This is a genomic window from Pseudotabrizicola sp. 4114, from assembly GCF_031457365.1.
In the GTDB taxonomy this organism is placed as follows: Bacteria; Pseudomonadota; Alphaproteobacteria; order Rhodobacterales; family Rhodobacteraceae; genus Pseudotabrizicola.
This window is the reverse complement of the sequence record NZ_JAVDWP010000014.1, coordinates 1-56027: the sequence shown is the minus strand read 5'-3', so window position 1 is coordinate 56027 and position 56027 is coordinate 1. Positions and strand designations below refer to the sequence as shown.

The following is a 56027-nucleotide window of genomic DNA, read 5'->3' as shown; positions in this document are numbered from 1 at the left end:
GGGCAAGGGCGCGGCGCGGGTGGCGGGCAAAGTCGATGCCCGCCACGGTGATCTGGCCTTGGCGCGCAGAAAACAGACCTGTCAACAGGTTGAACAAGGTGGATTTTCCCGCCCCGTTGGGGCCAAGAAGCGCGCAGAACTGGCCTTTCGGCACTGTGAATGAAACATCGCGCAGCGCCCGTTTTGCGCCGTAGTTGTAGGACAGACCTGATACCGAAAGCCCGGTCACTCGATGGTGATCTCGACCCGCTGGCTGTCGCCGGTCGAGCAGGGGATCGACAGAGCGTATGTGCCGGGTTTGATAGCGATGAAGGACAGCTCGATGGTGCCTTCGTCGTCAAACTCGAAGGAATCGATCCCGATCGGGCGGATTTCGATGTCGTTGATCACGACCTCATTGATCCAGATCGCGCGAAAGAACGCAGCACCTTCCAGGGCCAGTTCGGCACTGCCATCGGAGACGATTTCCAGAATGTAATAGGTGCCGGATTTCAAGCGCAGGGGGGCTGCGGATACCGGCTCGCCCGACATCAGCTTCAGGGCCGGCAGGGTGACGCGGTTGCTTCGTTCCAGCAGGCCGGCGGTCTGGGCGTGCAGGGCAACGGGCGCGGCGACGCAAAGCGCCAGCAGAGCGGCAAGCAGCAGGGGTTTCATGGACTGTCCTTCATTGCGATTTGGCCTTTCATTGCGATTTGGTGGGGCGCATGGCGGCGCCCCAGGGGAAGCGGCCGACCTTGATGGATTTGACCGGCGTCTCGGACGCAACGTCGATCACCGTCACATCGCCGGAGACGCCGTTGGTGGTGAACAGCTGGCTGTTGTCGGGGGAAAAGGCCATGTGCCAGACCCGGCGGCCGACGAGGATGTAGGTTTCAACCTCATATGTCGTCATGTTGACCACGGCGACATGGTTGGAAGGCCCGAGCGCGACAAAGGCCTTGGTGCCTTCGGGATTGAACCGGAAGCCGACGGGCTGGACAAGATCTGCGCTGACGCCGGTGATGTCAAACCGGACTTTGCCAACCTCGGTCTGGTCAGCCACGTTGAAGACGGTGATCGTACCGCCGATCTCGGACGAGACCCAGAGTTTTGCGCCATCTGCCGTGAACTCGGCGTGGCGGGGGCGGCTGTCGACCAGGGTGTTGGCGAACAGCGTGTAGGTTGCTGTGTCGATCCAATGCGCCATGTTGGTGGTTTCCGAGGTGGTGATGGCAATCTTGCCATCCGGGGAAACCGCCATGCCTTCGGGTTCGATGCCGACGTTGATCTGCGCCACCACCTGCCGGGTCTGGGTATCGACCACGGTGGTCACCGCGTCATCCTCATTGGCGATGAACAGATGGCGGTCGTCGGGGTGCAGGACAAATTGCTCGGGGTCTTCGCCGGAGGGCAGGTCGTGCAGGATTTCCCCGGTATCGGGGTCCATCACCTGCACGGTGTTGCTGTCCGAGGCGCAGATGTAGAGGCGGCTGAAATCCTTGGAAAAGGTCACGCCGCGCGGGCGTTCGCCGGTGGGATAGGTCCGCACCACCTCGAGCGTATCCACGTCGATCACCGAAACCGTGTCGTCCTTTTCATTGGTGACCCAGATCTCGCCGGCATGAGCGGGCAGCGTGAGGATCATCAGCAGTATGGCAAGTCTGGTCATGTCATTCCCCGAATGCGGTGCATCTGCTTTCGGGCTGGTCGAGCCCGAGGCTGTCGGTTTCGTTGCGCTGGTGCAGGAAGCCTTCGACCGGGGCCATGGTCACCAGCGCCCGGTCGTTGACCACGGCGATTGGCTGGCGCATCTGGCCGTTCCAGTTGCGAAAGGTCAGGGCGCGGCCCTTGAAGCCATCCTGCTGGAAGTCCGCGGACAGGATGAAGCCGCGCAGGCTGGCCGGATCGGCGGTGTTCTGGCGCGTCACCGCCTCGCCCACCGTGCGGATCGCCAGCCATGCGGCGTAGTCGCGGGCGCGCATGTCGCGCTTTGCCTGCGCCTCGAACCGGTTCTGCAGCTGGACCGCGCCCCAGGCCTCGATCACGCTGGCCCAGCCTTCGGCATGCAGACCATGCGAGCCCGCGACCGGGCGGGGCAGCCAGGTGTTGTGCGGCACATAGCGGCCGAAATCGTCGGTCGGATCGGCGACCAGGAGCACATCGTGATCGGGCAGATCCTGAGTGAAACGCGGCAGCTCGGCCATGGTAGACTCGCGCAGGTCGGTGTCGAAGGTCCATGGCTTTTCGCCCGTGATGGTCAGGCCGAACTTGGCGGCCGAGCGGCGCAGCGCATCGGCAAAGGCCTGATCGACGGGCTTTGGTCCGGTGATCAGTGCAAGCCTGCGCCATTGCCTGGCCTGCAGCACCTGCATCAGCGCATCGGTGCGGGCCGTGTCTTCCGGAATGGTGTGCAGGACATTGGCGCGGCAGTCCTCTGACCGCAGGCGGGCGTCACCGGCGCTGACGTTGAAGATCAGCTTGCCCGCCGCTTCGGGCAGGTCGGCCACGGTCAGCACATCGGCAGCAGTCCCGTCCACCAGCACAAAGGGCGCAGCGGCGAAGGCATCCCGCGCGGCAGCGGCCAGAGCGCCGCCGGGGGCGACCGAGACGACGGTCAGAGCATAGTCGTGGCCCAGAAAGCCGCCTGTGGTCTGGTTGTCCTTCAGCGCCACCTCGGCCCCGGCCAGACCAAGGTCTTCGGGCTGCGGGTCAAGGTTGGACAGCACCGGCGGCAGGTCCACCTCTTGCCGCAGATACAGAATCGGCACGTCGATCCGGGCCTGCTGGGCCAGCGCCACGGCAGAGCTGCCGAGCCAGAGGGCAGCGCAAAGCGCGGCCGGTATGGATGGTGCGGTGATCATAAGTCTCTCCCTGGACTGACCTTCGGGGGTAAGCCGGGGATCACCAATGAGACGATGGTCGCAAATGCCCCCTGCTTGCCACGAAAGTCCAATAGCCCCGGTTGGAGGGCATGGGTTAGCACCATCCCAGGACCGAGGGAGGACCACCGTTGTGACCAGAAAAATTCGCGGCATCACCGCTTTTGCATTGGCTTTTGGCGCGGCCACAATGGCCTTTGGGCATGGCGACGTGGCCCCTCAGCCCGTGAACACCGACGCCCTGCCCGATGTGGGCGAAGAGTGGCTGATCGAAAACCCATACCGCGCTGCAACGGCCGGGGATGAGGTGTGGTGGACCGCCGTCACCATCGGCGACAGCGCCTATAACCAGAACTGTGCGCGGTGCCACGGGCTGGGTGTGGTGTCGGGCGGGCTGGCCCCCGACCTGCGCTACCTGGAGGCCGCGGAATACGGCGACGAATGGTATGTCGAGCGGTTCATTCACGGCTACACGCAGGATGGCACCACCAAGATGCCCGGCTTTGGCGATGTGCTGGGCCAGAAAGCGGCCTGGGCGATCCGGACCTATATCGAGACCCGGCCCGAGGATGGGGCGCTCGATGCGCATGCCGCCCGTCTGGGTGCCATCCGCGACGATCTGGCGGCGGGTGGCGGCGATCAGGCCACGCTGAAGGACGAGTTGACGACCATCGCTCTGGAGGTCAAGACCGCCTCGGGTGCGCCGGTTGCCGACTCTGCCGCCAAGCGCGCGGCTCTGGCGCTGGATGGCACGCCTGCGGGCACCAAACATGCGGCCGATGCCCTGACCATCGGGCTTTCGGCCACTCATTGATCATGCGATCCCTTGCCATGGCAGTGGGGTTGGGGGCTGCGGTTCTGGCCGCTGCCCCCGCTTTCGCGCGCTGCGAAAACGTGGCGCCGGGACAGCGCCCGCAAAACACCCCGCGCCAGTTTGTTGGCCAGACGCTGGACGACATCATCGCGCGCGGCACGTTGAATATTGCGGTTTATGAAGATTTCGCCCCCTACAGCTGGCTAGAGGGTGCCACGCCCAAAGGTGTGGATATCGAGGTGGGTCACATCCTGGCCGAAGGGCTGGGGGTGGAGCCGGTGTTCCGCTTTGTGCAGGCGGGCGAGAACCTGCAGGCCGACCTGATGAATCAGGTCTGGCGCGGCACGGTGCAGCAGGAGCCGGTGTCGAATGTCATGCTGCGCGTACCCTATAACAGCGAATTCACCTGTCTGGTCGAGCAGGTGGTGTTCACCGGCCAATATGCGAAAGAACAGATCGCGATTGCCTATTCGCTGGCGGCCTATCCGGATGCCGTTGCGTCTGACACCGACCGGCATGACGGCGGGCCGGTGCCTGCGTTTTTCCGCTTTGATACCGTGGCCGTCGAGAATGACTCGATTGCCGATTTCTATCTGACCGCGTTTCCGGGCGGGCAGATCGGCCCGAACATGCGCCGCTTCCGGGCGATGGCACAGGGGATGGACGCGCTGGCTGCAGGCGAGGTGATGGCCGCGATGGGGCCGCTTGCGCAGCTTGAATTTGGTGCAACCGATGGGATCGCCGTGCATCGCCCGCCGCTGATCAACTTTGGCCTGTCAAGCTGGACGGTCGGGATTGCGGTGCATCACAGCCACCGCGATCTGGCCTATGCGCTGGATGATGCGGTGGTGGCAGCCCTTGGCGATGGCCGGATGGCGGCGGCCTTTGCAAAGTATGGGCTGACCTTCACGCCCCCCGACCGCTAAGCGCGGGTTACAGCGTTTCCAGATTGCCCGCGCTATCTACCAGCGCCACGCGCCTGATGTCGGGACGTGCGGCCTTGAGGCTCGCAATCTGTGACCGGCTCAGGAACACCAGCGCGGTTGAGAGGCCATCGGCCACGGCGGCGCTGTCGGCCTGAACCGCGACGGTGGCCCAAAGCGGCGGCAGACCGCGCGGGTGCTGGATATGCGGCCGTCCCGCAATCAGCGTGGCCATGGGCGACGAGACGGCAAGCGCGCCTCCGGTCAGGTGCCAGTCGGCCAGCAGACCCGCCTGTGGGTCACTGATGCCCAGCCGGAACGGGCCGCCCAGCGCGGCGTATTCACCGATATTGATCAGGGCGTGACCGAACCCGTGCGCTGCGAGGTGGGCGCGGACAAGATCGGTGGCAAAGCCTTGCGCGATGCCGTTGAACGTCAATGCCTGACCGGGCATCAGGGTGATCCGGCGGCCGGTCTGAACCTTGTCCCACCCCAGATGGGCAGGATCGGCGCTCTGGCCGCTCTCCCACCCCTGCCAGAGCGGTTGCACGCTGGGATCAAAGGCGCCGCCGGTCTGGCGGTGCAGCGTGCCGGACAGGTCCACCACCTGGCGGAACCAATCCGACGGGGTGATGGCGCCCGTCCGGTTCAGCCGCGTGAGTTCGGAGGGGCGATACAGGCTGAAGGTGGCCTCGACCCGGTCGAGCAGGACGCGCAGGCCATCAAGCGCCGCTTCAGCGTGGTCGGTACGGCCCGACAGGCGCAAAGAGGCATCGGCACCAAGGGCCACGCCTTGCCAGAGGGTTTCTGCCGGTGCCATCTGCGGCATGGCCATCGCGGCGGCGGTGATCGACAGAAAGCGGCGGCGGTTCATGCGGCTTTGTCCTTGTGCAGGGGCCGGCCCTTGGCGGCAAGGATCAGCGGCACGCAGCGGGCGGTATCATTGTGGATCGCCACACAATCAAGGCACTGGAAACATTCGGAGTAATCGACCGCTCCGGACGGTTTGATTGCGCCATAGCTGCACTTGACGCGGCACAACTGGCACGGGGTGCCGCATTCACCCCGGCGGGCGATCCAGTCGCGGCCCCGCAGCATGCCGCCGAGCGCCATGAGCGCGCCCAGCGGGCAGACATAGCGGCAAAAGCCTTTGAAGGTGAACAGACCGAGCACCAGCCAGAACCCGGCATAGGCGACGAACACCGGCTCGCGGACAAAAAAGGTGGTGATGGCGGTCTTGAAGGGTTCGATTTCTGCGGCGGTGTCGATCTGCTCGGGCGCGAGGAACACGGTGGCGACCAATCCGGCAAGCAGCCCATATTTCACCAGTTTCAGGCGGGAGTCCCAGAGCGCGCCGGGTTCGACCTTTGGCAGGCGCAAAAACCGGCCAAGGTGGTGGGCAAATTCCTGCAGCGCGCCAAAGGGGCAGAGCCAGCCGCAGAACAGCCCCCGCCCCCACAGGACAAAGCCGGCGATGGCAAAGACCCAGACCAGCAGCGACACCGGATCATAGAGCAGATAGGCAAAGCTGCCGCCGTCAGTCACCGTGCGCAACATGGCCAAAGGCGTGACGATCGACAGTTGCGCCTGTGCCCACCAGCCGATGAAGACCGTCACCAGCGCCAGAACGCTCAGCCGGATCGCGGTGAAATGCCGCTGACCGGCCACCCGGTTCATCCCCGGCCCCAGCGCCAGCAGAAGTGCCGGAAGGGCGATGGCCAGCACGAGAAGGTCTGCCGCGCGGTTGCGCAATGCCTCGGCCCAGGGGGGCAGCGGCGTGGCAACGGTTGCACGGGCAAAGAAGCGTTCGGGCGTGTTGTGGGTCAGGGTGAATGCGGCAACCCCGATTTCGGGTTGAAACATGCCATGCGCCCGCGTTGCCTTGACCTCGAAAACCCAGTCACGCGCCGGATCAAAGCCAAGCCTGCGGTCGGTGCGCAGGATCATTGCCACGCCTTCCGGCACGTCCGGCAGGGTGGAAAACACCAGATCGGCATCGCGCAGGGCAAGGGGCAGACCGTCCTGACTGGCGCCCAGCAGATCGGGCGCGGTGTTGCGCACGAAATCGTCGCTGACCAGACCATGCCGCCCGGCGTCGATGACCAGAAACGGCTCGTCAAAAGCCGAAACGGACAGGAACCGCTGAAGATCGGCAAAGGCATCGGCGGGCAGGACCGCACGGGCGATGGACGCAGGCCCGACATCCACCAGCCACAGATCAAGGTAGATGCCCTCCGGATCGGCCTTTGCCTCGGCGTCGTCATCCGCCCAGATGGTGCCGGAAAAGGCGGCGTCGACTTCGGCATTGGTGACGCGCAGGTTCCGCGCGATGCCCTGATCGACCAGATCTGCCCAGGTCAGGGCCTCAACATGATCGGGGTCCGGGTAGGCCGGGGGCGTGGACTTGATGCCCTGCATCTTTTCGCGCGCCACCTGCAGCGTGGCGGCCAGAATCGACTCATGTGCAATGCGCACCGATGCCGTCGCCTTGACCACGCCATCGAGGTAGACCAGCCCGCCCCCGCCGTCTGCGGTGCCGTAGCTGGTGCCCACCACCATCGGCGTGTGGATCGAATGGCCGCGATACTGTTCCATGAATTTGCGGAACGGCGCTTCGCCCAGACCTGAAACAAAGATCGGTTCATTATGCGCGATCAGACGCACGTCAATGAACCTTCCCTCCAGATCCAGCATCACCAGCATGTTGATCGGCGCGCCGGAAAAGCCGGGTAACGGGGCCATGAGCGCGGTCTCGAACACATAGCCGGCTTCGGCCCCGCCCGAATTGCGCAGGCTCCATACGCCCTTATCGCCGACGGAGTCCCCCAAAGCGTAGGGCGGGACGATGAACGGCTCGATCTGGTCACGGGTCAGCGGCCCGGCCATCACGCCAAGGCTTTGCACAAGCCAGACCAAAAGGGCGATGATGACACGCATGGCCAAACCTATGCCCGCCGGGCAGCACGATGCCATTGGACCAAGGTCGCAGCGTTCCGGGGCAAAACCTGGCTTAAACTGTCCGCCATGACCGATCGCACCGCCCTGCCCCCCCAAGTGATCTATGCCCTGTCGTTGACGGGGTTTGTGCTGTTCTGGTGGGCCCTGTCCTGGGCAAAGGGTGACCCCCGCATTCTGCCCGCCCCGTCAGAGGTGCTGACGGTTATATGGGCCGAAGCGCAATCGGGGCGCCTGTGGCAGCACCTGTCGGCCACACTGGTCCGGGTCGGGCTGGCCTTTGCTCTGGCGATGCTGTTCGGCACGGTTCTGGGGGTGATGCTTGGGCGGATGCCACGCGCCGACCGTTGGCTTGACCCTTGGGTGACGATTTTCCTGAACCTGCCGGCGCTGGTCGTCATCGTGCTGTGCTATCTGTGGATCGGGTTGAACGAGGTTGCCGCAATCGCCGCGGTCACGATCAACAAGACAGCGATGGTTCTGGCGACGATGCGTGAGGGCGCGCGCACCCTGCGCCCCGAGATGGCAGAGATGGCATTGGTGTTCCGGATGCCTTGGGTGGCGCGGCTGCGTCATATCGTGGCCCCGCAACTGGCGCCGTTCCTTGCCACCAGCGCGCGGCTGGGGTTGGCGATCATCTGGAAAATCGTGCTGGTGGTGGAATTTCTGGGCCGGTCAACGGGTGTCGGGTTTCAGATCCATCTGAAGTTTCAGATGTTCGAGATCCCGGCGGTGCTGGCCTATGCCCTGAGCTTTGTCGCCGTCATGCTGGCAATAGATGCGCTGGTCATCCACCCCCTTGAGCAACGCGCAAACCGCTGGCGACAGCGCTGACGCAAAGCAGACCATTGTCCACTGCTCCGAGAGCATTTGAGAACATGGTCCTGTTTTCACGCCAAAATGCGGATGGCACTCCTGCGACATCCCATGGGCCGGGCTCTGTCGTGCTTGTTTCGCAATGCGCCTTGATCTCCATACCTGTCGCAAGCATCTTGGGAGTCTGAATACAGGAATATCAGATGTTGAAAACTCTATCACTTGCCGCGCTGCTGGCCGGGACCGTTGGTCTCCCCGCTGTAGCTGAGACCATTCGCGTCGGTATGTCTGGCGGATATTTTCCCTTTACCTTTGTCCGGCAGGACACGCTGCAGGGCTTTGAGGTCGATCTGATGACTGCCCTTGCCGAAAGAACCGGCGACACGGTGGAATTCTCCACCATGTCCTTCTCCGGTCTGATCGGCGCGCTGGAATCCGGTCGCATCGACACGATTGCCAACCAGATCACCATCACCCCCGAGCGCGCGGCGAAATTCGCCTTCAGCCAACCCTATGTCTATGACGGCGCCCAGGTGGTGGTGAAGAAGGGCAACGAAACCGAGATCACCGGCGTTGAAAGCCTGAAGGGCCGCTCGGTGGGGGTCAACCTTGGCTCCAACTTCGAGCAATTGCTGCGTGCTCTGCCGTTCGCCAGCGAAATCGACATCCGCACCTACGAAAGCAATATCGAGCAGGACACGGCACTGGGGCGGTTGGACGCCTTTGTGATGGACCGTGTATCCTCGGCGCAGGTCATCAAGGAAAGCCCGTTGCCACTGGCGCTTGCCGGTCCGCCGTTCAGCGAAATTCAGAATGCCCTGCCCTTCCGCAACGATGCCGAAGGCCAGGCTCTGCGCGACAGGCTGGATGCGGCGCTGACCGGGATGAAAGCCGATGGCACGCTGAAGGCGATTTCCGAAAAATGGCTGGGTCTTGACGTGACCGCGCCGACGGGCTGACGTGATGCGGGCCCTTGACGTTGACTACATGCTTGGTCTGGTGCCCGTCATCCTGGGCTATGTGCCGCTGACGATCGGCATGGCGCTGGCCGCGATGGTCTGCGCCCTGCTGCTGGCCTGCCTGATGGCGGTGGAACGCGTGATGCGTGTGCCTGTGCTGGACCAGTTCGTTCAGCTGTTCATCAGCTTCTTCCGGGGCACGCCGCTGCTGGTGCAGTTGTTTCTGTTCTATTACGGCCTGCCGCAGATCCTGCCGGTTCTGTCCGGGATCAACGGCGTGACGGCGGCGATCATCGGGCTGACGCTGCATTTTTCGGCCTATATGGCCGAAAGCATCCGTGCGGCGATCCTTGGGGTCGAGCGCAGTCAGTGGGAGGCGGCACAGGCCGTCGGCATGACGCAGGCACAGTCGATGCGCCGCATCATCCTGCCGCAGGCGGCCCGCGTGGCAGCGCCAACCCTGGTCAACTACTTCATCGACATGATCAAAAGCACCTCGCTTGCCTTCACCCTTGGCGTGACCGAAATGATGGGGGCCACGCAGAAGGAAGCCGCTGGCAGCTTCTTGTATTTTGAGGCGTTCCTTGTTGTGGCAGTGCTGTATTGGGCCATCGTCGAAACCCTGTCCTTTCTGCAAAGGCAGCTGGAACGCCACCTGAACAAGGCCATCGCCAGATGATCAGCATGCGCGGACTGACCAAGCGCTACGGAACAAACACGGTGCTTGACGGCATCGACCTCGACATCGCAGCGGGCGAGCGGGTGGCGATCATCGGCCCCTCCGGCACGGGTAAGTCAACCCTGCTGCGCTGTCTGAACTACCTCGATCGCCCCGACAGCGGAGTGATCCGTATCGGGGATCTGACGGTTGACGCGGCAACAGCCACTTCTGCGCAAATCCTTGCTCTGCGCCGCCGAACGGCGTTCGTCTTTCAGAACTATGCGCTGTTTGCCAACAAGACCGCCCGCGACAACATCACCGAAGCGCTTATCACCGTGCAGCGCAAACCGCGGACCGAGGCAGAGGCGCGGGCCGACGAAATCCTGCGCGAGATCGGCCTTTCCGATAAATCTGCAAGCTACCCGGCCGCACTGTCGGGCGGCCAACAGCAGCGCATCGGCATCGGCCGCGCCATGGCGCTGGACGCCGCCCTGATGCTGCTGGACGAACCCACCTCGGCGCTTGACCCCGAATGGGTGGGCGAGGTGCTGGACCTGATGCGCCGCGTGGCCGAACGCCGGCAGACGATGCTGATTGTCACCCATGAGATGCAATTCGCGCGCGAAATTGCCGACCGGATTATCTTCATGGACGGCGGGCGCATCGTGGAGGAAGGCACGCCTGCGCAAATCTTCGACACGCCGCAAGATATGCGAACAGCCAATTTCCTGCGTCGCGTCAGATAAACAGAACGGTGTGGTCTCGTGGATTTGCCGAAGGTCGGGGTCCGGCCCGTTCACTGCCTGATGCGCCACCCGGTACGGAATATCCACCAGACCGCCGCCAGACACAGCCCGGTAAAGGCAGCAATCGCCAGAAGACTCAGGGCAATCGGCACGTCGGCGGTATCAAAGAACGACCAGCGGAAGACCGACATCAGGTATACCACCGGATTGAACAGCGCGATGCTCCGCCAGACGCCCGGCAGCATGTCGATGCTGTAAAAGCTGCCGCCCAAAAAGATCAGCGGCGTCAGCACCAGAAGCGGGATCAGCTGCAACTGCTGAAAATCCTTGGCCCAGATACCGATGATGAACCCGAAAAACGAAAAGCTGAAGCTCATCACCGCCAGCAATGCAAACATCGCAACCGGATGCGCGATCGGCAGGTCGACAAACAGATAGGCGGTCAGCAAGATCACCAGCCCGATCAGGATGGATTTCACCGCCGCAGCGCCGACATAGCCAATCACGATTTCCAGATAGCTGACCGGGGCCGACAACAGCTCGTAGATCGACCCGATGAACTTGGGGAAATGGATCGCGAACGATGCATTCGACACGGATTGCGTGATGACCGTCAGCATGATCAGGCCGGGCACGATGAAGGCACCGTAAGTCACCCCGTCCACCGTCTCGATCCGGCTGCCGATCGCCGCGCCGAACACGACGAAGTAAAGGGAGGTCGAGATAACCGGAGAGATCAGCGATTCCATGATGGTACGCGTGAACCGCGCCATTTCCCGTTGAAAGATGACGCGTATCGCTGGAAAGTTCATGGCTGTTCCCTCAGCAGTTCAACAAAGATGTCTTCAAGGCTGCTCTGCCGCGTGGCAAGATCGGTCATCTGCAACCCTGCACTGCGCAGATCTGTCAGCAAGGTCACGATGCCGGTCCGCTCGCTTTTGGTATCATAGGTGAAAATGAGGCTGCGCCCCTCTGGCCCGAGTTCCAGGTCATACCGGGCGAGCGCCCCGGGCACCGCGACAAGCGGCTCGGCCAGATCGACCTGCAACTGCTTTTGTCCCATCCGCCGCATCAGCGCGGCCTTGTCCTCGACCAGCAGGATCTCGCCCTTGTTGATCACACCGACCCTGTCGGCAATCGCCTCGGCCTCTTCGATGTAATGCGTGGTCAGGATGATGGTGACGCCCTGCGCCTTGAGATCTGCCACGACCGCCCACATATCCTTGCGCAGTTCCACATCCACGCCGGCCGACGGTTCGTCCAGGAAAAGGACGCGCGGGGCATGGGCCAACGCCTTTGCGATCAGCACGCGCCGTTTCATTCCGCCCGACAGGGGCATGATCTTGCTGTCTTTCTTGTCCCACAGCGACAGTTGCCGCAGCACACGCTCTACATAGGCCGGATCGGGTGCCTTGCCGAACAGCCCGCGCGAAAAGCTGACGGCGTTGAACACTTTCTCGAACGGCTCCAGCGTGATCTCTTGCGGCACGAGGCCGATCAGATCGCGCGCAGCCCGAAAATCCCGCACCACATCATGACCGCCGACGGTAACGCTGCCCGATGTCGGCTGCACGATACCGCAGATCGCAGAAATCAGCGTGGTCTTGCCTGCCCCATTGGGGCCGAGCAGCGCGAGGATTTCGCCCTCCTCAATCTCCAGATTGACGGATTTCAGCGCTGCAAAACCGGATTTATAGGTTTTGGTCAGATTTCGGATGGAGACGATTGATGCCATGGTATCCTCGCGCTCGGAAGGCCGTGACCATAGCCTGTCAGCCGTATGAGTCCAAGGCAGGGACTGCGCAACCGGACATCCGTTTGCGGGATGATGTTCTGCGATCTGACGAATAACCCCTTTGGCGGGGTTGCGGGGCAATGCGATAGCCTTTCGTCAAGGAAGCCCGGATCGGAAGATGCGCTGGATCGGACAGTGTCGACCAGCAAGACAGCGAGCCTGACTGCAGTCGATGCTGATGCTGTGCGCTATTTGCCGATATGTCACGACTTTGAGAATAAACGGAAAAAGGGCCATCGCCGGGCCGGCCGCTCTGGATCGAGCAAGGCGTTTCCGCCCAGCACCTGCTTTTCAAACGTGCTGAGGTCCGGCGGCGTGAATGGAACCAGTGTCCGCCCGTCTCCACGCAGCTTTTCGATTGCACCGATCAGGCTTCCGTCCGCAGTGTCGACCGCGCGTCGGACCTCTTCTGCTGTCACATCCAGATGTTCTGCAATCAGGTCGTTGCGGATCCAGCCAATCCGTTGCCGCAGGCTGGAGTGCTCGGGCGCGTGTTCCTGCGCCTCGATGGAAATGTCGCACTCTGTGTCCATCCCGAGCGAGCGGTTGTTCAAATTCGACGACCCCACCCGCAAAAGCCGGTCGTCCATTACCACGATCTTGGCGTGAACATAGATCGGAGTCCCATGGGTCGCGACCGGGGTATACATCTTGAAACGCTCCGGGTGGTCAGTCTTCCGGATCAGATCAAGCAGACGCGCACGCGCGCCTCCCATCGTCTTTTCTTCGAGCCAACCATCCGCAGTCTCGGGGTTCACGACGACGAATTCCGGCCCGTCGGGCTCGCAAAGCCGCGCAGAAATCGCTTCCGCAACTTTCGGAGACGCGAAATACTGGCTCTCGATGTAGACGTTACGGCGCGCGGCCGCGATGATGCCCAGATAGAGCGCCTCTATCTCAAGGACGGCGGCCTGGTCACCATAGGCGGGTGCCGTACACGAAAGCGCAACCTCGACCTTCTCCAGACTGACACCCAGGTCTTTTGGCCATATGGGCGACACGCGGGGCGGAGGGACCAGTTCGTCGCCCGTGGCCCGCTTCCAGCGGTCGCGTGCCAGATCACCAAGGGCGCGGGCGGCATCGCCATCTACAGCCATGGTTGCATCATGCCATGGGCCGTAGCGGCGTTTTGTCGTCGGTCGCTGACGCAAGGGATTATCATCCTGATGGGCGCGGGTGTCCCATCTGTCGGTTGTGGTATCTATGCCACCGCAGAAAGCCAGAACGTCGTCGATCACAATGATCTTTTGGTGATGTGCTCCGCCGGGCGGATGGGCGTGATCGAGCTTCAGCGTGATCTGTGGACCGGCGATCCAGTCAGCAATGCGCAACGGCGTCGTTCCCCGCCCCAAGGCCTGAATCATGCCAAGGTCCCATTCCAGCAAGTGGATCTGCAGGTCCGGATTGTGTTTGACAAGCCATTTGAAAAGCTTGCCGAGTTGCGATGGTGCCATGCGCTCTTGCTGCTTCGGAACAAGAGAGATGCGTGTGTCAAATTCCCATCCGATCAGGATGATGCTGTGTTGCGCCTTCTGCAGCGCATCATGCAGCGCTGCAAAATACGGCGCGGCATCGACGATGACGGATATGCGGTCAGCGGTCGCAATGCGCCCGCACGTGTCGCCCGGACGCAGTATAGGGGATTGCCCTGGGCCGGATGAAAGCGCGCCTTCACCGCTCATCTCGACGCTACCGTCGCCATCGTGTTGTTGGAGACTACGATCATGAGGCAATTTGTCAAAATCCCCTACATATGCCAACAGGTTTCTTGCCTGCTTCCGGAAGTGACTGTCCGGGCCAAGATGGTTGCAGCCTTGCCTAAACGGACCGCGCCGCCCGGCCCTGCGCTCCAAGCGCCCTGACTTTCTTCAATCTTTCTGGCGCCTTTGCAGCGTCATACCGGCGAAGTGGGTTCACATGGCGCGAGTTACCCTTTAGTCTGAACGAAGTATCGGGGGGGCCATGACAGTGAATGACAGGGTCCCCCTCTGTTCAGTTTCAGTGTCTGGCAACCAGCACCAGATAGGATAAGGACGGATGCCAAAGGATTTCAGACAGACAGAAAAGCATGACAGCGGTGGCAGCGAACACAGCCAAACCCAGGAAACATCGTTTGTCCGTTCACCGTCGCGCGACCTGCTGCAATCCGAACTCGCCTTTAAGCGGGCGGTGTTCAAGCACCCGCAACTGTCGATCTTCCGACGCAACGCCACCACGTGGGAGGTTCTTCTGATGATCGCCGGGGCCGACGATCAGGAAGGACCGGGTCTCTACGAGTTGGTCGAGTCCGTTGAAACGACGGCGCTCGGTCAATCTGCGCTGCTGCGGTTTCTGCGGGAGCGGCGCGAGGACGGCATCATCCGCTTCAGCCGAAGCCCCAGCAAGCAGAGCAAGTGGACCCTGAATATCTCCGACGATCTGCGCGCTGATCTGCTGGATCTGCTGCGGCGGCGGCAACAGGCGCGGTAACCGGGCGCCGCGCCTCTGTTTGATCATCCGCTAGCCCCGTTGCGGCCGATGCTCTTTCGGGACAAGGGCTTGCTGCAGACCCACATTGCGTTCCTCCAGGGCCACAAACAAGGCAGCGCGGAGTTCCGCGTCCAGAGAGACTTTCCACTTGCTGCGTTTCGTGTGCTCGGTGAATTGCAGCAATCCGTCATCCCGCCGCTCGCGCACGAATTTCAGCATCGCGGAATTCCCCAGATATCGTGTCCGGAGGCGATCAAGCGTGTTGTAAACGCCATCTTCCGACCCCTCCTCGAATTGCGCGAGGTAGAGCAGAAGTTCCCATGTCGACGGGCTGCGCCGAAACAGCGACAACAGCTTCGACTGATAGATCTGCCTCTCAAAATCAATCTCAAGCGTAAGAAAGCTGTCCCCAGTCATCATCTTGGCCTTAAGGGTTCTCAATACTCTGGCATGCCGATCTGCGACGAATCGCGTTTCTCATCGACGGCTATCGGGAAGAATGGTTATCGCCATTTTCCATGGGCAAATATCTACTTTATAAATAGATTAAACACACCCAAGAGGGGCTTCCATGGGGCTGAATGCCTTACATTACCACGGGTTGCATCGCGAAAAAGGCGACATAATTAGTCTATAATCATGTGCCGTTTACGGATGATGCTTCATCTGCAAAGGTGCGCGAGGGCGTAATATCAACTTATGGTTGCAAGTCAAAAAATCGGAAGTGACCGGTATCTATTCTGATGTTCCGGAAATGTAGAAGCATCGTGCTTCTGCAAACAATTCTAGCCGCGCAATCGGATTACACAGCTGCCCAACAAACGCTTTGAGGGATGACATCTTGCGCGAGGTATTCACCACAGAGGGCTTTGCCGCTTTCGGGGTCGCCGCCCTTACCTGTGGCATCCTCATCACCAAGACGCGCAACGCCTTGCACAGGCTGACCCGTCACGGCGATCTGACGGCGGTGCAGGCCGCCCATTCAACGCCGACGCCGCGTCTGGGCGGGGTGGCGGTGTTCGGGGCGCTGCTCGTCGCGGTGGCTCTGACCGTGCCGGCCTGGGATTCGCTGTGGATGGCGTTGCTTCTCGCCGTCTTCCCGTTGTTCCTGTCCGGCGCGATCGAGGATCTGGGCTATCCGGTGGCCCCGATCGGCCGGCTTGGTGCCGCCTTGGTGTCTGCCGGACTGGCCGTTTTCCTGACCGGCATCTGGATCGAGGAAACCGGCCTGCCCGAACTTGACCTGCTGTTGTCCTGGGCGCCGCTGGCGATGCTGATCACCGTGGTCGCCGCCTCGACCATCGCGCATGCGTTCAACCTCATTGACGGGCTGAACGGCCTTGCCGGCTTTACCGCGCTTCTGGCCGCAGCGGGAATTGGCGGCACGGCGATCTGGGTCGGGGATACCGAGGTCGCCGCCTTTGCGCTGCTGCTGGGCGCTGCGGTGCTGGGCTTTCTCGTGTTCAACTTTCCCTTCGGTCGCATCTTTTTCGGCGATGCGGGCGCTTATTCGGTGGGCTTCCTGCTGGCCTGGCTGGGCATAACGCTCGCCGCCCGCAACCCGGATGTCACACCGCTGGCGATGATGCTGATGCTGTTCTGGCCACTGGCCGACCTCACGCTGGCGATCTACCGTCGGCGCAAGCGCAACCTGCCGGTCTCTATGCCCGACCGGCTGCACTTCCATCAGTTTGTCATGCGCGGTCTGGAGATCACGGTCTTCAGTCGATCGCGCCGGCGGATCACGAACCCTGTGGCGACTGCCGTCATGCTGCCCTTCATCGCCGCGCCGATGGTGGCTGGCGTCCTGCTGCACGCCCGACCATTGGGGGCGGCGCTGGCTCTGGTGTTTTTCTTCGCCCTGTTCTTCGGCACCTATGCGGTGGGCATGCGGCTGGCACGGCGGCGGCTGCGGATGGGCCAGCGGTGGCAGGGTGCGACCTGCGCGCCCACGCCCGCCCGCGTCCACTGAGGCGCGGCGCGCACCATGTTTCATCCCCGCACGCCCATCGATGCCGCGCCGGGCCGTCTGGGCACCCGGCCCGGGCAGGAATGGTATCTCGCCCAGCTCAAGCCCAACGCTCTGGCGATCGCCCGGCGCAATCTGTTGCGACAGGATTTCCCGGTCTTTGCGCCCCAGCAGCTGGAGACACGGCGCTGTGGCCCGCGCTTTCGCACCGAGCCACGGCTGCTGTTCCCCGGCTATCTGTTTGTCGCGCTTGATCCTGCCGGATCACGCTGGCGCGCGGTCAACAGCACGATGGGGGTAACGCAGCTGGTGGCCTTCGGGGGGATGCCCGTCGCCGTGCCGCAAGGGCTGGTCGAGCAGATCGCGCTTGGCTGCGATGCCGAGGGGCTGATCCTGCCGCCCGACGCTTTGGCCCCCGGAGATCAGGTGCTGATCAGTGCCGGTCCGTTCGCCGGCCTCATTGCCGAGGTCGAGCGCAGCGAGCCAGAGCGCCGGGTCTGGATCCTGATCGAGGTGATGGGCCAGAAGACCCGGATGCAGGTAAGCCGCGACGCGGTGAAACGCCGCAAAGCATAGGGGCCTGTCAGCCGACGGCTTTCCGCGCCATGATCTGCTGATAGGCGACCACGCCGCGCTCCGGATCAGGATCCGGGCCGTCCCCAAAGCAGACATGATAGCCCAGAAGCCCGGCCACGGCATTGCGCGCGAAGTAGCGCGGCATGGTCCGCAGAAGCAGACGCCACTTCGGATCAACAAAGGCCTTGGTTGCCCGCCGGTGCAGTGTGGCAAGACCCTGATGTGTTTTCTCCGTGATGCTCTCGCTGGCGGCGACCAGTCCCGCCGCAGTCAGCGCCCGCTCCCACGTTCCATCCTGATGAAAGCCGCGGGTGACGGCCGTGGTCGTCTCATAAAGGCGGGCGGCGGTCACCAGCGCGGCGGGAAAGGCCTCAAACCCTTCCTTGCGATGAGCGTCGAAAATGACAACCCAGCCACCGGGGCGCAGAAGCCGGGCCAGCCCCAAGGCCACATCGTCGGTCGATTGGGCGTAGCACAGGGTCTCGACGGCAAAGATCACATCGAACCCCTCGGCATCCTCGGGCAGCGCGTCGAAACTGGCGCAGCGGAAGCTTGCATTGGGCAAGTTGCCGGCCTTGGCTCTGGCGCGGGCGACATGTTCGGCCATCAGGTCGAGACCGGTGAAGTCGGTGCCGGGATGGTGCGCAGCCAGATGCAGCGTGTTCGCCCCCAGCCCGCAGCCCAGTTCCAGCACCCTTTGCCCCGGTGCATTGGTCAGCAGATCCGACACCACCTGCGCCTGGGCAAAGAAGGCGGCTTTCTCGTCCAGATGGGGTTCATGCAGGGCAAGATGCATGCATTGCCAGCGATTATAGAGCGCGGCATACCCCGGCATGGATTGTCGATAATATTTAGAGACAATTTCTGCATGTTTCTCCGACAGGATCGTGTCGATCCCGAAGACCCGGTCCACCAAACCGAGCGCCTGCTCCAACGGTGCAGGCCTCTCGGGCCCGACCGGAAGAGACACGTCAAAGGCCTTGGCTGCATTCAGATCGAAATTCATATCATGCCTTTATCCGCAGCCAGCTGCCCGGAGGGGCTGCGTTCATGGTCACGCACGCGCAAGGATCCACGCCTCCTTCACAGCGCCCCGGTCACTACAGGTGCGCTGCGGCACCCCGACATCTGTATTTAACGGAACCAAGACGGCCACAATTCCTAGGAAGCGCCTTCGTTTAGGGGGAACGCTTGCTCAGATATTGATCCGGCATGGCGCTATTAATTACAATTCAGTGAGCAACTACACCCTTGGGACACCCTGAATGCACAATAAAGAGTTGCAAAGTATAGCACGCGGCTGAGACATCCTGATTATTAGGTCAGAGCGAATTGCAGCCCCAGCCAGATGGCGGTCTAGCTGATGGGCACCTCAGCCTTTCATCAGCAGACCGCCTTCCAAAAACGTCTCACGGTGACAGATCCTGCGTCACGTCAATTGCCCGCACGGTGGGCAGCAGTCGGGTGATCGTGTCGTTCCAGCGTTGCATGGACGAGCGCAGGACATAGAGGACATCGCCAGGTTCCAGCACGAAGCGCGTGCCCAGCAGAAGCCCGCCGGGGTTGGAGACATCAAGTTGGAAGACCCGGGTCCCCTCCCCCTGCTGGCGGAAAACGAGCACCCCGCGCGCATCGGCGCGACCCTCGCGCAGGCCACCACGGCGGGTAAGGGCTTGGGTCAGGGTGATTTGTTCGCGCGACAGATCCACCACATTGGGATTGGCGACTTCGCCCAAAAGATAAGCCTCTTCTGCCCGGCGGCGTGGCACGTTGACGATGTCGCCGTTGCGCAGCACCGGGTTGTTCTGCAGCGGCCCGGAGGACAGGAAACCCTGAACATCAACGGTATAGACCTTACCGCTGCGTTGCACTGTCACAGCGCGCAGATCGGCAGTGTCGGTAAAGCCGCCAGCGGCATTCACCGCCTCGATCAGCGTCAGCGGCACCGCCCTAAGCGCCTGACGATTCGGCGTTTTCACCTCACCCGAGATCACCACCGCCTGCGCGTTATAGGCCGCCACGCGCACATCGACCTGCGGATCCGGGATAAACTCACGCAGACGCTCCGAGATGTCGCTGCGGATCTGCTCGACCTGACGGCCCGACGCCTGAACGCTGCCGATATAGGGATAATTGAACGTGCCGTCATTGCTGACCTGGAAACCGCTCTCGGCGGCGGTGCGCTGCTCACCCGCTGGCAGGGTCAGTTCCGGGTGGTTGAAAACGATCACCGACAGAATGTCGCCCTGTCCCACCAGATAGGACCACTGTCGCCCGCTGGGCAGAGAGGTGGCCGCGAAGCCGCGCGCGGGGCGCGTAAAGGCGTTGATGTTGGTGGAGTCGAGAACGATAACCTCGACATCCGCCCCCAAACTGCGCTGCGCCTCGGGCGTGACGGGAAAGCGGACATAGCCGTCGGAACAGGCGATCAGCATCAGGGGCAGGAAGAAGGCGGCGACAAGGCGAAAGAATCCTCGCCCGCCGGAAACCACAATTCGTGTGCCCGACCGGGCACCGTGATCACCATCCGTAGTCCACATGCCGCACGCTTCCATTTCTTGACCCGGTGTATCATTTTTCAATGCGCCGACATTGATCCAGAGATGGCACGACCTGCCATCCGGCGCAAATACGGAGATTGAGTTGGCGGAATAATTTCTGCCGAAAGCTTAATTTGAGTCCGAACATGCTGTGGCCGCAGCAGGTGGCAATGATATCGCGCGAAGGATAGGAAGAAATTTCAACAGGAAATACCTCCCAAATAAATCGCTACTTATTGCTGGTTTTTAATGTGCATCTAATGTCCAGATAGCGCTGTTCCCCGACCTGGGTCACCGCATTGCACTGAACCGGTCTGTAAATCTGCGTCAGAACATCGGGCCAACCTGGCTTCCAGGATCTGTCCGTCACCCGCCCACCCGGCGCAGGAACTGCGGCAGCTTGGACAGGTTCTTGGCCACCAGCGTGCCGATACCTCCGACGCCGTTGCGTCGCAGCGCCCGGTAATCCTCGGCGCTTTTCGTCAAAATCCGACTCAGCGAGCGGTTGCTCTCGCCGCCGACGCGCATCTTGACCAGAACCTCGGGGATATGGGCGAGCCGCAGCTGGCCCTTCGTCAGCCAGCGCAGCATCGCGTCATAATCTGCGGCGATGCGGAACGAGGTATCATAAGCGCCGTGCCGTTCGAAAACCTCCCGGCGCAGGAACAGCGTGGGATGCGGCGGCATCCAGCCGCGTTTCAGCAACGCAGGGTGGTAAGGTTCCGACTGCCAGTAGCGGATGACGCGCGCGGGGTCGTCCTTGGCCACATATTCAAGATCGCCGTAGACCCCGTCGATATCGCCGCGGTGGAAGGCCTCCGCGACGCGGTCGAGCACGGCGCTATGCGCAAACAGATCATCCGTGTGCAGGATGCCGATCACATCCCCCCTCGCCTTCGCGATGCCCTTGTTGAGCGCATCATAGATACCCGTATCGGGCTCGCTGAGGACGGAGATCTCTGGCGAAGCAAAACCTTTGACAATCTCGCAGGTCGCATCCCTGGAGGCGCCATCAATCACAAGCAATTCCTTGTCGGAATAGCTCTGGTTCAGGAACGAACTGATCGCAGGGCCGATGGTAACCTGCGAATTATACGCAGCCATGATGACGGTGATTTTCATGTTATGCCACTTCTGACGATAGCCGGTTATATAACGCTAGGTATTCTCGACCAATGACCTCGGGCGCAAGTTCACTACGGGCATACTCATGTGCGTCCCTCGAAAAGCGTGGAAAATCACAACTGATCTTCCGCAATACGTCTTTAAACTGCAGTGACCCTGCTGAAACCGGACCATGGAAGTCGATGAGCGCTCCGGTAGTCTCCCGAATGTAGCTGTCCATACCGGTGCCGCACTGCGCAATAACCGGGACACCATGCGCCAGGGCCTCGGTGACGACATTGGGCGAATTGTCCCGCAGCGAAGGACACAGGAGAACATCGAAAGCACCGTAAACCTCGGCCAGCTCGCTGGACTTGAAGGGCGGATGCAGGACGATCCTCACAGTGTCGAACCGTGGCAGCTTGTTTTCTGCGATTGTACCGAAAACATGCAATTCGATATCCTGTTTCAGGATCGTGCTGACCTTGTCCAACAAAGGTGGCAGCGTCATGAATCCTTTGCGCTGATCCATGACATGACCAGAAATGAAGCCGAAACGTAGAAGTCCGGCGCGCAAGCCCTTGGGACGCACATTCTCAGGAATCCCGACAGCGTTTCGAATGACAGCGATCCCCTTCCCGCCCAGACAGCCCGCCAACCAATGCGAGGGCGCGACGCGGCAATCTGGCATCACGCTGCCGTCAAATATCCGCTTGCGAAGCAGCCGATCAGCGAAACTGAGGCGCTCAGGGGGCGACTCCGCATAATGCCTGGCGCCATGATAGGGCCAGAAGTCACTCATCCGGTGGACCACCGGGCATGGCACTGCCGCGATATCCGAGAAGCAGACCGTGTTTCCGGAGACATCGCAAAGCTGAATGGCATCCGGCCGATACTTCTTGTAAAGCCTCTCCAGATCGAAAACAGGAGGCCCGAGCCGCAGACAGTGAGTCCCGGCATCGTGCAAGCTTCGCTCATATATCCGTTCCATGGTCCGCAAAAGGCGGAGCGGGTGCCTGCGTTGCTCGGCATAGGCATCCAAGGCAACCACTTCTGCGCCGGCTGCCCGCAATGCCCCGAGAAGATTGCGCGCGCCCGAGGCGGCACCGCCTTTGGTCAGGGTTTTAGTGATGAGCAAGACACTCATTGGCGAAAACGCAAACTGTATCTAAAGCCAACACCCAGTAAAATATAGAGTAAGAAGAATAAATACAGGAGTCGCGAGGAGCCGCGAATATTGTACTGTAGGGAAAAAAGCAGTGGCAGGAGCAGCGCAATATAAAACATAATCTTCTCAATAATTTGCGGCCGCCACAGAGCTCTTTGTATGAGCCCCAGAGCGAGGGCGTAGAGAAAAAGTACAGCAGCAAACAACCAGACGCCAAAGATCTGCAAGGCAAAGGCGAATCCAGGAAGTGGAACCCTCGATTGAAGCTGACTATGTGCAAGAAATGAATCGGTCTGATTGTGAAAAAATGAAGGAAGAGGTGATATTCCATAGAGGAAAGTATCGGGATTAACTTGGAAGTAGAAAGTACCCTGCGTGTTAACGACTATCGAGAAGATAGTCATGTAGTTCAGAGAATATGACAAGGCGGAGAGAGTTTCGACCCTCGGCGCTAGGAGCAATTCACCGATCACAAGCAAACCTCCATTCCACTCTATTCTTGCCTGCATTAGGCATGCTAGAACCCACACTGCGAGGACAGAATAGATGACTACCTCCGTCAGCTTCATCGACTTCAGAACCAGCGCACGAAGGATAATGTAAAGAATGATTGCTACGAAAGCTTGGCGTGCGCCGATAGCAGCAAAGGACAGGACAATCGCGGATAGGAAAAATCCGCGGCACGCAGGCCTGTTCAGAAGCGCCGTACAGAACACAGATACCCAAAACACAGTATCTGCAAACGACATCAATCGTTCGTTAGTATAAATTGGTGGGTAGGTGGTTCGACTCCAGAGCTCAGTGAGGTCCGCTGAAAGCAAAACTAGAATAGCCGGCGCAGCTGCGATAACCATCATAAGGCTCTGGGCTGAGTTTCGATTGAGCCTGTCTAGCATCAAGGACGGGCTCTTCGGGCTAGAACTATACTGCCTACCGAACCCCGCCGGATTGTGTCTGGCAGGGATCAGCGCTCGCGACACGAGTACACCCGCCAAAATTCCCAAGAATACAATGGAAAAGTGCGAAAGGGTCCAGAGGTACCCATCGAAGTTAAAGCGGAGAAAGTCATATACTGGAATATCCAGGCCGAACTCAAACACTACTGTGCCGATAAAAAAATACACAGAAAGAAGAGTGGGAAAGAATAGTATAAAACGTGTGGCTTGCCCTCCAAGCCCTGAAAAAATCAAAACGATCATTGTTATAGTTGTAATCGCATATGCTTCTGCAGCTTGGAGCGTCAACAGCGAATAATCGGAAACGTAGATCAACGAATGCGACTCTGAATAGCACGCCAGACATACTGGGAAAACAGGTCAGGAAATAGAATGACTATACGCGCTATCCTTGCAGCCTTCTGCCAACTGAGCTTGCCTTGAAGCTCCCATGTGAGCTGCTTTCTGTTTACGTACAGGCGTACAAGTCTTTGGCAGTGCGCGTACCCATCGACAGTTGGCGCAGCCAGATAGCTCAGAGCCGGGTGCTTTTCACCAGATACAATACGCTTGTTTGTGATCTCACTTCTATCTAGAATCCAATTCGAAGTCACCTTACCGGACAGGATGACAGTGCTACACAGTCCAACCAGCCTTAGCCAGAATTCACTGTCTCCTCCACGCTTCCAACCTTTGTCCCCTCTGAAGCCTCCGGATGACTCATACAAGGTTCGCTTTATGCATACCGAATTTGTATGAATTAGATCTCGCCACAAGAGCACTTTGAGTGCCTCACAGGACCTTAGCGCAACCGTCATTTCATGTGCGACAATCTCTACGGCTCCCCTATCGACAATTCTATAACCTGCCGACAGGAGATCGGCATGAGGGTATTCTCTGATCAATTCCACGAGCGCCGACAGATGATTTTCATCCCAGAAATCATCTGCGTCGAGGAAGACAACCCAGTCCCCACTAGCCATCTCTACCCCGTAGTTCCGGGCGAGATAGCCCCCCGGCCCGGGGCTTTCTCGCCTGAACACTTTGATGCGAGGATCTGAGAATCCCGCCAACACATTTACACTACCGTCTGTCGAACAGTCATCAACTACGAGAATCTCGAAGTCAGAATAGTCCTGATGCAGTACCGAACTCAGAGCTTGTCCGATGAACTTCTCCTTATTGTACAGCGGCATCACAACGCTAAATAGTGGAACTACCATGGTTTAATTCTACCCCTGATACTTTCAAAATAGAGCATTAATCGAATGTGTAATGGCGCTGGGAGGAGGAAAAGAGAAGCCTCGATTCCCATAGAGTTGATCAGATCCACGCCATGCTTTCGCAAGTGGATCTCATTTGCCAAGCGTAAAACAGTCAAGCTTTGCCTGATTCTTATCTTCTTTTGATCGCTGGAAACCCCGTCCGGGAACAACATGCGCATATAGTGGTCTTCCGGTACAACGTATGCCTGGTTGTCACGGAGCATTCTCATCCACAGGTCCGCGCCTTGCCCGACCCTAAAAATTTCCCTGTACCCTCCTGCGTTCGCATATTCGCTACGACGATACATTAACTCGCCTTGCGAGAACTGAAAGTGGGACAGCTGCCCCCGTCTTGGCGCCTTTGGACGAACGGGCGTCCTTTCAGCCGTTCCCGCTTTGATGTCTGAATAGAATGTCCCGACTATTGCCAATGCAGAATTCGGGAGGAATGCTCTGACCTGCGCCGACAGCCGCCCCGGCAGCGACACATCCCCCGCGCCCTGAATCGCGATATATTCGCCGTCGCTCTCATCAATGGCGCGCCGTATGGCGACCGTGAACCCTGTGTTCGCCTGATGCACCACGCGCAAACGGGGATCGGCAAAGCTGTCCAGAATCTCGCGCACGCGCGGGTCCGGACTTCCGTCATTCACCACCGTGATGTCGAAATTCGGGTAATCCTGTGCCAGCAGGCTGTTGATCGTGTCTCGAATGTAATCTGCCCGGTTATACCAGGCGCAGACGACGGAAACCTTGGGAAGTGCTTCGCTCATGAGATGCTTTCGGTCAGAATGGTATCTGCAGGGCGTATAGTGCCGTCGGCGCGCACGAAGCAGGCTTCTGCCTCCATGCGGAAACCCGTTGCCGCATCGACAACCGCGCCGATGCGGGCAATAAGTGTCAGCACATCCGCCGCCGTGGCCCCACCCGTGTTGACAATGAAATTGGCGTGCTGGGGCGAGACCAAGGCGCCACCGACGCGCAACCCCTTGAAGCCCAGACGCTCAATTGCGGCGCCCGGGGGGCCGATCTGGGCATACATGGCCGGGTTCGATTTGAACACCGACCCGCAATTGGGTTCCTTGCGCGGGAACTTGCGGCGGCGGTCGGCGAGAATGGCGCGCATTTCGGTGCGGATCTCGGCCCGGGGGCGGGGTGGGAGATGCAAGGTGGCGGCGGTAATGATCTCGCCGTTGGTCTGATACACCGACTGACGATAGCCAAAACCACCGTCCTGTGCCGGACGGGTGTGCACCACGCCATCAGGGGTAACGCTCTCTACCTCCAGAAGACTGCTGCCGATCCCCTTGCGCTGGCTGCCGCCGTTCATGCAGATCAATCCTCCCAAGGTGCCGGGAATGCCGCAGATATGCTCGGCACCGCCGCGCCCCGCCTGCATCAGGCGGCGGGCCAGGCCGGGAACCCAGATCCCGGCCTGAGCGCGGACCTCCGCACCCTCGAGGGACATCCGGGCCATGCGTGCGCCGATCTGGATGCAGGGCACGCGTAGCCCGGCATCATCGAACAGCAGGTTGCTGGTCAGGCCGATCACCACGGGGCGGATTCCCCGGGCGGCGAACCAGCGCGTCAGCGCCGACACCTCGGCCGTCGATGTCGGTCGCAGCACCAGATCCGCCCGCCCACCGATCCGCCACTGGCTGACGGCGGACAGATCCACCCCGCGCTCCACCCCGCCCGGACACAACCGGCCCAGGTCGGCGATGGCGGCCTCGCTCAGCGGATCCATTGCGCCTCGGCTCCCAGGGCGTGGAGTTTCTCCGGAAGGCGATTGTACCCGCGCAAGGCCATTTCGATACCGCCGACCCGGCTCGGGCCGTCAGAACAGAGGGCCGCCATGATCAGAGACATGCTTCCTCTGAGGTCGGTCGACATCGCCTGCGCGCCGGCAAGCTTCACCGGTCCCTGCACTGAAATTCTCGCGCGTTCAGCCTCAAGGGCGCCGGGCGCGAATTTGGCCAGTTCCCCGACATAGGCGATGCGCTCGGGGTAACGATAGTCATGGATGATGGAGCGACCATTCGCAAAGAGTGCAAGGAACACGAAAAACGACTGCATGTCGGAAATCACGCCAGGATGCGTTCCTGTGGCAAGCTCGAAAGGCTGCAGCCCGTGTGGGCCAATGCACTCCGGGCCGACCTGGACTGAATCGCTGTTGGAGAAGAAATCAAGCCCGGCATCCCGCAGGTGGATCAGAGGAACCTGCAATGTCTCGAAGGGCACGTTCTGAACTTGCAGCCGCCCCCCGCTTACTGCCCCGAGCACCATCCACGTCAGGGCTTCAATCCGGTCCGGCATGATCGAGAACGTCGCGCCCCCCAGCAGGCCGCCAGCACCCAGTATACGAATATGGCTGCTGCCCTCCAGGTCGATCCGCGCGCCCATTTCGCGCAGAAAATCAATCAGATCGCGAACCTCTGGCGTGACATAGGCATTTCTGATGAGGGTCTCACCGCGGGAGACCGCCGCACACATGAGCGCATTCTCTGTACCGCCAACTGTTGAGAGGGGGAAGTCAATCTCGCCGCCCTGCAATGTCCCGATCACATCAATAAAATCGGGTTTCTCTTCGACCGAACAGCCCAGGGACCGCCAGACCATCATATGAAGATCGTAGCCGCGGCTGCCGATCTTGCATCCCCCCGGGTAGGGAACGCGGGCACGCCCGTGACGCGCCAGAGCCCCGGCTGCCAGAAGATAAGTCGTGCGGATCGGCAGGTTGAAATCCGAAATACTGTCGAAGCTCAGATCATTGCCGCGAACTTGCAATTCCTCGCTGTCCGGAAAAGGAGACAAATCGGCGCCCATAGCGACGATGAACGCCATCTTCGCCTTCACGTCTTCAAGCTCGAGCGGAAAATTCCGAAGCGTGACCTGGGCGTCGCTCAGCAGAGACGCCGCCAGCACCCGGGTGGCAGAGTTCTTGGCCCCGCTGACGGTGACGGTTCCATTCAGTTCACATCGATCGTGTACGATAAGTTCCAAGCTATGCCTCCTTGGCGGGCAACGGAATAAAGCGATAGGCGTAAGCGACGCTGAGCGCGTAATGGACAGACATGACAAACGCATACAGCCAGACCGTGCGCTCTGACGCCCAGTCGAAAACCCCTGCGGCGCCGAACAGTGCGGCAATCAGGATCACCCTTTGCACATTGAGAAACAGCAGTTGGCGCTGGCCATTGAACAGGTAGAAAACATGGGCCACCGGCGTCTGGATGAACTGAAAAAACAGATAGATCGACAGAGCTTGGGCGAAGACGCCGGCCAGCAGCCAGTCGGTGCCGAAGAACAATGGAAATACCCTCTGACTGAACAGGCAAAGTCCCAGCGCCGGGATCAGCGACACGACGGCAAGGCGCAGCAGGACAGAGATCAGCATGGAGCGGATTTCACGGGGTTTGCGCGTCCCCAGAACCGATGCCTCGGCAAAGAACGCCTGTGATGTGGTCCGGCCCAGCAGCGCCACCGGCATCGACAGCGCCATCATAGCCAGGCCAAATTGCCCCGTGGTCTGCGCGTCATAGAGCGCGGCCATGAAGAACATCGGTGCCTGCATGGAGAAGACCATCAGGAACTGCGACGGCACGCGCCAGATCGCGAAACCCCGGTGTTTCCAGGCCACCTTGCGCAGGCGCGCGGGGCTGATGTGGTGCCAGTTCGCCCGGAACTCGGCCCCAAACCCGCGCAGCAGCCGACCGATCCCGCCAGCCTGGGCGACGACCTGCCCCAACAGCAGCCCCAGCGGCTGGACCGACAACAGCCCCAGCCCGATCTTGACCGCCGCGCCCGCCAGGCTCTGTGTGACATTGGTCTGGGCGATCACCTTGTAGGCGCGCCGCCGCGTGGCCCAGAGGGTCAGCATCTCATAGGTCGCAGTGCCCAGCACGCCCAACGCGATCAGCCACCACCACGGCGCCAGAACCTGCATCGAGACCAGCCCCAGCAGCGCCTCGCCACCCAGCCAGAGCGCGAAGGCGACCAGCGCCGAAAGGCCCAGCATCAGCCCGGTCGAGAGGGCCAGCAGATTCATCGCCACCCCGTCCTGACGCGGCAACGGCAGGGCCAGCACATAGCGCAGGGTCACCAGTGGCGCGAGGATCGCCACCAGCGCGGTAAACACCGCCAGCACGCCAAAATCCTCGGGCGTGTAGAGCCGGGTCAGCACCGGGATCGCGACAATCCCGATCACCCGCCCGATCCCGCTGCCCAGTGCCAAGGTGGCCATGCCGCGGAACACCCCGCCGGACGCGCCGCCGAAGATCCGCCGGGAAAGGCGGTGCCGGATCGACGGGCGGTCAGGCATGTCAGCCACAGTGGCTTTCCCGATACCACTCGACGAACCGCGCGACGCCGTCGCGCATGTCGGTCTGCGGGGCGTAGCCGGTCAACTGGCGCAGCAGGCTGGCGTCGGCCCAGGTGGCCGGAACGTCGCCGGGCTGCATATCCATGGAATGGCGGATCGCCTTGTGGCCGGTAGCCTCCCAACCCGCGGCCAGCAACTGGCGCGCCAGATGAAAGCCGATAAAGCCCGGAGTGCCGGTGATGAAGGCACGCCTCATTCGGCAGCGGCCAGCATCAGGTCCGCGCGCAGGCTGTCGCCACGCCCGACGCTGTCATAGGCGATGAAGCCGGCCGCTTCGACATCTGCCCGACCGTAGATATTGCGCAGATCGGCCATGCGTGGCGTGGCCATCGCTCCGGCCAGACGCTTCAGATCCAGCGCCCGGAACTCGTTCCATTCGGTCAGGATCAGCAGACAGTCGGCGCCTGCGGCTGCGGTGTAGGGGTCGGTTTCCCAGATCACGCCCGGCAGCAGGGCCTCGCCCTCCTTGCGGCCATGGGGGTCGACGGCGCGCACGCGCGCGCCACTGCCCACCAGCGCGGGCAGGATGGTCAGGCTGGGCGCATCGCGCATATCGTCGGTGCCGGGTTTGAAGGTCACGCCCAGCACGGCAATGGTCTTGCCGTTGACCGATCCGTCGCACAGGTCAACCACCTTGTCGATCATCCGGCGTTTGGTCATGTCATTGACCGCGATCACCGTCTCGGTGATGCGTTGCGGCACGCCGTGCTCCTGGCCGATCCGGGCCAGCGCCGAGGTGTCCTTGGGAAAACACGAGCCGCCATAGCCCGGGCCAGCATGCAGGAACTTGGCGCCGATGCGCCCATCCAGCCCCATCCCTTTGGCCACCGATTTCACATCGGCCCCCACCCGTTCGCAAAGCGCGGCGATCTCGTTGATGAAGCTGATCTTGGTCGCGAGGAAGGCGTTGGCCGCGTATTTGATCATCTCGGCCGATTCCAGATCGGTGTAGACCACCGGAAAGTCGCGCAGATAAAGCGGTCGGTAGATCTCGCCCATCACGGCGCGGGCACGCTCGGTTTCGACGCCCACCACCACGCGGTCGGGTTTCATGAAATCGTCGATCGCCGCCCCCTCGCGCAGGAATTCGGGATTGGAGGCAACGTCGAATTCGGCCTCGGGATTGGCCGCACGCAAGGCGGCCGCGACCTTGCGGTTGGTGCCGACGGGAACGGTGGATTTGGTGACGATCACCGCATAGCCGGTCAGCGCCCGGCCGATCTCGGCCGCTGCGGCCAGAACATAGGTCAGGTCGGCATGGCCGTCACCGCGCCGGGTGGGGGTGCCCACGGCGATGAACACGGCATCGGCCCCGGCCACCGCCTCGGCCAGATCGCTGGTAAAGGTCAGCCGTCCGGTCTCGGTGTTCCGGGCCAGCACGACATCAAGGCCGGGCTCGTAGATCGGCACCTCGCCCTTGCGCAGGCGCCGGATCTTGTCCTCCACCTTGTCGACGCAGACCACGTCATGGCCAAAATCGGAAAAACAGACTCCGGAGACGAGGCCGACATAGCCCGTCCCTATCATTGCGATTTTCATGGAAAACTCACTTTAAAGAGGCTTAAAAACTGCGGTCTCATGCAGAAGCCAGCCCGGCCCTACGACTTTCGCTGTTTGTATTCGTAGCGATAGCCGTAGCCATATCCGTAGCCCCCGCCCGCCTTGCGCGGATCAAATCCGTTGAGCACCGCACCGCTGAGGCGCAATCCGGCGGCAGCAAAGGTCTTGATCGACGCTTCGACCTCGCCCGGGGCGGTGACGTCGTGGCGGACGACAAGGATCGTGGCCCCGGTGCTGCGACCCAGGATCACCGGATCGGTCACCGCCAGCACCGGAGGCGCATCGAGGATCGTCAGGTCGAAATTCTCGGCGCACCGGTCCAGCATCTGGCGCAACTGCACCCGCATCAGCAGTTCAGAAGGGTTGGGCGGATAGCGTCCGGTGGGCAGCACAAAGAGCCCGTCCACCGGGCCCGGCAGCATCAGCTCGTCGATCGTCCGGTCGCCGGCCAGAACTTCGGCCAGACCCGGCTGATGGCGCTGCAGGTTGAAATAGCGCCGCAGATGCCCGCGGCGCATGTCGGCATCGATCAGGCAGACGCGCTGCCCGGCCTGCGCCGCCACCACTGCCAGGTTGGTGGCAAGAAAGCTCTTGCCGGCCTCGGGATGGGCCGAGGTGATGGTCAGCGTCGGGGAGGCCGCATCCAGCATGCCGAAGTGCAGGCTGGTGCGCAACGAACGGAAGGCCTCGACCGCCAGATCGTCGGAGTGCTCCAGCGCCAGAATCGGCAGACTCCCCTTGCGCCGGCCAGAGGTGTCGGCGGCGCGGCTGTAGTTGATGGTGGCGAAAACCGGCAGGCCTTGCCGTTCGATCTCGGTGGCATCCTGAACGCCCTTGCGCAGCCAGTTGCGGCCGAGAACCAGCCCGATCCCGCCCATCGCACCCAGCATCAGCCCCAGGGCCAGAAGCAGATTGCGCCGGGGCGCGACCGGCGCGGCCGCTGTCGCCGCCGGATCTATGATCCGCACGCTGCCAACGGTGCTGGCGCGCAAGACTTCGACCTGCTGGGCCCGGGTCAGCAACTCGGTATAAAGCCTCTGCGCCAGATCAACGTCCCGGCTCAGGTTGACGATCTGGCGCTGGGTTTCCGGCAGGGCGCCGACCTGACCGCGCAGATCTTCGAGCCGGGCCTGAAGCCGCCCCCGTTCCTCCAGCAGCAACCGATAGGTGGGATGCGCCGCGGTGTAGCGCTGTGACAGGGCGTCTTCGCGGCGCTGCAGCTCGGCCAGTTCCGACTCTACCAGAGTGACCGCGCCCAGCAGAGCCTGGGTTTCCATCGACAGGTCGACCGAAACCTGCTGCTGGCGAAACGCATTGAGCGCGCTCTCGGCCTCGCGCAAGGCCGCTTCGGCCTGCGGGATCTGTTCACGGATAAACTGCAGGCTGCCGTCGGCCTGGGCGGCACTGCGGGTGATGTTCTGGCCCTGATACGCCGCGAGGACGGCATCCAGAGCGCGGACATTGTCTGCCCGACCCTTCCCCGTCACCTGTGCTTCGAGAATTCCCGAAGCTCTGCCGCGCTCACTGACAGTCAGACGTCCGCGCAGCGAGCTGATGGCCATGGTCTCGCTGATCTGCCGGATGGTGAAGACCCGGCCTGTGGGCGCAGAAAGTGCGGCCACTGTCAGTGTGAACCCAATGTCCGGCAAGCTGAGCGCCTCGCCCACCCTCCCCTGCAGCTCCCGCTCATCCGGCGTGGTCAGCACAAAGCCGCCCGCCTCGCCGACCGTCAGCTGCATCGGCTGATCGACCCACTGAGGTGGCACGATGAGCTGGGCCAGCGTCACGGCCTCGCCGGGCCGGGCGAAACGCTGCGGCAGCAGCCCGTTGATCCCCGGCAGCTGGTAGCGCGCGACCATCGTGCCGATCACCGGCGCCAGAACCGGCTCCACCCGCCAGTCGAGGTTGAGCGCGGCCACCGCCTGCCCCAGCACCAGCCGCGAGCGCAGGATCTCGATCTCGGTCACGCTGCGAGGGGCGTCGCCTTCCATCAGACTGGTCAGGCTGCTGGGCAGGGTAAGCGCGTTGCTCTTTTCCTCAAGCTGCACCAATGCGTCGGCCTGATAGGTCGGCACGGTGTTGACGTAGACAAACAGCGCCCCCCCCAGCCCCAACGCCATGCAAAGAGCGATCCAGAGCTTGCCCTTCCACAACGTGACGAGCAGCTTGCCGAGATCGATCTCATCGCTGTCCGGCTCGGATCTGGACATCAGTGCAGAGGCCAGCGGCCCGGGAGTCATAGGCTGTTCATCCTGCGGCTTCCTGCCGGACGTTCTGTCCGTGGTCTTGCCAATATATCCGTCCGGCATCTCAAGGCTTTCGTGTTGGAACAAGCTTGGTCACCCAATCGTCGGCAGCTTTGGCAATCCGGGCAAAGGCCGCTTCATGAATCTCGCGGGGCCGTCGGTATGGATCCCCGATCCCCTTGCCACCCTGCCAATGGTCGAACAGCATCACCCGGCCGGAAAGGTCCGGGGCCTGGCGGGCGATCTCGCGGCGGTGGCCGGGTTCCATGACCAGAATCAGATCGGCCTGCTGCCCCAGTTCCCGGGTGAACTGCCGCGCCACATGCGCCTCAAGGCTCAGGCCATGCGCCAAGGCGACCGCGTGCGCCGTCTCATCCGCAGCACACCCGACCAGCGCGCCAATCCCGGCCGACGACACCCTGATCGACGCACCCCGCTCGGCCAGCCGCGCTGCCAGCAGCCGCTCGCCCACGGGCGAGCGGCAGATGTTGCCGACGCAGACGACCAGAATGGATTTCACCAGCATCTCAGGGCTTCAGGGGCGATACGGGATCCGGAAAGGGTGCAGGAGCACGGGCGCGCTGGTCTTCAACGCAAGCCTGCGCGGGCCGCAGTTGAGCCGTGGAAAAGACCTCGGCCGGGGCCCAAAGCCCCCGCGACAGCAGCAAGAGACAACGATCAAGAATGGCTACCGCACCGGTCGCCCCTTGGGGGTGATCGGTATAACGTACTGTTTACAATGGGATAAAGGCGGCAAACTCATGATCTTGAGCGGACACTAGCACAGATGCCGCTGGGGAAGGAAGAGATTGATTACGCAGTTGCAGCATAATTTCAGAAAGCCAGGTGACTGCGCTCAGCGCCTAATGCGAGCCGTCAATCATGAAGGTCATGATACCGGCGCTGGGGCGCAGCAGCACGACGCAGGAGGTGGACGGATGGTCCCAGCCCTCGGTCAGCACCGCGACATTGACGACGACGCGGATTTTGCCCGCAGCATATGCTGCAAGGATCCGACGGCGCATGCCGGCATCAAGATCACCATGAATGACGGCTGCCGAAATTCCCGCCATGAGCCGCTTGGCGGCTGCTTCTCCCAGATCGGCCGGGGCCACCATCGGGATGGAAAGACCGGCGGGAAAGAAGCTCGGCAACGTGCCGGTCTCCTGCACCACGTCTGCCATCCCGGTCCAGTTGCTCATATCGTATGCGCACCGGTTGATCGCGGTGGGGACAGGCTGCCTCGCCAAGGCTGTCTCGAATTGATGCAGAACTGTCAGATCTCCGCATCGCTCACCACAAAAGGCTCCGTAGGTCGATTGCGCGACCACCTTTTCAAGACCAGAGCCGCCGAGGGCCGAGATGATCGCGGCCACGTTTGCCCGCTCTTCTGCGCCCGTGTCGCCCGAAGGATGTGCGGGCGGGTTGAGCAGAAACGCACGCGTGCCGCTCCGCAGGACGCTGCGTGTTGCCTCGATGTCGCGAATGTCGGTGGCTGCGATCTTTGCGCCGACCGCCTTCAAATCTGCGCCATTGCCTTCATCGCGGGTGACAATCGTCACCTCCTGGCCCCGGTTCAAGAGCGCGCGCGCCGTCGCAGATCCGACCCGCCCGGTTCCGCCAAGTATCACATACATCGCGCTCATCTCGTCTGGCGATCAGGACCTGCCATTCCTCAAGCAACGTCATGGTCGCGATGCGATCAAACCGGAACCGCCAAAAGGCACCCCGCAGCCCGGTCGGCTAAAGGGGCGAGTGTTGATGGAAGGCCAACTTCCATTCGTTCCCACACCGGACATAGGCTGAACTGACCAGCGCCGCGTAGGGCTGCCCATCGGCCCTCGTTACGTCTGCGCGGTAGCTGATGATGGCTACGTCTTCGGTTGCCTGAAGCAGGCTTCGCTTAGACATCTTAAGGTCACGCCATCTGTTCGTATCCGTCGCTGTTGCTGCGACCTCGTCGCGCGTCCTGATCCCGTGCATCTCGCCCGCCTGGGGGAACGCAAGCACGCATCTCTCGTCAAGATGCGCGGAGAAATGGTCCTTGCCCGAAAGCCAGAAGCCCTGCTCGATATCGAAGATGTCCTGCTCCAGGCCCATGACTTCCTCCTGTGTCGCGGTAAACGGCGATACCTTTAAACCTGTTCCATGGACCGGGATGTTGACCGTCCGTCGCCGGATGGGTCCTGCGGTACTATGCGGTGCTTCAGATGACCGACATCAGTGGGGCGTCCAGCTATCGCGCGGCCAGTCGCGAGCAACGCAACAAACGTGATGATGGCATTCACTGCGTGCCCATACTCCCAACTGCGGCGAAGTTCATCCCAATTGGCCGGGATCGACGTCCAGTTCGCGGTCGCCTGATTGCCTGGAAACACCCAGACGAAAAAGATGACGAGCGTCAGGCCGATCAGCAGCGCTGACACAAGCGCCCATCGTGCCGCCGCCCGGTCCGTCCGGCGGAGTGTCAAGGACAGGTAGCCATTCGCGGCGATTGCAGCGAAGATCACGACGCCGAACAGCGCCCAGCCGGCATAGATGGACTGGACCATGAAATAGTCGGCCTCGCCCATTGCCATTTTCGCCGGAAGTTCAAAGAGGTGAGCCCCTCCGGGGATCACGATCAGGGAGGTCAACGCCAAGGTCAGGAGCTTCAGGATCACGCCTTACTCCTCTCGCCGCGTGGATCATCTGCCTGCCAACGCTTCATCGCACCCATGGGTTCCAGCGAAAGCCACGCGCCAAGCCCGGCGCTAGGCACTTTCAATTCGTCTCAGCGGAACAGGCTGTTTCGGACAGGGAATCTTCCATCAAACGTGATCGGCACGCCCACATTGGTCGCTGGATCGACGGCATGGATGTGGAGATGAGGCTCTGTTGTGTTACCGGAGTTGCCGACCAGCCCGATCCTGGTGCCGACGCTGACTTGCTGGTCGACGTCGACGCTGACGCTGCCCGTCTGCAGGTGCGCGAGCTCGACGCGCAGGCCGTCGCACAGGATCACCACGTGGTTTCCGGCCGGGTTCTCGCGATCTGCCTCCGGCGGCACCAGGTCTGGAAGGCCATCCACGATACCGGTGACGGTTCCGTCGCACGGACTCACCACCGGATTGCCGAAAATCTCGTAACGGTTGAGTTCGTCGGGGAGGATACCCGAAGCACGAAAGCCTGCGGGGCCGACTGCAGTGATATCGGCGGCGTAACGCTGCGCGTCGTGACCGGCATGCTTGTTGAGAAGCGTATTGCCGCCCCCCTGACCGATCACGAAACGGCCATCCCGTAGCGGGAAAGCAAGATCCTGTGTCGCACCCGGCGGTGTGGTCCCGCTGACGACGTAGACCAGAGCGGCGCCGAAGGCAGCCAGTGAAATCAACGTGGGAAAGCGCGCCTTGAGGAAAGCGCTGCGCTCCGGAGGGGCAAAGGGGCGTCGGACATGGCGAACCAATGAAACGGTGACCGAAACCGCCAGGACCGCCATCAGTACGAACTGTAGATAGTAGCCTGCAATGTCCCAGCGGCCGACGAGTATGATCAGCGCAGAGAAGACACAGGCGTCGGCAACCGCGAGCAGCCAGCCGAGGATCGAGGACTCGTCCAGTCGCCAGATGTGCCAGGCATAGAAGAGCGGGAGCCCGATACAGACGAGCAGCAGGATGGCGACGACAATGATCATGGGCGATCACCGGATCTGGCATGCTGCGCGCCCCGGACGCAGCCCTCCATGTTGGTGCCGTCGGGGTTGAGCATGAACGCGCCGTAATGGTTGCTCACACCTTCACGCAAATCAGGCGCACCATTGTCATCCGCGTCCTCCCCAATCGCGGCGCGATGAAGAGCGCCCACCGCATCCTTGCCCGGCGCAATGAAAGGATGGTGCAACGCGCTCAGGTAGTCCTCTGACGGCCTCGTCGTTCCGATCCGGAAATAGGGATGGGGTTCTTCGGCGCTTCGACCGAACGGGAAGGATTCCGGGCTGTTGCTCCTGGTGGCAAGATCGAGAGCCGCAGCCATCGCGTCGTGGAAACGGCGCGCCTTTGCGAGGTCTGAGACCACTATCCCAGTATAGTCAAGCATGCTGCGACAACGCCGACACGAGCCTCGGGTTCCAGATTGGTAGCAAGGTTGCCAGCGCAATCCGCCGCGAGCGCTTTCACGTCTCGGACGATGGCAATGGGGGCCTCGCGCATTCGCCGAGATCGTCGGAGTTGCGAGTCCGTCCTTCCTGCAGGTCATAGTGATCTTCGGACCGGCCTCGTCGGCCTTCTGCTGACGCGAAGGTCTGCCGCCCGCCTCAGCAGGTAGCTCCCCGAACGGGGCTGACCAATCCCCCTGACAGGCAGGCCCGGCGCCGCCGCGCACGGGAACCGACGAAGGGTGGCATTGCGTTGGTCCCCTGAATGCCCGTCCGTTCCGGCGGCAATAGAAAGGACCTTCAACTATGTCGGACTTCACCCTTTATTACTGGCCTGTCCCGTTCCGTGGCGAGTTCGTCCGTGCCATCCTCGCCCATGCCAACGCGACAGTTGACGAGCCCGGCAGCGATGCCGTCAGCGAGATGATGCAGATGGACCCGCGCGATCAGCCGGTTCCCCACATGGCGCCGCCGATGCTGGTGGAGAACGCCTCCTGTCTTTACAGAATGCGCGATAAAGGATGGTGCGGGCGGCATCCCGCGAGCCTCCGGGGCCGTCTATGAAGCTCGTTTGCCGGCAAGGGAGCCGCCGGTTTCTTCGCATTCATCCTGAACAGTTGATTGGGGCTGTTGGCGCAAACCCCGCCTGTGTTTCGGCGTGCAATTTTGACCCCTTAAGGCGGGGTATCGGCGTCCAATTTTGACCCCCCTGATGTTTTGTCAGACCGTTCGTTGTTGGGCAGCGAGCGGAGTGGGGGATGAAGCGGGTGGATACGATCGCGCGGGTCAGACGGGCTTACTATGTCCAGAAGTGGTCGGTGAAGAAGATCGTGCGGGAACTGCACGTGTCGCGGAATACCGTCCGGAAGATCCTGCGGTCTGACGAGACGGACTTCAGCTACGAGCGTGAGCGCCAGCCGATGCCGCGGATCGGGCCGTGGCAGGGACAGCTTGAGCAGTTCCTGTCTTCCAACGCGAACAAGCCGTCGCGGGAACGGCTGACGCTGATCCGCATCTTTGAGGATCTGCGTGGCCTGGGCTACGAGGGTGGCTATGATGCCGTTCGCCGGTTCGCGAAGGGTTGGTCGCAGAACCAGGGCGCGATGACGGTGGAAGCTTACGTGCCGCTCTACTATGCGCCCGGCGAGGCGTATCAGTTCGACTGGAGCCATGAGATCGTTGTGATCTCGGGCGTCACGGTAACGGTCAAGGTGGCGCACGTCCGGCTTTGTCACAGCCGGATGATGTTCGCCCGGGCTTACATGCGCGAGAGCCAGGAGATGGTCTTTGACGCGCATGATCGGGCCTTCGCCTTCTTCAGGGGCACCTGCACACGTGGCATCTACGACAACATGAAGACGGCGGTGGAGGCGGTCTTTACCGGCAAGGAACGGCACTACAACCGCCGCTTCCTGCAGATGTGCAGCCACTACCTGGTCCAACCCGTCGCTTGCACGCCAGCCTCAGGCTGGGAGAAGGGTCAGGTCGAGAACCAGGTCGGGCTGGTGCGGGAACGGTTCTTCACGCCGCGCCTGCGGGTGAAGAGCATCGACGAACTGAACGCCTGGCTGCTGGACAAATGCGTGGCCTACGCAAAGGCGCACCGCCATGTGGAAGAGACCGACAAGACGATCTGGGAGATGTTCGAGGCCGAGCGGCCCCACCTCGTTCCATACGTCGGCCGCTTCGATGGCTTCCACAGCGTGCCAGCCTCTGTGTCGAAGACCTGCACGGTGCGGTTCGACAATAACAAATACTCGGTCTTGGCCACGGCCGTCGGACGCCCCGTAGATGTGCATGCTTACGCCGAACGCATCGTCATCCGACAGGATGGCGTGGTGGTTGGCGAACATGCCCGCGCCTTCGGGCGAGGCCAGACGGTCTATGATCCGTGGCATTATGTGCCTGTGCTGGCACGCAAACCCGGCGCGCTGCGTAATGGGGCTCCGTTCAAGGACTGGGTGCTTCCACCCGCCATGGCCGCGATCCGGCGCAAGCTGAAGGGCAACGATGATGGCGACCGGCAGCCTTACGGCGAATGTTCCATTCGCCTATCGGCCCACGGATGGTCCAGATTCTGAGCTGCGTGCCCGATGACGGGCTGCAGGCTGTCGAAGCCGCCTGCCGGGAAGCCGTGGATCAGGGCGTCCATTCCGCGCCTGTCGTCATCAACATCCTCGCCCGACGACGCGACCCAACCCCACCGCCACTTCTACTCACCCCCCACCGCGCTGCGCCTGACCCACGAACCCGTGGCCGATTGCGCTCGCTACGACAGCCGCGCCATGCGGGATGTGATGTTCGAGGCCTTCCAGCGCGGCCGCACCGACTGAACAAACCACCAACCACTGAACCTGTCCCCCACCCGCCCCCGAGGCGGGTTTTGCATTTCTGGAGACCATCATGCCGACCACGACCTATGCCCATTTCCGCGAGGTGTCCGAAAGCGCTTGGCGTTGGCCCAGCTTTTCCCCGGCCGAGATCGCCTGCCGCGGCACCGGGGCGATCAAAATCAACACCGAAGCGATGGACAAGCTGCAGTCCCTGCGCAACCGTCTCGGCAAGCCGCTGATCGTCCGCTCCGGCTATCGTAGTCCCAGCCAGAACCGCGCTGTCGGCGGGGCCCCGGCCTCCAAGCACATGCTGGGCACCGCCTTCGACATCGCCATGTCGAACCATGATCCCGTGGCCTTTGCTGAAGCCGCCCGCGCCGTGGGCTTCCTCGGCTTCGGCACCTATCCCCGCTCGGGCTTCATGCACATCGACCTCGGCCTAGCCCGCATCGGGGGAGAACCCTTCGCCCCGCGCTCCACGCCCTTTGTGCCGGAAACCCAGCGCGATCTGCTTCATCCGCTCGCGCAGGTAGTGGTACTGGATTTCCGCCTGGAGGTAGAACACCCGCAGCGGGCGTGGCGGGGTGAAGCCGAGAAACGGCACCCCGGCGGCCATGTGCACGAGCCAGCTGATCAGGAGATCGCTCTTGCCGACCTTGGGTGCACCGCCCAGCACCAGCAGGCCCCCCGGCGTCAGCACGCGGGGCGAGATGATGTCCTCGGGCATTGGGCTCACGTCATCCAGCAGCGCGCCCAAGGTGAAGGCGGGCATCTCGTCTGGCGCGGGAGCGGCGCTGTCGAGCCGGATCAGGGGTGGCCCGTATTTCTGGACATGCAGATCCCAGAGCCGTTCGGACTCGCGTTGTAGGCGTTCGACCGGCCAGGCGGGCCGCAACATGGCGGCGTTATAGCCGCAGATGCCTTCCCAACCTTCGTCTTTCGACATCCGGCCCTCATGGACCATGCGGATGAAATGCCCGATCGCCGCACTGGCACCCTCGAAACGCGACCAGTCATCCTGCGCGCCTTCGCGCACCGGCGTGGTCAGCACCTCGCGCATGGCGGGTTTGTCCGGGTAGCTGAAATCGGGCTGCAGGGAGATGCCCGGCGTGGGCGGCATGTCGGCAACCGCCTCGATGAATTCGCCCAGATCGCGTTCCAGCGTCGGGTTCAGCGCCACGATCCGGACCTGTGTCTTCAGGCCGTTCTTGGAATAGACCGAGCCTGCCACCCGGATCGGCTGATGGGCCGAGCGGAAATGCATGTCGCCACCGGCCTTGGCAGCAATGTCGCCCCGCAGGCGGCACACACGCAGGATGTCAGCGCCTTCTGCGGGCTCGCTGAGCTTCCACTACACATGACACTTGCGCTGACCCTCGGACGTGACGCCGCCGCTTTCGACCACCATGGTGGGCTGGCCGAGGTGGCGTTCCAGATGGGCCCGTTTCGTGGCGATGTCGCCGCTGTCGATATCCACCACTACGGCCTGCATCTGCAGGATCTCGGCGGCCTTGGCCTGTCCTGCGGCTGCGACCGTGCCGGGGATCACATAGACCGCCGCGCCCTCACGCGAGGCCCAAACGGCGAACGTCGCCATCTTTTCCTGTGTCTCGGTATTCGCCTCGATCCAGATGTTATGCGGGCGGCCGTCGATGCCCTGCCCCTTGTCGATGAAAATGCGGACCGGGATCAGACCGTCGCAATAGCCGAAGACGACCTGCATGAACTGCGCAATCTGCGCGGGGTCGGGCTCGTCGCCGAAGCCGTCGAAAATGGGGGCCGCGTCGTTGAAGTCGCGCCACGGATTGAAGTGGACAATGTTCTCGTTGGGCGTTTTCAGCGGACTGACGTCGCCCAAGGCGGGGTCCTGGTCGGGATCAGATCGGTCGATGGGATCGTCGGTCACGCGGCCAACCCCCAACACCGGCCAGCATGGGCGCAGAACCGGCATTCGAAGAAGTCGCGGCTGGCGGCGATGCGCGGCAACAGATCGCCTGCATCGGTGGCCTGAAGGATCCGCACCGCGCGGTCGGACATGCGCTGCGCGAGAGCCGCGTCAAACGGCACCAGTTCGTGGTGTAGCTCGGCCGTGTCCTTGTTGATCGCGGTAAACAGCGCCGGTGCGGACGAAATCCCCGGCACCGAAGGTTCCATGTAGGCCTGGTAGATCGCAATCTGGGCTGCATAGACAGGCTTGGAGACCGTGACCCCGTCCTTGACACAGGCGCGCCAGTTCTTGGCGTTCATGGTCTTGCACTCCCAGAGCGCGGGGGTACGCAGACCGAGTGCTGCCGGGGCGTCTGCGATGATCCCGTCGACATGGCCCCGGATGCGGCCGCCCGCGACGGAAAAGCCGAACTGATCCCCATCGGGGCGATTGCCCTTGCGGGTGTAGAGGTCGATCCCGGCCGCACGCAGCCAGCGGATTGCCAGATCCTCGAGCTGGTGGCCGATTTCGAAGATCCGCAGCGTCTGGCCGCCGAAATCCGCGCCTTCGTCCTTTGGCGCACCTGCAAATTCGAACTGCAAGGCGCGTTCGCAGGCATGCCCCAGCCGGGATGCACCGAGATAGGTCCGGGGCGGCGTCGCCTCGCGCTTGGCAATGAGTGCTGCGTCGACCAATGCGTTGATCCGGTCGGCCATGGAGGGGCGCGGGTTGAAATCCAGTGTCAAAACGGCACCTCCGCCGTGGCGGCAATGCGCGACATCTCGGCGACGTAGCCTTCGAGCACCTCCTCAATCAGCGCCGTGACATCGGCCGCTGTGAGATCGCGAAGCCGCTTGTCCCAGCCGATCTGGTCCATGGTCTGGCCCAGTCGCTTCATCACCAGCGCGATGGCGATGCGTTCTTCTTCAGTCGTTCCCTGCATGGTCAGTCCTTTGCGATGGCGGGTCGCAAACCATGCCTGGCAGGGCATCGAGCAGAACCAGCGATGGTTGCGGGGGCGAGGTTTGGTCGGATTGAAGAAGCCGAAGCCTTGCGCCGGGCGCAGGCAGACGGCGCAAGGTTGCAGGCGCGGGTGCCAATGGCGCGACGGTTCAGGCGGGATTGCGATGTGCGCGCCATGGCTCACGCTGCCCTCCCGATGTCCGGGCTGGCGCGGCCAACGAGCTGGCGGATCTCGCGCTTGTTGAAGCCGAAGGTCATCAGCGCCGAAGCGCGATAGCGGGTCAGGCCGTAATCCTGCCGAAACAATGGCGGCAGATATTGCAGCTGCTTTTCGGTCGCTGCCTGCTTCAGCCAGCCCTTCGATTTGAAGGCGCTCTCGTCGGTCTCGTATTCGTTCAGCCAGTCATCGGCCTGTGCGAGGCAGACTGTGCGCTCGCCCACGCCCAGAAGCCGCGGCGCACGACCCTTCGATCCGCCGACGGCGTGCCAGCGTCCATCGAGATAGAAGATCCCGCCCCAGGCATTGAAGCCGTTGGCCATCAGTGCCGCATCATCGCCGAACAGATCGACCCATGCGAAACTCGACCGCTTCAGAAGGTCAATCTCGGACATGATGAAGCCCGACAGCGGGGTGGCATCCGCACCTTCGCCGATCTCCGGGATCTCGCGCGGGAACGCCTCGCCGCACAGCGGGCATTCGGTGGCAGCGAGCGGGATCTCCGCTTCGCAGGCTGGGCAGGTCTTGGTCGGTGCATCACCGGTCTCGGTCCTGCCGTCCAGATCGACATCCTGTTCCAGCGTGCCGTGGATCAGGCTCGATGTCCCGAAGTCCAGCACGATGCAGTCGGTCTTGACGATGCCGGGGTTTTCCTCGGGATCCACCGTGCGCAGGCCCCGGCCGACCATCTGGATCATGGTCGATTTGTAGGAACTGGGGCGCAGTAGTACGACGCAGGAGGTGGGCGGATGATCCCAGCCCTCGGTCAGCACCGCCACGTTGACGATGACGCGGATTTCGCCCGCAGCATAGGCGGCAAGGATCCGGCGGCGCGTTCCGGCATCGAGATCGCCATGGATGACGGCCGCTGAAATGCCCGCACCGTTGAAGGCGGCAGCGACATTTTCGGCATGGGCGACGGTGGAACAGAAGACGACGGTCGGCCGCGCGCTTGCCTTTTCCTGCCAGTGCCGGACCACCTCGGCGGTCACCGGCGCGCGGTTCAGGATCTGCGCAACCTCGGTCATGTCATAGTCGGCGGCGGTCTTGCGCACGGCGCGCAACTGCTCCTGCACGCACACATCGATGATGAAAGTGCGCGGCGGCACCAGATGGCCCGACGCGATCAGCTCGCTCAACCGGACCTGATCGCCGACATTGTCGAAGATTTCGCGCAGACCTTTGCAGTCTCCCCGGTTCGGCGTGGCCGTGACGCCGAAGATCCGGCAAGCGGGGTTGGCACCCCGGACATGGTCGATGATCCGGCGATAGCTGTCGGCCACCGCATGATGCGCCTCATCGATGACCAGCAGGTCCAGCGTGGGCATCGCGGCCAGATTGGCGGGCCGCGTCAGTGTCGGCACCATGGCAAAGGTCGCCCGCCCGGCCCAGCTCTTGGTCTCGGCATCGACCACCGAGGTTGAGATGTCAGGTGCGACCCGGCCGAACTTGGTCCGATTCTGTGCGGTCAGCTCGTCGCGATGCGCGAGAATGCAGGCCTTGGCGTCGCTCCCCTCAAGGGACTTCGCGACGACCGCCGACAGGGCGATGGTCTTTCCGAACCCCGTCGAGGCGATGCTGAGGGTGTTGCCGTGATCGCAGAGCGCAGCGAGGCTGCGCTCCACGAACAGGTTTTGACGGGGACGAAGGCGCATCGATCAGACCCTCACTGCGCCCAGGACGGACGGCCGGGCACGCCAGCCGACGGCTGCGGTGCCGCGGCGGTTTGCTGGACAGCCGCTGCGGCGGGCTGCCCGGCAAAGGACGGCGTCAGCCCCATGTTCTGGGCGTAATCCCGGTGGTCCGGCGTCACCGCGCTGCGGATCTCGTTCTTGTCGTCGCCGCTGGCATCGGTGCCCACGTCGATCCGCGCGAGGAATTCGATCCCGTCAAGATCCTTCAGCCCGCTGATCCGGCGCGCGGACTGCGCCTGCGGCGACTGGTCCTTGTCGGAAATCCCGCGCGCCGAATTCAGCATGCCGCGCACCAGGCTGCGGCCCATGTTCGCCCAGTCCGGGCCCTTGGGGCTGTAGAGCCCGATCAGGGTGAAGATCTTGCGCCGGGCATACTGACCTTCGGTGACGGTGAACTCGCCGTTCAGATAGACCGCACCGGTCGATCCGCGCGTGGCGTAGCCGCCGGTCCAGCCCTGCGCGGCATCGTCGAAGCCGCCGGGCCGGATCGTCAGGCGCACCTTGGCCAGTGTGCCTTTCGGGATGAGGTTGGTATTGCTCTGCGCGTCGTTGAAATCGTTCCAGGACCCCATGGGGTGCCTCCTTCTGTGATCAGGATTGCGGGTGTTCGGGCGTGGCTACCTCGACAGGCGGCTGATAGGTCAGCCGCTCAAATGCCGGGGCAGTGGGCTTGCGGATCTTGGCCATCAAGCGGCCAAGGTGCGGTTCTTCGACCGGGCCAAGGCGGCCGGAGCGATCCTTGGCCGGAAAGCCCCAGGGGGTTGATCGTCTGGCAGACAAAAGCGCGGTAGGGATCGCCCCCTTCGGCTTTCAGTTCTGCCATGGTGATCACCTCATCGACGATCCCCGGCAGCTCCAGCCCGGTCTTCGATCCGTCGATCTGCGGCTGAAAGACCTTGCGGTTGAAGTCGTCGAGCTTCTCGTCGAGGATGCCGACGAACCAGACATTCTTGGCCCGCGTGTGCTGCAGATGCGTGAGCCAGGCGATCATCTCGCGGCCATGCAGCCCGTAGGCCCCGCGCACGTCCGGCTTGCCGGTCTTTTCCGACAGCGCCTCGGGCTGGCCCTTGCACCATTGAAAGCAGAGCCGCCCGGCGACAGTGATCGAGTCAACGAAGACGGTGTCGTAGCGATCAAGGGCGGCCGGGTCGCCGAACTTCTGGCACACGGCGGCGTGGTGCGCCGGGCTGTAGGGCTGCTCGTCGCGCAGGCTGGGGTTCGCCCCACCGATGAACACCGCGAAGTCCCGGCATTCCGCCCATGTACGCGGCCGGATGCTGTCGCCCGGCCAACCCTCTATGGCGAGATCGCCCGCTTCCAGATCCATGAACAGCGTGCGGGCGGGGTCCAGCGTCCAAAGGAGGCTGGTCTTGCCGATTCCGGATTTCCCGAAGATGCAGCCCTTGATGCCGCGCGGTTCGGCCAGTCGCTGGTCGGCGGTGATGATCGGCAGGGTCACTTCGCACCCCCTTGCGGGAGGATCTCGACCTTCAGCGTGCCAGTCCGCACCGTGCGTGCGGGCTCGAACCCCTGACGGATGGCCTCGGGCCAGGCGACATAGTTGCGCTCTGGCACCTTGAAGCTGACCTCGACATATTCGGCGGGGTCGTCCCCGGCGGCGCGGATACGCTCGACCATGGCGGCCAGGCAGTCCTGATCCCAATCCACCCGCTTGGGCAGATCGGCGACGATGGTGAAATCACCCTCGTCGAAGCGAACGGTGCCGGTGTCCTTGCCGGATGCGCTGCGCACTTCGGCTGCGCGAGTGGCAAACCGGACTTCCAGCGCAGTGCTGAAACGGGCGGTCACGGCTTTCATCTGCTTGGCCGCCGCGTCAATCTCGCGCTGCATGGCGGCCAGCAGGTCCACCGGAAGCAGGGCGATCTCGCCTGCGGGCAGGTTGATCAACTCGTCGATGCCGGGCGTGTTGTCGGGGAAAGGCATTATGGTCTCCAGATTGGGGAATGGGGTTCAGGCGGCCTCGAGTAGGCGCACCGAGAGGGACGCTCCGGCCTGGCGGGGCTTGCGCCGGGCGACGGCGATGTAGGCGAACTGGTCGGGTCCGATCCGGGCCTGAACGAGATGGACGAGGTCCTGTTCGGCAGCGCGCAGGGCGGCATCGGCGGTGCGGCGCAAGCTTGAGCGGCGTTCGGGCGAAAGAGGCGAGGCCGAGCCGAAGGTGTCGACGGCGAGAAAGCCGCGATGGTAGACCAGCGTTTCGCCGGGTTCGGCCTGCGCGATCCAGGCCGAAAGCCCGATTTCATCGAGCGCCGGACCGGCTGCGCCGAAGATCGATACGACGCCGGTTGCGCGGAGGGTGGAATGACGGGCCATCATGCCGCGCCCCGCTCGGCGGTGCTGCGGCGCTGGCGTGCCTGCTCATAGGCCAGCACATCCTCGAGGCGGTAAACCACGCGTCCGCCGATCTTCAGGAAGGCCGGGCCATCGCCGGTCCAGCGCCAGCGTTCAAGGGTGCGCGCGGAGATGGTCCAGCGCGCGGCAAGTTCAGTCTGGTTCAGGCAGGTTCTCGTCTGCATCGTTCCGCTCCCGGTGTTCTGTTGGGAGGAAGATGCACGGTCCTGTGAGGGGATGTCGTCGGGATCAGAGTGGGATACGGCGGGGGATTGGCCGAGAGACTGCAATCATGGGATGAATCACGCGGTGGGGGATCGCCATCCTCCCCCATCCCCCTGCGCATCCCACGGCGAGGATCTTACGGGGCCGCCTGGGAAGTCTGGACTCAGAGTCCGGCGAGTCGATAGGCCCCGCGACCGTTCGACTCGATCAGCAGTGGCCAGTCCTTCTTCGACTTGAAGATGTCGGACATCTTGAGGCTGCGCGACCCCGCCGACGCCAGCACAGCCTTGCCGCTTTGCCACGGATCGCCCCGCAAGGCTGCCGCGTGCAGGATGCGCACCACCTGTGCCTGAATAGCCCCCAGCCGGAAATCATGGCCGCTGCAGCGGACGTGATGGTAATCGGCGGAGGCGTGAAAGGCATTGGCCTGCTTCACGCCAGCCGCACCACGGAATCCGGATTTCGCCTCGAAACGGTCGCGTTCCTCGCGGCTTAACACGAGATCGGGCTTGCGGATCGTGAGGGTCTCGCGCGATCCAAAGAAACAGGCATAGTCCGCCTTCGTGGTGCGGAACCGGGTGACGCTGACCTCGCCGATACGGAAAAGCTGGAATACATCCTGGACATGCAGATCGAGAAGCCCCTTGAAAGATGACCGCTCAGAGGGGATCGAGTAGCACCTGCCGTCGTCGGTTTCCTCGAAGTCGCCGAACTCGATCGGCAGGTTGAGGATCCGGATCGAGAGTCGCAACTGGTCATTCTCGGCCAGATAGGCGACGTCGGCCTCGGGCAATGACCACCGGTCAAGCACCTCCGCCAGGGTGAAATATGCCTTCTCGATCTCCATCCTGGCCCCCGATTCCGATGCGAAGTGTTTGGCTTTTGTTCTAGCCGCTTGACGATCCCAATTCAATCCTGTCTTATCCAATCTTATCCACATGGCGCTGGGGACAATATGAGAGAGAACCATACCTTGGCCGACCGCCTGCGGGCCCGTTCCGATCAGCTTGGCCTGGCACCTGCCCATGTCGCAGAAATGGCGGGGGTCAACCGCTCCTTCGTCTATGACATCCTGCGCGGGCGATCCGTGCGCCCCCGCATCGACCGGCTTGCCGATGTGGCCCGCGTCCTGAAGGTCGATCGCGACTGGCTGATCCACGGCATCGGCGAGGTTGAGGGGCCCTCCCCCTTCGTCGAGAACCCCGACGATGCCTTCGTGGCGATTGCCCATGCCGCGCCTCGCCCCGCCATGGGGGGCGGCGCGGTGGTGACCGAGGATGGCGATACGCCAGGCCGCGCCTATCACTTTCGCCAGTCGTGGATCCGCCAAAAACTGAAGGCCAGCCCCTCGCAGCTTAGGATCATGCATGTGGAAGGCGACAGCATGGCACCGACCCTGCTGAGCGGCGATGCGGTGCTGGTCGACATGACACGCCAGTTGCCCAACCCGCCCGGCATCTTCGTGCTCGACGATGGCATGGGGCTGGTCGCCAAGCGGCTCGAACATATCCCGAACAGCGATCCACCCGCAGTGCGGGTGATCTCGGACAACAAGCTCTATCCCGAGTATGAACGCACCGCCGACGAGATCCGCATCATCGGCCGCATCCGCTGGTTCGCGCGGGAAATCTGACGATGGGCGTTGCCAGGATCAGCGCCGCTTCGACCGAAGGACAGCAGCCCTTCCTGCCGGGCTTCCTACGCGCCGTCCCAACCCCGGAAATGAAAAAAACGCCCGCGAGATTTCTCTCCGGGCGCAACTCTGCGATGATTTAAACATGCGTCAAGAGGGGCAGGATTGTCAACGTGATTTTCTGTTTGTTTGCTGAGGGATGAGCGAAGAGACCCCACATCACCGCCGCAACAGCACTCTTCCCTCAGCCGGCTGCTGAAATAGTCGACTCTCGACCCTGTTTCCGGAACGTGATTCACTCGTCGCACCGTAACGGCGGGGTGATGATGTGTGGGACGGACGAGACGAGACGAGCGGTTTGCTGTTCAGCTATGTCGACCTTGATGCCCGCATCCCCGCCCGGCATCCGTTGAGCAAGATCCGGCAGGTGGTACATATCAGTATGACCGATTGTGACGTGGGCGGGCACCACCATGGTATTTGGACAACCAGACGAGGGACTATGGGCTACATTGTTATTTTATCGGGAGCAGGCATTTCAGCCGAAAGCGGGCTGGGCACGTTTCGGGACAAGGGCGGGATGTGGGCGAAGTTCAATCCAGCCGACCTGGCCAACCCGCGCGCCTTTGCCAAAGATCCTGCACGGGTCCACGAGTTCTACAACTTGCGCCGTACAGCCTGCGTTGCGGCTGAACCGAACGCCGCCCATCTTGCTTTGGCAAGGCTCGAGCGCGACTTTTCCGGCAAAGTGCTCATCGTGACCCAGAACGTCGACGATCTGCACCAGCGGGCGGGCTCGGTCGATGTTCTTCAAATGCACGGCGCCCTTTTTCGCGCCAAATGCGCTGGTTGTGGAGAGAAATGGCAAGCCGCCCTGATCATGACCGCAGACGACACATGCCCAAGCTGTGGAGCAAAAGCCTGCCGCCCTGATATCGTATGGTTCGGTGAAAGCCCCTACCACATGGCGGAGATCCGCGCTGCCATTGCGGCTTGCGATCTTTTCGTCGTGATCGGAAGTTCAGGCACAGTTTATCCTGCGGCCGGATTTGCAGCTGTCGCGCAGGAACACGGGATCAGAACCTTGTCAATAAATCTGGATCATCCCGCTGGCGCGAGCAGCTTCGACGAAATGATGACCGGACCAGCCTCCCGCATGGTTCCGCGTTGGGTCGAGCAGGTTCTTGGGGCGGCGTAGTTTTCAATTATTGTTACGGTCCAACCAATAACGGGCCGTGGCGGTAACATCCGCGTCGAACTCCGCCTTGTCCACGATCCAGCGCAAGTAATCTGCCGGGGCTTCGGAGAAAAGGAGACCCCTGTGCTTTCCAAACCCTATACGACGCAGCAGCACCGGCGCTGCGGAGATGCCCACCATCTCTTCGATCGTGCTTTCCTGAAGAAGCCGGATCAGAACATGTGCTGTGACGTAGGCGTCCGGCAAGGCACGATGCGGTGGCATGGCGGCCGCGCGGTCAAACCCTGTGGCATGGTCAAGATTTAACCAATAGCGCAGGACTTGGTTGCTGTGAGCAGGAGCGTCCGGCCAGACCACCAATGCACATTTGTAGGTGTCGATCCAGGCTCGCCCATCACCCTTGTGGAAATGCTGTTCAAACGAGGCGTTGTGCGCAACAAGGATGTCATGCGGGCCACAGCCTAGGAACAGTAGCGGCCAGAGTTCCTGAATCGCACAGGCCTCGGCAACATCTTCTTCAAGAATGTGATGCACCGCCTTGACCTCGGGCGGAATGAGCCCAACGGGCTTAGCGAAGGATTGCCATCTGTCCGCCACGGTCAACGTATTGGGATCGACGTCGACATAGGCCAGTTCGATCACTTCGGCCCCGGCGTCTTCGGGCACGCCTGTCGTTTCGTAGTCGATCACGCGCAGTCGCCGCACTTCGCTTGTCATCCGTCACTCCTGAGTGTTTGCCGATATCCGCGGAACCGAATGGACACGATGCACAGTGCCCGTTCCATCGGGTTATCTGAACAATGTCGAGTGATTTCCAGTTGCGAAATACACCTGAACAGGGCCCCCAAAGACAAACTTAGAAGTTCTCTCAGAAGTCGGGATCGTCCCTGCCGACAAAGCTGAGCGCCTTCATGAGCCGCAGCATGGCCGGCACATAGCCTGGAATGGATGGCTCGCCCTCAGCATTCATGAAATGCGCTTCGACCATTTCCATTGCCTCACGCCCAAGTTCGGGGTGAATATCGAGGAAGATGCATCCCGGCCCACCTTCAATCCAGACTTTATTTTCCTCGAAGCCCGCACAGAGGCTCCAGCCGATCTGCTTCGCATCCAGCCAATCTGTGATTTCAGAAACATCAGTGTAGATATCCTTGAAGTCACCGTCTTCGTCGATCAGGGCAAGATAATACACGTCCCGTTTGAGGCGCCGGGCAACGCCATCGATGGTCTCAAGCACTTCAGCCATTTGGCTCTCCTCTGGTGTCGCCTTACATTATGCTGGCGAAGGGGCGCAGTGACCGCCCGCTCTGCTTGCATTCAGCAAGTGTCGAACAGGTCTGGTCGGTTTTCGATCAGTTTTGCCATGTGGTCAAAGCGGTGGGATCCGCCGTCGAACATGACAACTGGCAGACGTCCCTTGACAAAATTTAGCGTTGCCTGCGCGTCCAAAATTTCATCACCCATGTCCAGAACTATGGTTCCCTGTCCGTCCAAGCGAAAGGTGAGCGCATTATAGGCCGTCACGCAACTTTCCGTCAGTTCAAACGGCTCTCCGACATGGTTGACGCCATGGCCAACGTAGGCTTGCAAGGTCTTGCTCGGTACGATTGAGGGGTTGATCGCAATGAACGGACGGTCAAACTCAGCGCCCAGCCAAGCGGCATAGAAGCCGCCAAGGCTTGTTCCGACGACAATCGCCTCGGGATGTAGTTTCAACCGTGCTGGATACTTTTCGAAGACCACCTGCGGATGCATGGTGTAGTTGACCGTGATTCCATCAACCGGGCGCATCTTGGCAAGGGCGCGGATCTTGTTCTTGCTGGGGTCAAAGCGCGAGCCCCATCCGTGGCAATACAGAATGCTGACGGCTTCATGCTCGCCTGAAGTTCTCGATTGGCTTTTCATGTCCTCTCCACGTGGTCATCTGTTGCATTTTCTCATGGGTATGCGTCAATATCGGACGGGTGCCTTCTAGCGACGAGCCTGAAAAGCTTGCCTGCATAAATGGGCTGTTTCACATTGGAGCGGCGCTGTTGCCGCGGCCGCAAAACCCGCCTCACGGCGAGAGTTGCAAAAATCATGCACCATTTCGGCGAAATCCCAGCACCGGTCAGTACAACAAGGCAAGGTTTCTTATCTCATTTGTCCATTCCAAGGGGCTCCACCGTAGATTTGTGGATCGGCTGTCTGCCAGTCTCGGGTAAGGCCGTCTTTTTCTGTAAGGGATCGCGCTGTCAGTTTGACGGCTGAGGTTCTGTCACCGCGTTTCACGCTGATACCGGTTAGCCGTTTGGGGTGCTCGTCGAACGACATGAAGTCCAACTCGCCAGAGCAGAACGCTTCGACCAAGCGCGCTATTACTCGTGGATGCATCTGGATCTCAGGCATCATGTGAGCATTTCCATCAATGCGGACTGATACGGTCACCGTCTCGGCATTGCCGTCGTTGGCGCGCAGGGAGTGGTATTCGGGGAGTGACGGCATTGCCTGTCCTTTCAAGATAGCTGCGCTTCGCTTCCAAAGTGAGATGCTACATCAACATAAGCATCAAGCTGCGTCAGATTCGGACGCGCCCATTATATCCGGGTCGCATTCTTGTTCTTGCTAAGCTCATTACCTGCACGTCCATATCTGTCGCATGCGCCCGCTATCTCTGTCAAAACTGATGGAGATCGACAATGACCCACGAACAACACCTCGCCCTTGATCTGATCGCCCGGCTGGCCAACCGTTTCGGTCCAGCAAGCCGCATTGCAAAGGAGCTACCCGGCTGGCTGGAATACCTGACCGAAGTGGAATGCCCCGAGCGGCCCCGTACCCGGCCAAGCACCCAATGGTGGAACAAGGTCCGGTCCATCGCGCGCGACCTTGTGCCCGCTGCAGGGGGCGGCGAGGGCGAGATCGTTCAGCGCAATGCTGCCCTCTTTGGGGATCATTTCGGGTTGTCCCCCGTCGAAACTTCCATGCTGACCTTCGTTGCCCTCTACAAGTTGTTCGACGGGTTTGAACATGTCGTCGATGGGGCACTGGAAACCAAGGAGGTCACGGTGCCGCTCCTGCTGTCGTGGTTCTGCGCGGCCCCTGAGCCTGAAATCCGGGCCGCGATGCGCGCCTCGGGCCGACTGACGGGCTCGGGGCTGGTGCAGCGCAACCGCGGCGGGCGCCACAACCGGATGCCGTTCAACCTGTCAGACCGCTTGGCCCTCGCGCTCTTGGCCGAGGTGGACAGCATTGCCGATTTGATCGCGCTGATGTTTCCGCCCGCGGCTGCGCCTCAGGCAGAATGGCAGGACTTCGAGGGACTGGGAAGCGATGCCGACCTTATGCGCGACTTGCTAGCCCGCGCGTTGGAAGGGCGCAGACCGGGCGTACACATCCTGCTCTACGGCCCGCCGGGTACCGGAAAGACGGAATTCGCTAAGGTACTGGCGTGCAAGATTGGTGCGGACCTGCGCGCAGTGGGGGAAACCGACGATGACGGCGGAGAACCGTCGCGCCGGGAGCGCCTAGCCGAATTGACCATGGCGTCCCGTATGTTGGGGCAAAGGTCGGACACCGTGCTGTTGTTTGACGAGATGGAAGATCTTTTCGGCGCGGGGGGCTTTCCCTTCAGCCGCGAGATGCTGTCGAAGGTCCATTTTAACCGGATCCTCGAAACCAACCCGATCCCGGTGATCTGGACCACGAACTCGGTTCAAGCGTGTGATCCCGCCTTTCTGCGACGGATCAGCTATTCGGCGATGATGCGCCCACCATCGGGCCGGGTCCGGGCGCGGATCTGGCAACGGCTTGAACAACGCCATGGGACAGGCATTCCGGATGCGGTCCTGCCGGCGATGGCGGAAAGGCACGATCAGGCCCCGGCGCTGGTGTCTGACGCGATGCGGATGGCACGGCTTTGCAATGGGGGGGAAGCGGTAGTCTCGCAGGTGCTGGATGCGGCCGCACGGCTGGCAAAAGGCGGTGCGGACAGCGCGCCGCGCCATCACTCAGAAGTGCCTTGGCAAAACCACCTTGCCGGTGCCGACGCGGATCTTAGCCAGATCGAGGCACGGCTGGCGGCCCCGAGCGCGCCACGGCGGATCAGTTTCTGTCTCGAGGGACCGGCGGGGACCGGCAAAAGCGCTTGGGCGCGGCATCTGGCCCGCGTGATAGGGATGCCGGTGATCGAAAAGCGCGCATCGGACCTGATGTCAAAATGGCTTGGCGACAGCGAGCAGAACATCGCGCGGGCCTTTTCCGAGGCGCGCGCCGATGGTGCCATGCTGATCTTCGACGAGGCAGACAGCCTGCTTGCCGACCGTCGGGGCGCCGAACGCAGCTGGGAGGTCAGCCAGGTCAATGAAATGCTGACCTGGATGGAAAGCCACCCGCTGCCCTTCGTCTGCACGACCAACTTCGTCGAGAAGCTCGACCCCGCCACGCAGCGCCGGTTCACCTTCCGCATCAGCTTCGACTACCTTTCCGCACACCAACTTCCGCTGGCATGGGCCGCGCATTTTCCGTGTTCGCCACCAGCCGGGTTGACGGCGCTCGATCGACTCGCTCCTGGGGATTTCGCAAACGTCGCCCGCAGGATGCGAGCACTGGGCAATGCGGACCCACAGGACATCCTGGGCGAGCTGATCCGTGAAGATGCGGCAAAGATGGGGGCGGCGCGGCCGATCGGCTTTGGCCGTTGACGCCAGAGTATTGCGCCGCAATGGTTGCTTTACATTGTTAGGAGGACCCATGCGCTACGCTCGCCAGGAAGATCTGCAGAAACTGGCTCTGACGATGCAGGGGTCAGCTGAAGGAATTTCCCTGGCCGATATTGAACTTGAATTCAAAGTATCCCGTCGGACGGCAGAACGCATGCGTGATGCCGTACGCAACGCATACCCCCAGATAGAGGAGATTTCCGGCGAAAGCGGACGAAAGTATTGGCGTTTTCCGCCCGGGTCATTGGGCAGGATGGTCGAGCCGACTCTGGACGAACTAACCGCCGGACACCGCGCGGCCGCTATTGCACGGCGGGAGGGTGATGAGGTGACGGCTGACACGCTTGAGCGCCTGTTGACAAAGGTGCAGGCAATGTTCCGCGAGGATCGCCGTCGGACGATTGCCGCTGACCTTGAAGCGCAGTTGATGGCTGATGGTGTCGCCTTTCGACCTGGACCTCGTGAAAACATTTCCTCTGAGATTTTATCTGCACTTCGTGAGTCAATCCTCGCTGGGGTAATGATCTCGGCCGATCATCGCGCTCGTGGCACTGCAAAACTCTCACGCAATACCCGGCTCGGCCCGATTGCGATGCTATTTGGTCAGGGGCGCCAATACTTGTTGGCGTGGAGTGAATACCAGGACGATCTGCGTCTGTTTGCATTGGCTGGTTTCGAGCGAATTTCTTTAGAACCCGATGTCTATGAACGCCCCAATGGCTTCGATCTACAGGACTGGCTGTCAGAGAGCTTCGGCATCTGGCGCGAGGAACCGCAGGATGTCGTCTGGCGCTTTCTGCCTGAAGTCGCAGATGAGGCTGCGGGATATGTATTCCATCCAAAACAACAGACCGAGCGTCTGGCTGACGGGTCGCTGATGGTCCGTTTCCGCGCCGGAGGACGGCAGGAGATGGAATGGTATCTGGTGAGATGGGGCGATCAGGTCGAAGCGCAATTCTTGGAGGTTTCTGGAACCTCTGCCTCTGATACGCCCGAAAATGACGTAGCCAAGCCGTAGTCTGAATTCGAATCGGCAAAGAAAGAACAGAACTTGCTTCGAACCAGCACATCCCACCCCCTTCGCATCGACAGCCTGCAAATTGGCAACGGTCATCTCGGTTTGACCCTTTGCCCCGGCAAGAAAGGCGACAGTGTCTTTGGCGCGGGATGGGACCGCGATCTGGACGTTGATCTAGACGTAATAAAGGCTTGGGGGGCGCAAGCAGTCCTGACCTTGATCGAGGATTCTGAGTTCGATCTGCTTTCCGTCACGGGTCTTGGCGATGCGGTAAGGGCACGCGGCATGGACTGGCATCACGTCCCGATCCCGGATCTGAGTGTGCCAACGCCAAAGTACATGGCGCGGTGGCGCGAGTTGTCGCCCCACCTTCATCGCATCCTGGAAAATGGCGGCCGGGTGCTGGTCCATTGCCGGGGTGGGCTGGGACGCGCGGGAACGATTGCCGCCCTTCTGCTGGTTGAGCGCGGGCGCCCAGCGAGCGAGGCCATGACCCTCGTCCGCGCTGCACGGCCCGGGGCAATAGAGACGCGGGTTCAGGAGCGCCTTGTGACCGATTACGCCCGACATGAAGGGCTGCCGCTGATCCGACTGCATGCAAGTCTTCTGGGTGGTGCCATCGGGGACAGTCTGGGTGCCGAGATCGAGTTCCTGTCGCTCACGGAAATCCGCCGTCGTTACCCGGACGGCATTTCGGAGCTGCCACCGCACATGGGGCTGCATGGCGCCATCACAGACGACACCCAGATGACGCTGTTCACGGCCGAGGGGATCATACGCGCGCAGGTTCGCGGCGTCCTTAACAGGCTGCTGAAGAAGTCTGCGGGGCGGAACGGTTTTCCTTGCGGAGGCTGTCGGCATTCCGCGTCGCGCCGTTCCATGTTGCAAGCATGCG

57 protein-coding genes and 4 pseudogenes (1 of these 61 running past the window's edge) are annotated in these 56027 nt (G+C 61.8%); 17 read left to right on the top strand and 44 right to left on the bottom strand.

The window, feature by feature from the left end:
- The 4 genes in view from J2X53_RS19870 to J2X53_RS19855 are tightly spaced (at most 28 nt apart) and all read right to left on the bottom strand, a layout consistent with a single transcriptional unit that may run on beyond the window.
- On the bottom strand, positions 1 to 229 hold the beginning of the coding sequence (locus J2X53_RS19870) for an ABC transporter ATP-binding protein (protein WP_349039234.1). The gene continues 503 nt to the left of window position 1, outside the view; 229 of the gene's 732 nt are visible here — the first part of the coding sequence; it begins with the start codon at positions 227 to 229; its stop codon lies off the left edge, out of view.
- Positions 226 to 654, bottom strand: a complete 429-nt coding sequence (locus J2X53_RS19865) for a hypothetical protein (protein WP_349039233.1) — start codon at positions 652 to 654, stop codon at positions 226 to 228. Before J2X53_RS19865 ends, J2X53_RS19870 begins: the two co-directional genes overlap by 4 nt.
- A gap of 28 nt (positions 655 to 682) precedes the next feature.
- Positions 683 to 1648, bottom strand: a complete 966-nt coding sequence (locus J2X53_RS19860; protein WP_349039232.1) for a YVTN family beta-propeller repeat protein — start codon at positions 1646 to 1648, stop codon at positions 683 to 685.
- 1 nt (position 1649) lies between these two features.
- The gene (locus tag J2X53_RS19855) at positions 1650 to 2840 is read right to left on the bottom strand and encodes an ABC transporter substrate-binding protein (protein ID WP_349039231.1); all 1191 of its coding nucleotides are present in this window, start codon (positions 2838 to 2840) and stop codon (positions 1650 to 1652) included.
- Positions 2841 to 2991: 151 nt separating this feature from the next.
- On the opposite strand from J2X53_RS19855, the gene pedF reads away from it, so the two are divergent.
- Together pedF and J2X53_RS19845 are read left to right on the top strand one after the other, a co-directional pair.
- The gene (pedF, locus tag J2X53_RS19850; protein WP_349039230.1) at positions 2992 to 3672 is read left to right on the top strand and encodes a cytochrome c-550 PedF; all 681 of its coding nucleotides are present in this window, start codon (positions 2992 to 2994) and stop codon (positions 3670 to 3672) included.
- A gap of 2 nt (positions 3673 to 3674) precedes the next feature.
- Positions 3675 to 4598 (top strand): transporter substrate-binding domain-containing protein, encoded by a 924-nt coding sequence (locus J2X53_RS19845; RefSeq protein WP_349039229.1) that lies wholly within the window; start codon positions 3675 to 3677, stop codon positions 4596 to 4598.
- 7 nt (positions 4599 to 4605) lie between these two features.
- Here the strand turns inward: J2X53_RS19845 and J2X53_RS19840 are convergent, their stop codons facing one another.
- Positions 4606 to 5469, bottom strand: coding sequence for an FAD:protein FMN transferase (locus tag J2X53_RS19840; RefSeq protein WP_349039228.1), 864 nt, complete (start codon positions 5467 to 5469; stop codon positions 4606 to 4608).
- The gene (locus J2X53_RS19835; protein ID WP_349039227.1) at positions 5466 to 7532 is read right to left on the bottom strand and encodes a 4Fe-4S binding protein; all 2067 of its coding nucleotides are present in this window, start codon (positions 7530 to 7532) and stop codon (positions 5466 to 5468) included. The genes J2X53_RS19840 and J2X53_RS19835 overlap by 4 nt, the downstream gene beginning before the upstream one ends.
- Positions 7533 to 7619: 87 nt before the next feature.
- On the opposite strand from J2X53_RS19835, the gene J2X53_RS19830 reads away from it, so the two are divergent.
- From J2X53_RS19830 to J2X53_RS19815, 4 genes are all read left to right on the top strand, one after another.
- A complete protein-coding gene (locus J2X53_RS19830; protein ID WP_349039226.1) occupies positions 7620 to 8384 on the top strand; it encodes an ABC transporter permease in 765 nt (254 codons plus the stop codon).
- Positions 8385 to 8569: 185 nt separating this feature from the next.
- A complete protein-coding gene (locus J2X53_RS19825) occupies positions 8570 to 9325 on the top strand; it encodes an amino acid ABC transporter substrate-binding protein (RefSeq protein WP_349039225.1) in 756 nt (251 codons plus the stop codon).
- Positions 9326 to 9329: 4 nt separating this feature from the next.
- Positions 9330 to 10004: an amino acid ABC transporter permease gene (locus tag J2X53_RS19820; protein ID WP_349039224.1), complete on the top strand. Its 675-nt coding sequence runs from the start codon at positions 9330 to 9332 to the stop codon at positions 10002 to 10004.
- Entirely contained in the window at positions 10001 to 10732 is a 732-nt protein-coding gene (locus J2X53_RS19815) for an amino acid ABC transporter ATP-binding protein (protein ID WP_349039223.1), read from the top strand. The genes J2X53_RS19820 and J2X53_RS19815 overlap by 4 nt, the downstream gene beginning before the upstream one ends.
- Positions 10733 to 10782: 50 nt before the next feature.
- On the opposite strand, the gene J2X53_RS19810 is transcribed toward J2X53_RS19815, so the two are convergent.
- The 3 genes from J2X53_RS19810 to J2X53_RS19800 all read right to left on the bottom strand — a co-directional run bounded on the left by J2X53_RS19810 (position 10783) and on the right by J2X53_RS19800 (position 14287).
- On the bottom strand, positions 10783 to 11544 hold the full coding sequence (locus tag J2X53_RS19810) for an ABC transporter permease (protein WP_349039222.1): 762 nt from the start codon (positions 11542 to 11544) through the stop codon (positions 10783 to 10785).
- Positions 11541 to 12467, bottom strand: a complete 927-nt coding sequence (locus J2X53_RS19805; protein ID WP_349039221.1) for an ABC transporter ATP-binding protein — start codon at positions 12465 to 12467, stop codon at positions 11541 to 11543. Before J2X53_RS19805 ends, J2X53_RS19810 begins: the two co-directional genes overlap by 4 nt.
- 263 nt (positions 12468 to 12730) lie before the next feature.
- Positions 12731 to 14287 (bottom strand): phospholipase D-like domain-containing protein, encoded by a 1557-nt coding sequence (locus tag J2X53_RS19800; protein ID WP_349039220.1) that lies wholly within the window; start codon positions 14285 to 14287, stop codon positions 12731 to 12733.
- Between the two features lie 277 nt (positions 14288 to 14564).
- Here J2X53_RS19800 and J2X53_RS19795 point away from each other — a divergent pair, with 277 nt between their 5' ends.
- Positions 14565 to 14996 (top strand): hypothetical protein, encoded by a 432-nt coding sequence (locus J2X53_RS19795; protein ID WP_349039219.1) that lies wholly within the window; start codon positions 14565 to 14567, stop codon positions 14994 to 14996.
- A 30-nt stretch (positions 14997 to 15026) separates the two neighbouring features.
- Here J2X53_RS19795 and J2X53_RS19790 read toward each other — a convergent pair whose 3' ends face one another.
- The gene (locus tag J2X53_RS19790; protein ID WP_349039218.1) at positions 15027 to 15413 is read right to left on the bottom strand and encodes a hypothetical protein; all 387 of its coding nucleotides are present in this window, start codon (positions 15411 to 15413) and stop codon (positions 15027 to 15029) included.
- Positions 15414 to 15837: 424 nt separating this feature from the next.
- Between J2X53_RS19790 and J2X53_RS19785 the strand changes: the two genes are divergently transcribed.
- Positions 15838 to 16968: a glycosyltransferase gene (locus J2X53_RS19785; RefSeq protein WP_349039217.1), complete on the top strand. Its 1131-nt coding sequence runs from the start codon at positions 15838 to 15840 to the stop codon at positions 16966 to 16968.
- 15 nt (positions 16969 to 16983) lie between these two features.
- Complete coding sequence (locus tag J2X53_RS19780) at positions 16984 to 17541, top strand: transcriptional activator RfaH (protein ID WP_349039216.1); 558 nt, start codon at positions 16984 to 16986, stop codon at positions 17539 to 17541.
- Between the two features lie 7 nt (positions 17542 to 17548).
- Here the strand turns inward: J2X53_RS19780 and J2X53_RS19775 are convergent, their stop codons facing one another.
- The 19 genes and pseudogenes from J2X53_RS19775 to J2X53_RS19685 all read right to left on the bottom strand — a co-directional run bounded on the left by J2X53_RS19775 (position 17549) and on the right by J2X53_RS19685 (position 36814).
- Positions 17549 to 18547, bottom strand: a complete 999-nt coding sequence (locus tag J2X53_RS19775; RefSeq protein ID WP_349039215.1) for a class I SAM-dependent methyltransferase — start codon at positions 18545 to 18547, stop codon at positions 17549 to 17551.
- A 403-nt stretch (positions 18548 to 18950) separates the two neighbouring features.
- Complete coding sequence (locus J2X53_RS19770; protein ID WP_349039214.1) at positions 18951 to 20081, bottom strand: polysaccharide biosynthesis/export family protein; 1131 nt, start codon at positions 20079 to 20081, stop codon at positions 18951 to 18953.
- A 366-nt stretch (positions 20082 to 20447) separates the two neighbouring features.
- Entirely contained in the window at positions 20448 to 21203 is a 756-nt protein-coding gene (locus J2X53_RS19765) for a glycosyltransferase family 2 protein (protein ID WP_349039213.1), read from the bottom strand.
- A 1-nt stretch (position 21204) separates the two neighbouring features.
- The gene (locus tag J2X53_RS19760) at positions 21205 to 22332 is read right to left on the bottom strand and encodes a glycosyltransferase (protein WP_349039212.1); all 1128 of its coding nucleotides are present in this window, start codon (positions 22330 to 22332) and stop codon (positions 21205 to 21207) included.
- Entirely contained in the window at positions 22329 to 23624 is a 1296-nt protein-coding gene (locus J2X53_RS19755) for a hypothetical protein (protein WP_349039211.1), read from the bottom strand. Before J2X53_RS19755 ends, J2X53_RS19760 begins: the two co-directional genes overlap by 4 nt.
- Positions 23621 to 24511, bottom strand: coding sequence for a glycosyltransferase (locus J2X53_RS19750; protein ID WP_349039210.1), 891 nt, complete (start codon positions 24509 to 24511; stop codon positions 23621 to 23623). The genes J2X53_RS19755 and J2X53_RS19750 overlap by 4 nt, the downstream gene beginning before the upstream one ends.
- Positions 24505 to 25326 carry a glycosyltransferase gene (locus J2X53_RS19745; protein ID WP_349039209.1) on the bottom strand — a complete coding sequence of 274 codons (822 nt, stop codon included), beginning with the start codon at positions 25324 to 25326 and terminating at the stop codon, positions 24505 to 24507. Before J2X53_RS19745 ends, J2X53_RS19750 begins: the two co-directional genes overlap by 7 nt.
- Positions 25323 to 26300: a UDP-N-acetylmuramate dehydrogenase gene (gene murB / locus J2X53_RS19740; RefSeq protein WP_349039208.1), complete on the bottom strand. Its 978-nt coding sequence runs from the start codon at positions 26298 to 26300 to the stop codon at positions 25323 to 25325. Before murB ends, J2X53_RS19745 begins: the two co-directional genes overlap by 4 nt.
- The gene (locus J2X53_RS19735) at positions 26288 to 27556 is read right to left on the bottom strand and encodes a UDP-N-acetylglucosamine 1-carboxyvinyltransferase (protein WP_349039207.1); all 1269 of its coding nucleotides are present in this window, start codon (positions 27554 to 27556) and stop codon (positions 26288 to 26290) included. The genes murB and J2X53_RS19735 overlap by 13 nt, the downstream gene beginning before the upstream one ends.
- Position 27557: 1 nt before the next feature.
- Positions 27558 to 28874, bottom strand: coding sequence for an oligosaccharide flippase family protein (locus tag J2X53_RS19730; RefSeq protein ID WP_349039246.1), 1317 nt, complete (start codon positions 28872 to 28874; stop codon positions 27558 to 27560).
- A gap of 1 nt (position 28875) precedes the next feature.
- Positions 28876 to 29052, bottom strand: a pseudogene (locus J2X53_RS19725) (nucleotide sugar epimerase); the annotation flags it as partial.
- Between the two features lie 74 nt (positions 29053 to 29126).
- On the bottom strand, positions 29127 to 30473 hold the full coding sequence (locus J2X53_RS19720) for a UDP-glucose/GDP-mannose dehydrogenase family protein (protein WP_349039206.1): 1347 nt from the start codon (positions 30471 to 30473) through the stop codon (positions 29127 to 29129).
- 59 nt (positions 30474 to 30532) lie between these two features.
- Positions 30533 to 32704, bottom strand: coding sequence for a polysaccharide biosynthesis tyrosine autokinase (locus tag J2X53_RS19715; RefSeq protein WP_349039205.1), 2172 nt, complete (start codon positions 32702 to 32704; stop codon positions 30533 to 30535).
- 100 nt (positions 32705 to 32804) lie between these two features.
- Complete coding sequence (locus tag J2X53_RS19710) at positions 32805 to 33266, bottom strand: low molecular weight protein-tyrosine-phosphatase (RefSeq protein WP_349039204.1); 462 nt, start codon at positions 33264 to 33266, stop codon at positions 32805 to 32807.
- 337 nt (positions 33267 to 33603) lie between these two features.
- Entirely contained in the window at positions 33604 to 34377 is a 774-nt protein-coding gene (locus J2X53_RS19705) for an NAD(P)H-binding protein (RefSeq protein ID WP_349039245.1), read from the bottom strand.
- Positions 34378 to 34483: 106 nt separating this feature from the next.
- Complete coding sequence (locus tag J2X53_RS19700) at positions 34484 to 34840, bottom strand: hypothetical protein (protein WP_349039203.1); 357 nt, start codon at positions 34838 to 34840, stop codon at positions 34484 to 34486.
- Between the two features lie 35 nt (positions 34841 to 34875).
- Complete coding sequence (locus tag J2X53_RS19695; protein ID WP_349039202.1) at positions 34876 to 35403, bottom strand: hypothetical protein; 528 nt, start codon at positions 35401 to 35403, stop codon at positions 34876 to 34878.
- Between the two features lie 110 nt (positions 35404 to 35513).
- Positions 35514 to 36413, bottom strand: a complete 900-nt coding sequence (locus tag J2X53_RS19690; RefSeq protein WP_349039201.1) for a M23 family metallopeptidase — start codon at positions 36411 to 36413, stop codon at positions 35514 to 35516.
- A complete protein-coding gene (locus J2X53_RS19685; RefSeq protein WP_349039200.1) occupies positions 36410 to 36814 on the bottom strand; it encodes a hypothetical protein in 405 nt (134 codons plus the stop codon). The genes J2X53_RS19690 and J2X53_RS19685 overlap by 4 nt, the downstream gene beginning before the upstream one ends.
- Positions 36815 to 37178: 364 nt before the next feature.
- On the opposite strand from J2X53_RS19685, the gene J2X53_RS19680 reads away from it, so the two are divergent.
- The 3 genes and pseudogenes from J2X53_RS19680 to J2X53_RS19670 form a co-directional block, all read left to right on the top strand.
- The gene (locus J2X53_RS19680; protein ID WP_349039199.1) at positions 37179 to 37436 is read left to right on the top strand and encodes a hypothetical protein; all 258 of its coding nucleotides are present in this window, start codon (positions 37179 to 37181) and stop codon (positions 37434 to 37436) included.
- A 194-nt stretch (positions 37437 to 37630) separates the two neighbouring features.
- Positions 37631 to 39205 (top strand): annotated as a pseudogene (gene istA / locus J2X53_RS19675) (IS21 family transposase).
- A 70-nt stretch (positions 39206 to 39275) separates the two neighbouring features.
- Positions 39276 to 39593: pseudogene (locus tag J2X53_RS19670) on the top strand (D-Ala-D-Ala carboxypeptidase family metallohydrolase); the annotation flags it as partial.
- A 51-nt stretch (positions 39594 to 39644) separates the two neighbouring features.
- On the opposite strand, the gene J2X53_RS19665 reads toward J2X53_RS19670, so the two are convergent.
- The 11 genes and pseudogenes from J2X53_RS19665 to J2X53_RS19615 form a co-directional block, all read right to left on the bottom strand.
- Complete coding sequence (locus J2X53_RS19665; RefSeq protein ID WP_349039198.1) at positions 39645 to 40514, bottom strand: AAA family ATPase; 870 nt, start codon at positions 40512 to 40514, stop codon at positions 39645 to 39647.
- 42 nt (positions 40515 to 40556) lie between these two features.
- A complete protein-coding gene (locus tag J2X53_RS19660; protein WP_349039197.1) occupies positions 40557 to 41111 on the bottom strand; it encodes a hypothetical protein in 555 nt (184 codons plus the stop codon).
- The gene (locus tag J2X53_RS19655; protein WP_349039196.1) at positions 41108 to 41878 is read right to left on the bottom strand and encodes a hypothetical protein; all 771 of its coding nucleotides are present in this window, start codon (positions 41876 to 41878) and stop codon (positions 41108 to 41110) included. The genes J2X53_RS19660 and J2X53_RS19655 overlap by 4 nt, the downstream gene beginning before the upstream one ends.
- On the bottom strand, positions 41875 to 42279 hold the full coding sequence (locus J2X53_RS19650) for a DUF6511 domain-containing protein (protein WP_349039195.1): 405 nt from the start codon (positions 42277 to 42279) through the stop codon (positions 41875 to 41877). Before J2X53_RS19650 ends, J2X53_RS19655 begins: the two co-directional genes overlap by 4 nt.
- Positions 42276 to 43967, bottom strand: a complete 1692-nt coding sequence (locus J2X53_RS19645; protein ID WP_349039194.1) for a DEAD/DEAH box helicase — start codon at positions 43965 to 43967, stop codon at positions 42276 to 42278. Before J2X53_RS19645 ends, J2X53_RS19650 begins: the two co-directional genes overlap by 4 nt.
- A gap of 11 nt (positions 43968 to 43978) precedes the next feature.
- Positions 43979 to 44578, bottom strand: coding sequence for a hypothetical protein (locus J2X53_RS19640; protein WP_349039193.1), 600 nt, complete (start codon positions 44576 to 44578; stop codon positions 43979 to 43981).
- A 19-nt stretch (positions 44579 to 44597) separates the two neighbouring features.
- A pseudogene (locus J2X53_RS19635) lies at positions 44598 to 45465 on the bottom strand (ATP-binding protein).
- The gene (locus J2X53_RS19630; protein ID WP_349039192.1) at positions 45462 to 45950 is read right to left on the bottom strand and encodes a hypothetical protein; all 489 of its coding nucleotides are present in this window, start codon (positions 45948 to 45950) and stop codon (positions 45462 to 45464) included. The pseudogene J2X53_RS19635 and the gene J2X53_RS19630 overlap by 4 nt, the downstream one beginning before the upstream one ends.
- A 27-nt stretch (positions 45951 to 45977) precedes the next feature.
- On the bottom strand, positions 45978 to 46340 hold the full coding sequence (locus tag J2X53_RS19625; protein WP_349039191.1) for a hypothetical protein: 363 nt from the start codon (positions 46338 to 46340) through the stop codon (positions 45978 to 45980).
- The gene (locus J2X53_RS19620) at positions 46340 to 46543 is read right to left on the bottom strand and encodes a helix-turn-helix domain-containing protein (RefSeq protein WP_349039190.1); all 204 of its coding nucleotides are present in this window, start codon (positions 46541 to 46543) and stop codon (positions 46340 to 46342) included. Before J2X53_RS19620 ends, J2X53_RS19625 begins: the two co-directional genes overlap by 1 nt.
- Positions 46544 to 46746: 203 nt before the next feature.
- A complete protein-coding gene (locus J2X53_RS19615) occupies positions 46747 to 47430 on the bottom strand; it encodes a hypothetical protein (protein ID WP_349039189.1) in 684 nt (227 codons plus the stop codon).
- Positions 47431 to 47538: 108 nt separating this feature from the next.
- Between J2X53_RS19615 and J2X53_RS19610 the strand changes: the two genes are divergently transcribed.
- Together J2X53_RS19610 and J2X53_RS19605 are read left to right on the top strand one after the other, a co-directional pair.
- Positions 47539 to 48216: a LexA family transcriptional regulator gene (locus J2X53_RS19610; protein WP_349039188.1), complete on the top strand. Its 678-nt coding sequence runs from the start codon at positions 47539 to 47541 to the stop codon at positions 48214 to 48216.
- Between the two features lie 502 nt (positions 48217 to 48718).
- Entirely contained in the window at positions 48719 to 49414 is a 696-nt protein-coding gene (locus tag J2X53_RS19605; protein WP_349039244.1) for an NAD-dependent deacylase, read from the top strand.
- A gap of 3 nt (positions 49415 to 49417) precedes the next feature.
- Here J2X53_RS19605 and J2X53_RS19600 read toward each other — a convergent pair whose 3' ends face one another.
- The 4 genes from J2X53_RS19600 to J2X53_RS19585 all read right to left on the bottom strand — a co-directional run bounded on the left by J2X53_RS19600 (position 49418) and on the right by J2X53_RS19585 (position 51898).
- Entirely contained in the window at positions 49418 to 50131 is a 714-nt protein-coding gene (locus J2X53_RS19600; RefSeq protein ID WP_349039187.1) for an exonuclease domain-containing protein, read from the bottom strand.
- 151 nt (positions 50132 to 50282) lie between these two features.
- Complete coding sequence (locus J2X53_RS19595) at positions 50283 to 50660, bottom strand: hypothetical protein (protein WP_349039186.1); 378 nt, start codon at positions 50658 to 50660, stop codon at positions 50283 to 50285.
- Between the two features lie 71 nt (positions 50661 to 50731).
- Positions 50732 to 51319 carry a YqiA/YcfP family alpha/beta fold hydrolase gene (locus J2X53_RS19590; RefSeq protein ID WP_349039185.1) on the bottom strand — a complete coding sequence of 196 codons (588 nt, stop codon included), beginning with the start codon at positions 51317 to 51319 and terminating at the stop codon, positions 50732 to 50734.
- A gap of 228 nt (positions 51320 to 51547) precedes the next feature.
- Positions 51548 to 51898, bottom strand: coding sequence for a hypothetical protein (locus J2X53_RS19585; RefSeq protein ID WP_349039184.1), 351 nt, complete (start codon positions 51896 to 51898; stop codon positions 51548 to 51550).
- 479 nt (positions 51899 to 52377) lie between these two features.
- Here J2X53_RS19585 and J2X53_RS19580 point away from each other — a divergent pair, with 479 nt between their 5' ends.
- From J2X53_RS19580 to J2X53_RS19570, 3 genes are all read left to right on the top strand, one after another.
- Positions 52378 to 54096, top strand: coding sequence for an AAA family ATPase (locus tag J2X53_RS19580; protein WP_349039183.1), 1719 nt, complete (start codon positions 52378 to 52380; stop codon positions 54094 to 54096).
- Positions 54097 to 54145: 49 nt separating this feature from the next.
- Positions 54146 to 55132 (top strand): WYL domain-containing protein, encoded by a 987-nt coding sequence (locus tag J2X53_RS19575; protein ID WP_349039182.1) that lies wholly within the window; start codon positions 54146 to 54148, stop codon positions 55130 to 55132.
- A 33-nt stretch (positions 55133 to 55165) separates the two neighbouring features.
- On the top strand, positions 55166 to 56027 hold an 862-nt coding region (locus J2X53_RS19570; protein WP_349039181.1), incomplete at its 3' end, for an ADP-ribosylglycohydrolase family protein.

Bases quoted from the DNA above. Each gene is read 5' to 3' on its own strand.
- J2X53_RS19765 (WP_349039213.1), bottom strand. From the start codon at position 21,203: ATGAAAATCACCGTCATCATGGCTGCGTATAATTCGCAGGTTACCATC.
- J2X53_RS19820 (WP_349039224.1), top strand. From the start codon at position 9,330: ATGCGGGCCCTTGACGTTGACTACATGCTTGGTCTGGTGCCCGTCATC.
- J2X53_RS19815 (WP_349039223.1), top strand. From the start codon at position 10,001: ATGATCAGCATGCGCGGACTGACCAAGCGCTACGGAACAAACACGGTG.
- J2X53_RS19600 (WP_349039187.1), bottom strand. From the start codon at position 50,131: ATGACAAGCGAAGTGCGGCGACTGCGCGTGATCGACTACGAAACGACA.
- J2X53_RS19605 (WP_349039244.1), top strand. From the start codon at position 48,719: ATGGGCTACATTGTTATTTTATCGGGAGCAGGCATTTCAGCCGAAAGC.
- J2X53_RS19760 (WP_349039212.1), bottom strand. From the start codon at position 22,332: ATGAGTGTCTTGCTCATCACTAAAACCCTGACCAAAGGCGGTGCCGCC.
- J2X53_RS19860 (WP_349039232.1), bottom strand. From the start codon at position 1,648: ATGACCAGACTTGCCATACTGCTGATGATCCTCACGCTGCCCGCTCAT.
- J2X53_RS19590 (WP_349039185.1), bottom strand. From the start codon at position 51,319: ATGAAAAGCCAATCGAGAACTTCAGGCGAGCATGAAGCCGTCAGCATT.
- J2X53_RS19585 (WP_349039184.1), bottom strand. From the start codon at position 51,898: ATGCCGTCACTCCCCGAATACCACTCCCTGCGCGCCAACGACGGCAAT.
- J2X53_RS19825 (WP_349039225.1), top strand. From the start codon at position 8,570: ATGTTGAAAACTCTATCACTTGCCGCGCTGCTGGCCGGGACCGTTGGT.
- J2X53_RS19575 (WP_349039182.1), top strand. From the start codon at position 54,146: ATGCGCTACGCTCGCCAGGAAGATCTGCAGAAACTGGCTCTGACGATG.
- J2X53_RS19845 (WP_349039229.1), top strand. From the start codon at position 3,675: ATGCGATCCCTTGCCATGGCAGTGGGGTTGGGGGCTGCGGTTCTGGCC.
- J2X53_RS19680 (WP_349039199.1), top strand. From the start codon at position 37,179: ATGTCGGACTTCACCCTTTATTACTGGCCTGTCCCGTTCCGTGGCGAG.
- J2X53_RS19630 (WP_349039192.1), bottom strand. From the start codon at position 45,950: ATGCCTTTCCCCGACAACACGCCCGGCATCGACGAGTTGATCAACCTG.
- J2X53_RS19715 (WP_349039205.1), bottom strand. From the start codon at position 32,704: ATGTCCAGATCCGAGCCGGACAGCGATGAGATCGATCTCGGCAAGCTG.
- J2X53_RS19775 (WP_349039215.1), bottom strand. From the start codon at position 18,547: ATGAATTTCGATCTGAATGCAGCCAAGGCCTTTGACGTGTCTCTTCCG.
- J2X53_RS19580 (WP_349039183.1), top strand. From the start codon at position 52,378: ATGCTGACCTTCGTTGCCCTCTACAAGTTGTTCGACGGGTTTGAACAT.
- J2X53_RS19685 (WP_349039200.1), bottom strand. From the start codon at position 36,814: ATGCTTGACTATACTGGGATAGTGGTCTCAGACCTCGCAAAGGCGCGC.
- J2X53_RS19720 (WP_349039206.1), bottom strand. From the start codon at position 30,473: ATGAAAATCGCAATGATAGGGACGGGCTATGTCGGCCTCGTCTCCGGA.
- J2X53_RS19700 (WP_349039203.1), bottom strand. From the start codon at position 34,840: ATGGGCCTGGAGCAGGACATCTTCGATATCGAGCAGGGCTTCTGGCTT.
- J2X53_RS19830 (WP_349039226.1), top strand. From the start codon at position 7,620: ATGACCGATCGCACCGCCCTGCCCCCCCAAGTGATCTATGCCCTGTCG.
- J2X53_RS19780 (WP_349039216.1), top strand. From the start codon at position 16,984: ATGTTTCATCCCCGCACGCCCATCGATGCCGCGCCGGGCCGTCTGGGC.
- J2X53_RS19865 (WP_349039233.1), bottom strand. From the start codon at position 654: ATGAAACCCCTGCTGCTTGCCGCTCTGCTGGCGCTTTGCGTCGCCGCG.
- J2X53_RS19770 (WP_349039214.1), bottom strand. From the start codon at position 20,081: ATGTGGACTACGGATGGTGATCACGGTGCCCGGTCGGGCACACGAATT.
- J2X53_RS19690 (WP_349039201.1), bottom strand. From the start codon at position 36,413: ATGATCATTGTCGTCGCCATCCTGCTGCTCGTCTGTATCGGGCTCCCG.
- J2X53_RS19745 (WP_349039209.1), bottom strand. From the start codon at position 25,326: ATGAGCGAAGCACTTCCCAAGGTTTCCGTCGTCTGCGCCTGGTATAAC.
- J2X53_RS19790 (WP_349039218.1), bottom strand. From the start codon at position 15,413: ATGACTGGGGACAGCTTTCTTACGCTTGAGATTGATTTTGAGAGGCAG.
- J2X53_RS19645 (WP_349039194.1), bottom strand. From the start codon at position 43,967: ATGCGCCTTCGTCCCCGTCAAAACCTGTTCGTGGAGCGCAGCCTCGCT.
- murB (WP_349039208.1), bottom strand. From the start codon at position 26,300: ATGGATCCGCTGAGCGAGGCCGCCATCGCCGACCTGGGCCGGTTGTGT.
- J2X53_RS19640 (WP_349039193.1), bottom strand. From the start codon at position 44,578: ATGGGGTCCTGGAACGATTTCAACGACGCGCAGAGCAATACCAACCTC.
- J2X53_RS19705 (WP_349039245.1), bottom strand. From the start codon at position 34,377: ATGTATGTGATACTTGGCGGAACCGGGCGGGTCGGATCTGCGACGGCG.
- J2X53_RS19805 (WP_349039221.1), bottom strand. From the start codon at position 12,467: ATGGCATCAATCGTCTCCATCCGAAATCTGACCAAAACCTATAAATCC.
- J2X53_RS19595 (WP_349039186.1), bottom strand. From the start codon at position 50,660: ATGGCTGAAGTGCTTGAGACCATCGATGGCGTTGCCCGGCGCCTCAAA.
- J2X53_RS19835 (WP_349039227.1), bottom strand. From the start codon at position 7,532: ATGCGTGTCATCATCGCCCTTTTGGTCTGGCTTGTGCAAAGCCTTGGC.
- J2X53_RS19625 (WP_349039191.1), bottom strand. From the start codon at position 46,340: ATGGCCCGTCATTCCACCCTCCGCGCAACCGGCGTCGTATCGATCTTC.
- J2X53_RS19610 (WP_349039188.1), top strand. From the start codon at position 47,539: ATGAGAGAGAACCATACCTTGGCCGACCGCCTGCGGGCCCGTTCCGAT.
- J2X53_RS19710 (WP_349039204.1), bottom strand. From the start codon at position 33,266: ATGCTGGTGAAATCCATTCTGGTCGTCTGCGTCGGCAACATCTGCCGC.
- J2X53_RS19840 (WP_349039228.1), bottom strand. From the start codon at position 5,469: ATGAACCGCCGCCGCTTTCTGTCGATCACCGCCGCCGCGATGGCCATG.
- J2X53_RS19795 (WP_349039219.1), top strand. From the start codon at position 14,565: ATGCCAAAGGATTTCAGACAGACAGAAAAGCATGACAGCGGTGGCAGC.
- J2X53_RS19810 (WP_349039222.1), bottom strand. From the start codon at position 11,544: ATGAACTTTCCAGCGATACGCGTCATCTTTCAACGGGAAATGGCGCGG.
- J2X53_RS19620 (WP_349039190.1), bottom strand. From the start codon at position 46,543: ATGCAGACGAGAACCTGCCTGAACCAGACTGAACTTGCCGCGCGCTGG.
- J2X53_RS19855 (WP_349039231.1), bottom strand. From the start codon at position 2,840: ATGATCACCGCACCATCCATACCGGCCGCGCTTTGCGCTGCCCTCTGG.
- J2X53_RS19730 (WP_349039246.1), bottom strand. From the start codon at position 28,874: ATGCCTGACCGCCCGTCGATCCGGCACCGCCTTTCCCGGCGGATCTTC.
- J2X53_RS19750 (WP_349039210.1), bottom strand. From the start codon at position 24,511: ATGGTAGTTCCACTATTTAGCGTTGTGATGCCGCTGTACAATAAGGAG.
- J2X53_RS19615 (WP_349039189.1), bottom strand. From the start codon at position 47,430: ATGGAGATCGAGAAGGCATATTTCACCCTGGCGGAGGTGCTTGACCGG.